54 protein-coding genes and 2 pseudogenes (2 of these 56 cut by a window edge) are annotated in these 56830 nt (G+C 66.7%); 26 read left to right on the forward strand and 30 right to left on the reverse strand.

All coding sequences use genetic code 11. The features are described from left to right. The 3 genes in view from benC to benA are tightly spaced (at most 11 nt apart) and all read right to left on the reverse strand, a layout consistent with a single transcriptional unit that may run on beyond the window. A protein-coding gene (gene benC, locus C5O27_RS07355) for a benzoate 1,2-dioxygenase electron transfer component BenC (protein ID WP_127962327.1) crosses the window boundary here: on the reverse strand, positions 1-402 show its 5' portion. Its footprint begins 2394 nt before the window's first position; only the first 402 of its 2796 coding nucleotides appear in the window; the start codon lies at positions 400-402; its stop codon lies beyond the left edge, outside the window. A 10-nt stretch (positions 403-412) separates the two neighbouring features. After that, positions 413-946, reverse strand: coding sequence for a benzoate 1,2-dioxygenase small subunit (benB, locus tag C5O27_RS07360; protein WP_127962328.1), 534 nt, complete (start codon positions 944-946; stop codon positions 413-415). Positions 947-957: 11 nt separating this feature from the next. Beyond that, positions 958-2346, reverse strand: a complete 1389-nt coding sequence (gene benA, locus C5O27_RS07365) for a benzoate 1,2-dioxygenase large subunit (protein ID WP_127962329.1) — start codon at positions 2344-2346, stop codon at positions 958-960. 228 nt (positions 2347-2574) lie between these two features. Between benA and C5O27_RS07370 the strand changes: the two genes are divergently transcribed. From C5O27_RS07370 to catC, 4 genes are all read left to right on the forward strand, one after another. Beyond that, positions 2575-3510: a LysR family transcriptional regulator gene (locus C5O27_RS07370; RefSeq protein ID WP_127962330.1), complete on the forward strand. Its 936-nt coding sequence runs from the start codon at positions 2575-2577 to the stop codon at positions 3508-3510. Next, on the forward strand, positions 3507-4610 hold the full coding sequence (locus tag C5O27_RS07375) for a mandelate racemase/muconate lactonizing enzyme family protein (protein WP_127962331.1): 1104 nt from the start codon (positions 3507-3509) through the stop codon (positions 4608-4610). The genes C5O27_RS07370 and C5O27_RS07375 overlap by 4 nt, the downstream gene beginning before the upstream one ends. A 63-nt stretch (positions 4611-4673) precedes the next feature. Further along, a complete protein-coding gene (gene catA / locus C5O27_RS07380) occupies positions 4674-5540 on the forward strand; it encodes a catechol 1,2-dioxygenase (RefSeq protein ID WP_127962332.1) in 867 nt (288 codons plus the stop codon). After that, a complete protein-coding gene (catC, locus tag C5O27_RS07385; protein ID WP_127962333.1) occupies positions 5540-5821 on the forward strand; it encodes a muconolactone Delta-isomerase in 282 nt (93 codons plus the stop codon). Before catA ends, catC begins: the two co-directional genes overlap by 1 nt. Before the next feature lie 66 nt (positions 5822-5887). On the opposite strand, the gene C5O27_RS07390 is transcribed toward catC, so the two are convergent. Together C5O27_RS07390 and C5O27_RS07395 are read right to left on the reverse strand one after the other, a co-directional pair. Further along, complete coding sequence (locus C5O27_RS07390) at positions 5888-6760, reverse strand: alpha/beta fold hydrolase (protein ID WP_127962334.1); 873 nt, start codon at positions 6758-6760, stop codon at positions 5888-5890. A 21-nt stretch (positions 6761-6781) separates the two neighbouring features. Continuing rightward, a complete protein-coding gene (locus C5O27_RS07395; RefSeq protein ID WP_127962335.1) occupies positions 6782-7957 on the reverse strand; it encodes a metallophosphoesterase in 1176 nt (391 codons plus the stop codon). A gap of 116 nt (positions 7958-8073) precedes the next feature. Here C5O27_RS07395 and C5O27_RS07400 point away from each other — a divergent pair, with 116 nt between their 5' ends. Beyond that, positions 8074-8916: a sulfurtransferase gene (locus C5O27_RS07400; RefSeq protein WP_127962336.1), complete on the forward strand. Its 843-nt coding sequence runs from the start codon at positions 8074-8076 to the stop codon at positions 8914-8916. A 24-nt stretch (positions 8917-8940) separates the two neighbouring features. Here C5O27_RS07400 and C5O27_RS07405 read toward each other — a convergent pair whose 3' ends face one another. From C5O27_RS07405 to C5O27_RS07415, 3 genes are read right to left on the reverse strand one after another with little or no spacing between them, the layout of a single operon-like run. Further along, complete coding sequence (locus C5O27_RS07405) at positions 8941-9984, reverse strand: spirocyclase AveC family protein (protein ID WP_127962337.1); 1044 nt, start codon at positions 9982-9984, stop codon at positions 8941-8943. A 36-nt stretch (positions 9985-10020) separates the two neighbouring features. Further along, a complete protein-coding gene (locus C5O27_RS07410) occupies positions 10021-10209 on the reverse strand; it encodes a ferredoxin (RefSeq protein ID WP_127962338.1) in 189 nt (62 codons plus the stop codon). Further along, positions 10206-11690: an aldehyde dehydrogenase family protein gene (locus tag C5O27_RS07415; protein WP_127962339.1), complete on the reverse strand. Its 1485-nt coding sequence runs from the start codon at positions 11688-11690 to the stop codon at positions 10206-10208. The genes C5O27_RS07410 and C5O27_RS07415 overlap by 4 nt, the downstream gene beginning before the upstream one ends. A gap of 165 nt (positions 11691-11855) precedes the next feature. On the opposite strand from C5O27_RS07415, the gene C5O27_RS07420 reads away from it, so the two are divergent. From C5O27_RS07420 to C5O27_RS07445, 6 genes are all read left to right on the forward strand, one after another. After that, positions 11856-12662 carry a FadR/GntR family transcriptional regulator gene (locus tag C5O27_RS07420; protein WP_244216605.1) on the forward strand — a complete coding sequence of 269 codons (807 nt, stop codon included), beginning with the start codon at positions 11856-11858 and terminating at the stop codon, positions 12660-12662. A gap of 323 nt (positions 12663-12985) precedes the next feature. Beyond that, complete coding sequence (locus tag C5O27_RS07425; protein WP_244216606.1) at positions 12986-13366, forward strand: AMP-binding protein; 381 nt, start codon at positions 12986-12988, stop codon at positions 13364-13366. Positions 13367-13379: 13 nt separating this feature from the next. After that, a complete protein-coding gene (locus tag C5O27_RS07430) occupies positions 13380-14243 on the forward strand; it encodes an Mce/MlaD family protein (RefSeq protein WP_244216607.1) in 864 nt (287 codons plus the stop codon). Beyond that, entirely contained in the window at positions 14240-15358 is a 1119-nt protein-coding gene (locus C5O27_RS07435) for an MlaD family protein (protein ID WP_127962341.1), read from the forward strand. Before C5O27_RS07430 ends, C5O27_RS07435 begins: the two co-directional genes overlap by 4 nt. Then, positions 15355-16614, forward strand: a complete 1260-nt coding sequence (locus C5O27_RS07440) for an MlaD family protein (protein ID WP_127962342.1) — start codon at positions 15355-15357, stop codon at positions 16612-16614. The genes C5O27_RS07435 and C5O27_RS07440 overlap by 4 nt, the downstream gene beginning before the upstream one ends. Before the next feature lie 30 nt (positions 16615-16644). Then, entirely contained in the window at positions 16645-17406 is a 762-nt protein-coding gene (locus C5O27_RS07445) for a tetratricopeptide repeat protein (protein ID WP_127962343.1), read from the forward strand. 26 nt (positions 17407-17432) lie between these two features. On the opposite strand, the gene C5O27_RS07450 is transcribed toward C5O27_RS07445, so the two are convergent. Together C5O27_RS07450 and C5O27_RS07455 are read right to left on the reverse strand one after the other, a co-directional pair. Further along, positions 17433-17750: a hypothetical protein gene (locus C5O27_RS07450; RefSeq protein WP_127962344.1), complete on the reverse strand. Its 318-nt coding sequence runs from the start codon at positions 17748-17750 to the stop codon at positions 17433-17435. A 334-nt stretch (positions 17751-18084) separates the two neighbouring features. After that, complete coding sequence (locus C5O27_RS07455; RefSeq protein WP_127962345.1) at positions 18085-19338, reverse strand: HNH endonuclease; 1254 nt, start codon at positions 19336-19338, stop codon at positions 18085-18087. 263 nt (positions 19339-19601) lie between these two features. Here C5O27_RS07455 and C5O27_RS07460 point away from each other — a divergent pair, with 263 nt between their 5' ends. Then, positions 19602-20672 (forward strand): ADP-ribosylglycohydrolase family protein, encoded by a 1071-nt coding sequence (locus tag C5O27_RS07460; protein WP_127962346.1) that lies wholly within the window; start codon positions 19602-19604, stop codon positions 20670-20672. Between the two features lie 57 nt (positions 20673-20729). On the opposite strand, the gene C5O27_RS07465 is transcribed toward C5O27_RS07460, so the two are convergent. Further along, complete coding sequence (locus tag C5O27_RS07465) at positions 20730-21437, reverse strand: type 1 glutamine amidotransferase (RefSeq protein ID WP_127962347.1); 708 nt, start codon at positions 21435-21437, stop codon at positions 20730-20732. Between the two features lie 285 nt (positions 21438-21722). Between C5O27_RS07465 and C5O27_RS07470 the strand changes: the two genes are divergently transcribed. Both C5O27_RS07470 and C5O27_RS07475 read left to right on the forward strand, forming a co-directional pair. Beyond that, on the forward strand, positions 21723-23027 hold the full coding sequence (locus tag C5O27_RS07470) for an MFS transporter (protein ID WP_127962348.1): 1305 nt from the start codon (positions 21723-21725) through the stop codon (positions 23025-23027). Positions 23028-23069: 42 nt separating this feature from the next. Continuing rightward, positions 23070-23864, forward strand: coding sequence for an MFS transporter (locus tag C5O27_RS07475; RefSeq protein ID WP_127962349.1), 795 nt, complete (start codon positions 23070-23072; stop codon positions 23862-23864). Here C5O27_RS07475 and C5O27_RS07480 read toward each other — a convergent pair. The 14 genes and pseudogenes from C5O27_RS07480 to C5O27_RS07545 all read right to left on the reverse strand — a co-directional run bounded on the left by C5O27_RS07480 (position 23861) and on the right by C5O27_RS07545 (position 38700). Next, positions 23861-24592 carry a mycothiol-dependent nitroreductase Rv2466c family protein gene (locus C5O27_RS07480; RefSeq protein ID WP_127962350.1) on the reverse strand — a complete coding sequence of 244 codons (732 nt, stop codon included), beginning with the start codon at positions 24590-24592 and terminating at the stop codon, positions 23861-23863. The two genes, C5O27_RS07475 and C5O27_RS07480, sit on opposite strands and share 4 nt — an antisense overlap. A 75-nt stretch (positions 24593-24667) precedes the next feature. Beyond that, positions 24668-26908 carry an NADP-dependent isocitrate dehydrogenase gene (locus C5O27_RS07485; RefSeq protein WP_127962351.1) on the reverse strand — a complete coding sequence of 747 codons (2241 nt, stop codon included), beginning with the start codon at positions 26906-26908 and terminating at the stop codon, positions 24668-24670. 220 nt (positions 26909-27128) lie between these two features. Then, complete coding sequence (locus tag C5O27_RS07490; RefSeq protein WP_127962352.1) at positions 27129-28793, reverse strand: SulP family inorganic anion transporter; 1665 nt, start codon at positions 28791-28793, stop codon at positions 27129-27131. Next, on the reverse strand, positions 28790-29155 hold the full coding sequence (locus C5O27_RS07495) for an ArsR/SmtB family transcription factor (protein ID WP_127962353.1): 366 nt from the start codon (positions 29153-29155) through the stop codon (positions 28790-28792). Before C5O27_RS07495 ends, C5O27_RS07490 begins: the two co-directional genes overlap by 4 nt. 150 nt (positions 29156-29305) lie before the next feature. Further along, a complete protein-coding gene (gene katG / locus C5O27_RS07500) occupies positions 29306-31528 on the reverse strand; it encodes a catalase/peroxidase HPI (protein WP_127962354.1) in 2223 nt (740 codons plus the stop codon). A 49-nt stretch (positions 31529-31577) separates the two neighbouring features. Beyond that, the gene (locus C5O27_RS07505) at positions 31578-32009 is read right to left on the reverse strand and encodes a Fur family transcriptional regulator (protein ID WP_127962355.1); all 432 of its coding nucleotides are present in this window, start codon (positions 32007-32009) and stop codon (positions 31578-31580) included. Positions 32010-32096: 87 nt separating this feature from the next. Next, on the reverse strand, positions 32097-33152 hold the full coding sequence (locus tag C5O27_RS07510) for an MBL fold metallo-hydrolase (RefSeq protein WP_127962356.1): 1056 nt from the start codon (positions 33150-33152) through the stop codon (positions 32097-32099). 57 nt (positions 33153-33209) lie between these two features. After that, entirely contained in the window at positions 33210-33683 is a 474-nt protein-coding gene (locus C5O27_RS07515; protein WP_127962357.1) for a cupin domain-containing protein, read from the reverse strand. Between the two features lie 80 nt (positions 33684-33763). Then, a complete protein-coding gene (locus tag C5O27_RS07520; RefSeq protein WP_127962358.1) occupies positions 33764-34228 on the reverse strand; it encodes a cupin domain-containing protein in 465 nt (154 codons plus the stop codon). A 115-nt stretch (positions 34229-34343) separates the two neighbouring features. Beyond that, the gene (locus C5O27_RS07525; RefSeq protein ID WP_127962359.1) at positions 34344-35198 is read right to left on the reverse strand and encodes an oxygenase MpaB family protein; all 855 of its coding nucleotides are present in this window, start codon (positions 35196-35198) and stop codon (positions 34344-34346) included. Between the two features lie 169 nt (positions 35199-35367). Then, positions 35368-36384 (reverse strand): ferritin-like domain-containing protein, encoded by a 1017-nt coding sequence (locus C5O27_RS07530; RefSeq protein WP_127962360.1) that lies wholly within the window; start codon positions 36382-36384, stop codon positions 35368-35370. 255 nt (positions 36385-36639) lie between these two features. After that, a complete protein-coding gene (locus tag C5O27_RS07535) occupies positions 36640-37485 on the reverse strand; it encodes a 3-hydroxybutyryl-CoA dehydrogenase (protein ID WP_127962361.1) in 846 nt (281 codons plus the stop codon). Positions 37486-37616: 131 nt separating this feature from the next. Further along, positions 37617-37754, reverse strand: a pseudogene (locus C5O27_RS22940) (DivIVA domain-containing protein); the annotation flags it as partial. Positions 37755-37803: 49 nt separating this feature from the next. After that, on the reverse strand, positions 37804-38700 hold the full coding sequence (locus C5O27_RS07545; RefSeq protein WP_127962362.1) for an MBL fold metallo-hydrolase: 897 nt from the start codon (positions 38698-38700) through the stop codon (positions 37804-37806). Between the two features lie 92 nt (positions 38701-38792). On the opposite strand from C5O27_RS07545, the gene C5O27_RS07550 reads away from it, so the two are divergent. Then, the gene (locus tag C5O27_RS07550; protein WP_035754519.1) at positions 38793-39566 is read left to right on the forward strand and encodes a DUF427 domain-containing protein; all 774 of its coding nucleotides are present in this window, start codon (positions 38793-38795) and stop codon (positions 39564-39566) included. Here the strand turns inward: C5O27_RS07550 and C5O27_RS07555 are convergent, their stop codons facing one another. Both C5O27_RS07555 and C5O27_RS07560 read right to left on the reverse strand, forming a co-directional pair. Further along, a complete protein-coding gene (locus tag C5O27_RS07555) occupies positions 39567-40166 on the reverse strand; it encodes a mycothiol-dependent nitroreductase Rv2466c family protein (protein ID WP_127962363.1) in 600 nt (199 codons plus the stop codon). Between the two features lie 43 nt (positions 40167-40209). Further along, positions 40210-41448, reverse strand: a complete 1239-nt coding sequence (locus C5O27_RS07560; protein WP_127963784.1) for a cytochrome P450 — start codon at positions 41446-41448, stop codon at positions 40210-40212. A 116-nt stretch (positions 41449-41564) separates the two neighbouring features. On the opposite strand from C5O27_RS07560, the gene C5O27_RS07565 reads away from it, so the two are divergent. After that, positions 41565-41951 carry a DUF2784 domain-containing protein gene (locus C5O27_RS07565; RefSeq protein ID WP_006359803.1) on the forward strand — a complete coding sequence of 129 codons (387 nt, stop codon included), beginning with the start codon at positions 41565-41567 and terminating at the stop codon, positions 41949-41951. 139 nt (positions 41952-42090) lie between these two features. Then, a complete protein-coding gene (locus tag C5O27_RS07570) occupies positions 42091-43110 on the forward strand; it encodes an IS481 family transposase (protein ID WP_127962364.1) in 1020 nt (339 codons plus the stop codon). Positions 43111-43140: 30 nt separating this feature from the next. Here C5O27_RS07570 and C5O27_RS07575 read toward each other — a convergent pair whose 3' ends face one another. Continuing rightward, positions 43141-44382 (reverse strand): esterase/lipase family protein, encoded by a 1242-nt coding sequence (locus C5O27_RS07575; RefSeq protein WP_127962365.1) that lies wholly within the window; start codon positions 44380-44382, stop codon positions 43141-43143. A 408-nt stretch (positions 44383-44790) separates the two neighbouring features. Between C5O27_RS07575 and clpB the strand changes: the two genes are divergently transcribed. Beyond that, positions 44791-47343, forward strand: coding sequence for an ATP-dependent chaperone ClpB (gene clpB, locus C5O27_RS07580; RefSeq protein ID WP_127962366.1), 2553 nt, complete (start codon positions 44791-44793; stop codon positions 47341-47343). Between the two features lie 158 nt (positions 47344-47501). Continuing rightward, positions 47502-48593, forward strand: a complete 1092-nt coding sequence (locus C5O27_RS07585) for a GIY-YIG nuclease family protein (protein ID WP_006359806.1) — start codon at positions 47502-47504, stop codon at positions 48591-48593. Between the two features lie 144 nt (positions 48594-48737). Here the strand turns inward: C5O27_RS07585 and C5O27_RS07590 are convergent. Further along, a pseudogene (locus C5O27_RS07590) lies at positions 48738-50412 on the reverse strand (transposase). Positions 50413-50698: 286 nt separating this feature from the next. On the opposite strand from C5O27_RS07590, the gene C5O27_RS07595 reads away from it, so the two are divergent. Further along, positions 50699-51718 carry an IS481 family transposase gene (locus tag C5O27_RS07595; RefSeq protein WP_127962367.1) on the forward strand — a complete coding sequence of 340 codons (1020 nt, stop codon included), beginning with the start codon at positions 50699-50701 and terminating at the stop codon, positions 51716-51718. On the opposite strand, the gene sigK is transcribed toward C5O27_RS07595, so the two are convergent. Beyond that, entirely contained in the window at positions 51715-52275 is a 561-nt protein-coding gene (gene sigK / locus C5O27_RS07600; RefSeq protein ID WP_006359807.1) for an ECF RNA polymerase sigma factor SigK, read from the reverse strand. The two genes, C5O27_RS07595 and sigK, sit on opposite strands and share 4 nt — an antisense overlap. Before the next feature lie 223 nt (positions 52276-52498). Between sigK and C5O27_RS07605 the strand changes: the two genes are divergently transcribed. From C5O27_RS07605 to kdpB, 6 genes are all read left to right on the forward strand, one after another. Further along, positions 52499-53092: a DNA-3-methyladenine glycosylase I gene (locus C5O27_RS07605; RefSeq protein WP_006359808.1), complete on the forward strand. Its 594-nt coding sequence runs from the start codon at positions 52499-52501 to the stop codon at positions 53090-53092. 30 nt (positions 53093-53122) lie between these two features. Continuing rightward, the gene (locus C5O27_RS07610) at positions 53123-53869 is read left to right on the forward strand and encodes a maleate cis-trans isomerase family protein (RefSeq protein WP_006359809.1); all 747 of its coding nucleotides are present in this window, start codon (positions 53123-53125) and stop codon (positions 53867-53869) included. Next, complete coding sequence (locus C5O27_RS07615) at positions 53866-54258, forward strand: PPOX class F420-dependent oxidoreductase (protein ID WP_006359810.1); 393 nt, start codon at positions 53866-53868, stop codon at positions 54256-54258. The genes C5O27_RS07610 and C5O27_RS07615 overlap by 4 nt, the downstream gene beginning before the upstream one ends. 250 nt (positions 54259-54508) lie before the next feature. Then, positions 54509-54607 (forward strand): potassium-transporting ATPase subunit F, encoded by a 99-nt coding sequence (locus tag C5O27_RS07620; RefSeq protein WP_081474355.1) that lies wholly within the window; start codon positions 54509-54511, stop codon positions 54605-54607. 6 nt (positions 54608-54613) lie between these two features. Next, complete coding sequence (kdpA, locus tag C5O27_RS07625; RefSeq protein ID WP_127962368.1) at positions 54614-56422, forward strand: potassium-transporting ATPase subunit KdpA; 1809 nt, start codon at positions 54614-54616, stop codon at positions 56420-56422. Beyond that, on the forward strand, positions 56419-56830 hold the start of the coding sequence (kdpB, locus tag C5O27_RS07630) for a potassium-transporting ATPase subunit KdpB (RefSeq protein WP_127962369.1). It continues 1730 nt past the right edge of the window; only the first 412 of its 2142 coding nucleotides appear in the window; the start codon lies at positions 56419-56421; its stop codon lies beyond the right edge, outside the window. The genes kdpA and kdpB overlap by 4 nt, the downstream gene beginning before the upstream one ends.

Consider the following 56830-nt stretch of genomic DNA (forward strand, 5'->3'; position numbering starts at 1 on the left):
GTCGAGCTCCACGACCGTCCCGGTGAACCGGGCCGCCTGGGTCTTGGCGATGTCCGAGGTGGCCGGGATCTGCAGCACGAGGTCCGATCTCGGCTTCATGCAGCAGGGAAGCGCGAAACCCTCGGCCGACTCGTCGTCGGACAGTGCGTCGTCGATGTAGATGCCGCCGTCGTAATCGCCGGACTCGCAGAACGACTTACAGGTTCCGCACGCGCCGTCGCGGCAGTCCAGCGGGATGTTGATGCGTTGGCGGTACGACGCATCGGCGACGGTCTGGTCCTCACGGCACGTGATGAACCGGGTGACCCCGTCCTCGAAGGACAAGGCGACCTGATGCGTCGGTATCCCGTCGTCTGCATGGTCGGCGGCGGCGCCGACACCCTGATCGGTGGTGACAGTCATGGAACGCGTCCTAGAAGTGGTAGATGTCCACCACGTGGTGGATGTAGTCGTTCTTCAGCACGATCGTCTTGCGGCGGATCAACGGCTGGTCGCCCGAGAAGTCGATGGTGTAGAAGGACGTGCCGTAGTACGGGTCGATCGTGTGGTACCGGAAATACATGGTGTGCCAGTTGAATCGGACGTCGACAAGATCGCCGCGCCGGTCGATGACCTCGACGTTGCTGATGTTGTGACTCGTCCGCGGCTCGGGGAGGGAGGTGGCCGACGACCGCTCGGTCCGGATGCGGAACACCCGGTCCTCGAGTCCGCCCTTGTTGCCGTAGTAGATCAGCGAGATCTCGCGCTGGGGATCCTCTGTCAGGCGATCACTGTCGTCCCACGACGGCATCCAGTAGACGACGTCGTCGGCGTAGCAGTCGAGCCACTTCTCGAACTCGCGGTCGTCGAGATAGCGCGCCTCGCGGTAGAGGAACTGCTCGATCATGTTCTGGGTGATCAGTTTTCCGCCGGCGTCGATGCCGGTGGTGTTCTCTGCGGTCGTCATCGCGTTCCCCTTCAGTGCTTCTCGGCGGTAGCGGCTGCGGACTCCTCGGCGGCGGCCGCGGTGCGCATCGTCTCGAGCCAGTAGCCGTGCTGGACGGGGTATAGACCCTCGTCCTCGTTCTTGACGCCGGCGGAGATGACGCCGGTCATGCCCAGCGATTCGGCGACCTCGTCGGGTCCGGTCAGCCAGTGCTCTGCGCCGCGGCTCATGTCGTTCCACGGTGCGGCCTGCGCACGGAAGGTGAGCTGGCAGGAGCGGAACTCCTCGAGGTCATCCGGTGTCGCCATGCCCGAGGCGTTGAAGAAGTCCTCGTACTGCCGGATGCGGTGCCTGCGTGCCGCGTCACTCTCGCCCTTGGGGGCGATGCAGTAGATAGTCACCTCGGTCTTGTCCGGCGCGATCGGCCGGAAGTGGCGGATCTGCGTCGAGAACTGGTCCATCAGATAGACATTCGGGTACAGGCAGAGGTTGCGCGAACCCTTCACCATGAACTCGCCCTTGGCGTCGCCGTGGGTCTCCTTGAGCTCGTCCATCTTGTCCCACAGCGGACGGTCCTGCGGATTGGCCGCCCAGGTCCACAGGCAGAGGTGGCCGTTGGGGTACGACCAGTAGCCGCCGCCGGACTTGCCCCAGCCGCCGGCGTCGAGCGCCTTGGTGTCGTTCTTGGACTCGCCGGTGCTGCGGCGTGAGGTGGTGGCCGCATAGTTCCAGTGTGTCGCGGTGACGTGGTAGCCGTCCGCGCCGTTCTCCGCCTGGACCTTCCAGTTGCCGTCGTAGGTATAGGTCGACGCGCCGCGCAGCACCTCGAGCCCGTCGGGGGACTGGTCGACCAACATGTCGATGACGAGTCGGGTGTCGCCGAGATGGTCGTCGAGCGACTGCACGTCGTCGTTGAGGCTGCCGAACAGGAAGCCACGGTAGCTGTCGAAGCGCGCCACCTTGGTCAGGTTGTGTGAGCCGTCGACGTCGAAGGTGTCGGGGTAACCGGCGCCCTCGGGGTCCTTGACCTTCAGCAGGGTTCCGTCGTTGCGGAAGGTCCAGCCGTGGAACGGGCAGGTGAGAGTCATCCGGTTGTCGGTCTTGCGGCGGCAGATCATGGCGCCGCGGTGGGCGCACGCGTTGATCAGGCAGTGGAGTTCGCCGTTCTCGTCACGCGTGATGACCACGGGCTGCCGGCCGATGTAGGTGGTGAAGTAGTCGCCGGGGTCGGCCACCTGACTCTCGTGGGCCAGGTAGATCCAGTTGCCCTCGAAGATGTGCTTCATCTCCAGCTCGAAGATGTCCTCATCGGTGAAGATGCGGCGGTTGGCGCGGTAGACGCCGGCGTCTCGGTCGTCGACGACGGCGTCGCCGAGGACCGTGTTCACGTGGTTCAGGTGCTCCGATACGGACGCGGTCATGGTCGTAAACCTCCAGATATGGGCTGCTCACTGCACTGTTCCACCACGTGGCGGCGATCACACTAGGGGATTCACTGGTCCTGACCAAGGGTCCTATTGATAAATAGCAGCGATGAATAACGGCATGACAGGTCTTTGTCATGTATGTATCCCCGGATTACCGTGTAGGCGTGGTCCGGATCACACTTCCGGGCTGCAAAAATCATCCGGACGACAAAAGGCGAGGTCATGGAGCTGAGGCACCTGCGCTACTTCGCGGCGGTCGCGGACACCTGCCACTTCGGTCAGGCCGCCGCGTCCCTGCACGTGGCCCAGCCGGCGCTCTCCTATGCCATCCGCCAGCTCGAGGCCGAACTCGACGTCACGCTCTTCGTCCGCACCACCCGGCAGGTATCGGTCACACCGGCGGGGGAGTATCTCCGCGCCCAGGCCGAACGCATCCTGGCCGGAGTCGACGAGGCGGTCGACGGTGTCCGCCGGATCGCCGCCGGACGGAGCGGACTCGTCCGGCTCGGCCTGACCGGTATCGCCGCGTTCTCACACCTGCCACGCATCGCCCGGGTCGTCAAGCGCGAACTCCCCGACGTCGACCTCCACATCCGGTCCGACATGTTGACGCCCGGTCAGTGCGACGCCCTGCGAGCCGGCGCTATCGATCTCGGACTCCTGCGTCCGCCGGCCATCGGTGACGACATCGAGACCCGGGTCATCGACCACGAACCGCTCGTCCTCGCGGTGTCGGCGGATCACCGCCTCGCCGTCGAGCCGGTGGTGTCGGTGGTCGACCTCCGCAACGAACCCTTCATCATGTACGACAGCCGCGACTCCGCCGTCAACGACGCCGCGATGCGTACCTGTCGCGCAGCGGGTTTCGTTCCCCGGCGTGCCCATCAGGCGTCCGGTACCGCGGTTCTGCTGGCCCTGGTCGCCGCGGGTTTGGGCGTCGCGGTGCTGCCCGCCTCGGTGCGTGCCCTGCCCCTGGACGGACTCGTCGTCCGAGATCTCGTCGACGCCGACACCGTCGAGGTCGCCCTCGCCTGGCGCCGGGGCGTCGACAATCCGGTCATCGGGGCGGTCGCCGACACCATCGCCGCCGCCTTCGAATCCACCGCCGCCCTCGCACCAGCTGCTCAGCTCGGTGCCCAGTTTGGAGATGAACGATGAAGATCACTCGCGTGGAAGCGATTCCATTCGCGATCCCGTACGTCAAACCCCTGAGGTTCGCCTCGGGTGAGGTGCACGTGGCCAACCACGTGCTGGTGCGGGTGCACACCGACACCGGCGTGGTCGGCGTCGCCGAGGCCCCGCCGCGCCCGTTCACCTACGGCGAGACCCAGGACGGGATCATCACCGTCATCGACACGATCTTCGCGCCGGCGATCGTCGGGCTGTCCCTTCTCGAACGAGAGGTGGTCGTGTCCCGGATGGCGCGGACCATCGGCAACCCGGCAGCCAAATCAGCTGTGGACATGGCGATCTGGGATGCACTCGGCAAGTCCCTCGGCCTGCCTGTCGGCGACCTGCTCGGCGGTTTCACCGACCGGATGCGCGTCAGCCACATGCTCGGTTTCGCCGAACCGGCGAAGATGGTCGCCGAGGCCGAGACGATGGTCGACACCTACGGCATCCGCACCTTCAAGGTGAAGGTCGGCCGCCATCCCGTCACCCTCGACACCGCCGTCGTACGCGCACTGCGTGAGCGATTCGGCGACGAGATCGAACTCTACGTCGACGGCAACCGAGGCTGGACCGCCGCGGAATCCGCCCGCGCCATGAAGGAGATGTCCGACCTCGACCTGCTGTTCGCCGAAGAACTCTGCGACGCAGCCGATGTCATGGGCCGACGGTGGCTCGTCGAGCAGCTCGACGTCCCGTTCATCGCCGACGAGTCGGTGCCGACGCCGGCGGATGTCACCCGCGAGATCCTCGGACGGTCGGCGACCGCGATCAGCATCAAGACCGCACGCACCGGGTTCACCACCTCCCGCCGCACCCACCATCTGGCGGAGGGGCTGGGCATCCCGGTGGTGATGGGCAACCAGATCGACGGTCAGGTGGGCACCGCATGCGCACTCGCCTTCGGCAGCGCATTCGAACTGACGTCGCGTTATGCGGGTGAGCTGTCGAACTTCCTCGACATGAGCGATGACCTGCTGACCGAGCCCCTGCAGATCCGCGACGGCCACCTGTGTCGGTCGACCGCGCCCGGCATCGGTTTCGAGATCGACCCGGACAAACTCGAACGCTACCGAACCGACAACTGAAAACCCCGTCACCACAGATCGTTTCGTGGCAGCCCCACGAGCAAGAGTACAAGGAGAACCGACATGACCACCACCGAGCACCCGAACGAGGTCGCGACCGCAGCTGCCTCCGGTGCCTCTGCCACCGAGCGTTTCCACGCCGACAAGTCGCCCTTCGAGGCGGTCAAGGACACCCCGCCGGAGCGCGTGGCGACCCTCATCAACGAGGTGCTCGCCGGCGTGCACGAGACCATCCGCAAGCACAAGGTCACGTACGACGAGTACAACGCCCTCAAGGCGTGGCTCATCAACGTCGGTGAAGACGGTGAGTGGCCGCTGTTCCTCGACGTCTGGGTCGAGCACGTCGTCGAGGACGTCGCCACCGAACACCGCGAGGGCAACAAGGGCAGCATCGAGGGGCCGTACTACGTCCCGAATGCGCCGGATCAGGGCTCCAAGGGTGCAGTGCCCATGCGCGAGGACGAGAAGGGCGATCCGCTGCTGTGGAACGGCCAGGTCCGTTCGTGCGACGGCACTCCGCTCGCTGGCGCCAAGGTCGAGCTGTGGCACGCCGACGATGACGGTTACTACTCGCAGTTCGCTCCCGGCATCCCGGAGTGGAACCTGCGCGCCACCCTCACCGCCGACGACGAGGGTCGTTTCGAGATCACCACGATCCGTCCGGCGCCGTACATGATCCCGACCGACGGCTCGTGCGGAAAGATGATCGCGGCGGCCGGTTGGCACCCGTGGCGTCCCGCCCACCTGCACCTCAAGGTCTCGGCGCCCGGGCACGAGCAGCTCACCGCACAGCTGTACTTCCCCGGTGACGCCCACAACGACGACGACGTCGCCAGTGCGGTGAAGCCCGAGCTGATCCTCGATCCACAGGACGACGGCAAGGGCGGCGTCACGGTGGCCTACGACTTCGTGCTCGATCCGGAGAAGTGATGCTGTTCCACGTTCGGATGGACGTCGACATCCCCGTCGATCTCGACCCGGACGTCCGGGCCGAGACCGTGACCCGGGAGAAGGCGTACTCGCAGGACCTGCAGCGTTCCGGCAAGTGGCCGCACATCTGGCGAATCGTCGGCGAGTACTCCAACTACTCGATCTTCGACGTCGAGTCCAACGACGAGCTGCACACGATCCTGTCAGGTCTGCCGCTGTTCCCGTACATGGACATCAAGGTCACGCCGCTCGCGACGCACCCGTCGGACATCAACGCCTGACGAACCGGACACCGCCCGCGACCGTCGTCGCGGGCGGTGTTGCGTCTGGTTCACGGGTTCTGCGACTCAGCCGGTCAGCGTGGACAGCATCGTGGACCAGTGCCGAAACGGGAGTAGGTGTCCCTCACCGGAGTACACGGACAGCTCGGCGTCCGGGAGCCGACTCGCGAGCCACTCTCCGGCGGCGGGGACGGCCATCGTGTCCTCGGTTCCGTACCAGAGGTGAACCGGTGCGGCAACCTCGGTGAGCCGAAAGTCCCAGGGGCCGACGAACGCGACATTGTCCCATGCAATCGAGTCAGGGCCCTGTTTCAATGCCTCGGCGAAGGATTCGAAGAGCGCTCGACGGACCGATGCCTCGGTGATGACCGCGGGATCGCTGGCGCCCCACATCCATCCGACCCAGGGAGCATCGGGATCGGTTCGTACGGACACCATTGCGTCCAGCAGTTCCCGGTTGCCATCGCCGAAGATCTGCGCGGCACGGCCGGGGTCTCCCGGGAGATGGGCGAGCGCCTCGATGTCGTTGTCAGTGAGTTGATCCCGGGCACTGGGTATTTCGAGGGCGGGCCCGGGGCAGCCGGACACACCGACGCGGCGCACCCGATCGGGTAACGTGGCCGCGGTCGCCAGCGCGAACGGACCGCCACCCGACCAGCCGAACACCGCGAACCGGTCCAGGTGAAGATGATCGGCCAGTGCCTCGACGTCACGGGCGACGGCTGTGAGACCGATGGGCGCCGGATCGGACAAACCGTATCCGGGGCGATCGAAACTGACGACCCGGACGCCCTGCCGCCGGGCGATCTCGTCTCCGAATGCGAGCTCGAGGCGGGAGCCCGGCGTTCCGTGGAAGTGGATGATCGTCGGTTCGCTCGCCTCACCCACTGTTCGTACGCGTACGCCCCGACCGTCGATATCCACTGTGAACTCGGTCATCGTGCGAGCGTACGCGCAACGTCACGGTGTCGCGCGCAGCGTGAACACGGTGATCTCCGGCGGCGCGAGGACACGGACCGGCGGACCCCAGGCGCCGGCGCCCCGGGTCGTGTACAGCACGGTGTCCCCGACCCGGTCCAGTCCGGCGACCGACGGCTGTTGTAGCGGAACGAGATAGCGGATCGGCCACATCTGCCCACCGTGCGTGTGGCCGGAGAACTGGAGCTCGACGCCGAGCTCGGAGGCCTCGACGGCCTGCTTCGGCTGATGTGCGAGCAGCAGTACGAAGTCCTCGGGCGACGAACCCTCCAGAGCGGCAGGGAGATCGGGTTCGTAGGGCTCTGGGGCGGTGGCGTCGTATACGCCGGCGAGCTGGATGGTGGCGCCGTCGACCGTCAGCGGGATCCGCGAGTTCCGCAGGGTCCGTACGTCGTAGAATTCCCAGGCGTCGAGCCAGCGGCCGCCGTCGTCGGAGTAGTACTCGTGATTACCGCTGACGCCGAACATCCCGAGGGGTGCGCGGAGATCGGTGAGCGGTTCCAGGGTGTCGCGGACGTACGGGATCTTGCCGTCGGTGAGGTCTCCGACGAGGAGCACCAGATCCGGGTTCTGCGCGTTGACCTCGTCGACGATGCGCCGGGTGAACGAGGCGTCGCGCGCGGGCCCGAGGTGGAGGTCGGAGACCACTGCGATACGGAGTCCGTCGAACTGTGCGGGCAGGTTGTCGAACGCCGCGCTGACCTCGATCACCTGCGGACGGGAGGCCTCGAACACGCCGTAACCGGTGACTCCGAGCGCCACGACGACCACGGCGGCAGTTGCGATCCGCAGACGACGCAGTCGGCGTTCGGCCGCGCCGATCGTCTCGTCGGTCCCGGTCCGGCGGCGTCGAATCCGCCGAATCATGTTCGCGCCGAACGAGATCAGCCCGATGATCGCCAGCCCGAGGAACAGGTAGAAGACCGCGCCGATCCAGATCAGGCCGACGGTGCCGATCGGTCGCGCCCACGACGGGTCCAGCGACCGGCCGCTGGCGAACCCTACGACCGCCAAGGCCCACATGACGGTGAGCGCGACATCGGCGACGCCCGACCACGGGCGGGGGAGATCGGTTGCGCGGACGATCCGGCGGTGCAGCCAGAACGTGATCAGACCGAAGAAGACCGCCGGAACCAGCACGGCCAGGAACAGCGCCACGAAAGGCCCCCTGTGAATCGCGGAGAGTGTTCCGCAGGTGCGGACCGCCCCATTCTCGCATCGCGGCCGACAGGCCTTCGCCGGGGTGTGGAGCGAGCGTCGATAGGCTGACCGACATGAGCGATGTACTGATCAACCCGCTCGACCTGGCCGAGATGTTGCTCGGGACGCCGCCCGTGGTGCTCGACGTGCGCTGGCAGCTCGGCGACTTCGACGGTCGCGAGGCCTACCGGGAGGGCCACATCCCCGGCGCGGTGTACGCCGACCTCGACTCCGAGCTCGCCGCGCCCCCGTCCGGGGCGGTCGGCGGTCGGCATCCGATCCCCCCGATCGAGGACCTCCAGGCCGCCGCGCGGAGCTGGGGGATCACCGACGGCGTCCCGGTCGTGGTCTACGACGACTCGGGCAACCTGGCCGCGGCCCGTGCATGGTGGTTGCTGCGCTGGGCGGGCATCGCCGACGTACGCCTGCTCGACGGCGGTCTCGCCGCCTGGCAAGCCGAGGGCTTGCGCACGACGACCGGTGACGGTGGGCGCCCGCGTGCCGGAACGGTCACGCTGACCGGCGGGAACCTCCCGATCGCCACGATCGACGACGTCGCGGCCGGCACCGCGACCCTGCTCGACGCGCGTGCCGGCGAGCGGTACCGCGGTGACGTCGAACCGGTCGATCCCCGCGCCGGGCACATCCCGGGCGCTCGCAGCGCACCGACCGTGGACAACGTCGACGAGACCGGCCGGTTCCGGTCCGCGGACGACCTGCGCCGACGCTTCACCGATCTCGGCATCATCCCCGGGGACGGTCGCGAGGTGATCGTCTACTGCGGTTCCGGCATCAACGCGGCGCACGAGATCGCGGCACTCGCGGTTGTCGGTGTCGATGCGACGCTGTTCCCCGGCTCGTTCTCGCAGTGGTCATCGGACCCGGACCGGCCGGTGACGCTGGGCAACCAGCCCTGACCCGACCTGGCGGTGTCGTGTCGGCTACTTCAGGTGCGGGCAGGGCGGGTTCTCGGCGAGACCGCACATGTTCTGGTGCAGGTAGCTCGGCACGTCGGTCGGCGCGACGTCGGCGTGCATGTTCACCAGGTTGAAGCCGAGGAAGAACACCGCGAGGATCACGTTCATCACCGCCGAGAACGCCAGGATGCGCACGACCGCCACGCCGCGGGTGATCTTGAGCCGCTCGATACCGGCGTCGGTGATCAGCTGGTCGCCGTTGCGGCGGAAGAGGTAGAAGCACATCGAGGCCACCATCACGACGGAGCCGAAGAAGACGCCCTCATACAGCGGGAACTGGTTGAGGGTGCCGGTGAAGATCGACCAGGTGTCGTTGACCCGCAGGTACGACCACAGTCCCTGGCGTTGCAGGAACTGCTCCGAGGCGGTGTCCAGGACGAGGAAGATCAGCAACAGGGCCACGATGATGCCGGCCTTGTTGAGCCGCGGCCATCGCGCCCGGGCGGACTTCACCAGCTTGTCGATGCCGACGACGGCCAGCGGGAGGAACAGCATGTAGTCGGCGAGCTCGTACAGGATCGGCGCCGGGGTCTCCGGGCCATTGGCGACCCAGCCCGGTACGAACTCGCCCCACGTGCCCATGTTGAGGAATGCCGAGTTGTACGAGAACACCGGCACCACGGCGTTGACGCCGACGTCCTGCCAGCAGGTGAGCAACCACCCCATCATGAAGACGCCCAGGGTGGGGAACTTCCCGTCCTTACGGGTGCGATGCACCAGCCAGATGATCGATGAGATCACGCCGACGATGCAGATGACCTCCGACGCCCGGATGATGACCAGCGTGTGCGTGGGCACCTCGTCCGGGCCCGTCGGGATCGGGGAGAACGCGTCGGAGAATATCCAGCGGATGTAGACGTAGGCCTGGATCGCGACGAAGACCGCGCCCAGACGCGCGAGCCAGACGATCGGTGGCGACTCCTTGGCCATCGTGACCGTCCCGGTGTCATCCGGTGAGGTCTGCCCGATAGAACCCGAATCGGGTTTCTCCCCAAGTGAACTCGACATTGATTCTTCAGTCCTCCCGACGACCGTTGGCCGGTCTCATTCGATGCGGATCGCGCTCTGCGGACAGTTGGCGACAGCCTCTTTGGCGGCGGCCTCCTGGTCGGCCCCGATGTCCTCGGTGAGCGGAAAGCTCACCCCGTCGTCGTCGAGATCGAACAGATCCGGTGCGACGGCGATGCAGCGACCGTGGCCACCGCACTTGTCTTGATCGACGACGACCCTCATCGGGCCGCCGCCCACTGGATCGTCTTGTGCTGCAAGTACTCCGACAACCCGTGTGCGCCGAACTCGCGTCCGATGCCGCTGTGCTTGTACCCGCCGAACGGCCCGTCGGGCATCAATCCGCCCCCGCCACCGTTGACGACGACCATGCCGGTGCGCAACGCGCGCGCAATGCCGTGTGCGCGTACGGGGTCGGCCGACCAGACACCGCCGGAGAGTCCGTACGGGCTGTCGTTGGCGATCCGGACCGCCTCGGCGTCGTCGGTGAAGGGGATGACCACTCCGACTGGTCCGAAGATCTCGCTCTGGGCGATCTTCATCCGATTGTCCACACCCACGAAGAGGGTGGGTTCGACGAAGAAGCCCCTGTCCAATCCGGCAGGTCTTCCACCGCCGTAGGCGATCTGGGCGCCCTCGGCCTGGCCGACGCGGATCAGCTCCTCCACGCGGGCGCGCTGGGCCTCGCGGATGAGCGGCCCCATCACCACGTTGGGGTCGGCGGGATCACCCACCGGGACATAGTCCAGCGCCATCTTGACGCGGCCGACCAACTCGTCGTGTAGCGACTCGTGCACGAGGATGCGGGTCATCAGCGCGCAGCCCTGCCCGGCGTGGGTGATGAACCCGCCGAGCACGCTCTGCATCACACGGTCGAGATCGGTGTCCTCGAGGAGGATGTTCGCCGACTTGCCGCCCAGTTCGAGGACCACCTTTTTGAGCGACTGTGCGCCCTGCGCATACACTTTCGTGCCCACGGTGTCGCTGCCGGTGAAGCTGATGAGGTCCACGCCGGGGTGGGTCGTCAGTGCCTCGCCGGCCTCCACGTCACCGGTGATGATGTTGAGGACGCCCGGCGGCAATCCCGCGGCCTCAGCGATCTCGCCGACGACGAGGGCTTCGAACGGGGTGTAGGGCGAGCACTTGAGGACCACGGTGCACCCGGCCGCCAGCGCCGGTGCGACCTTGCAGAGGTTGAGAAAGAGCGGGAAGTTGAACGGCGTGATGAGGGCGGCGACGCCGAACGGTTCGCGGACCACGACGCCCTGGCCGATGCCGTTGCCGATCATCGGCGGCAGTGCGGTCTCGAACTCGAAAGAGGGCAGTATCCGGTCGACGAGGTCGAAGAAGTGGTCGATGGGAGTGCCGACCTGCAGGTACTCGGCAAGGGCACGCGTCGACCCGGCTTCGGCGATGGAGAGGTCAACAAGTTCGGCGCGCCGGTCGGCGAATCCCTCGGCCATCCGCCGCAGCACGGCGGCGCGCTCGCGCACCGACATCTGCGGCCACGGGCCCTCGTCGAAAGCGGATCGTGCGGCGTTGACCGCGTCCTCGACGTCGGCGACGGTCGCCTGCGGTACCGTTCCGATCACCGCTTCGGTCGCGGGATTGATGACCGTGATCGTCTCGTCGCCCCGGCCGTCGACCCACTTGCCGTTGATGAAGAGCTGACCGGTTCGAGTGCTCTGGCCTGATACGTCCGACATCCCGTCGGCACCTCCCTTGCGTCCCCGATGGGATCACTAGATGAGTTAGATGATTCAACCGTACAATGCGTGTGTTCATGTGCATGTCGGTTTCGTCGAAACGGAAGGCCGACCCGTCCGGGTGCTAGGCTGAATCCCGCTCGGCAGTCGCCGGCTTCGAAGAAGGTGTGGGAATTGGCCAACAGCTCGTTCGATGAGAACGGATTGCCCCGGCGGATTCAGGTCCCGAAGACCGCTGAACTGATCGCTCAACAGATTCGCGGTCAGATCGTCCGTGGAGTGTTGAAGCCGGGCGACATGTTGCCGCCGGAAACAGTGCTGGGACAGCAGTTCGACGTCTCCCGGCCCACCTTGCGCGAGGCCTTCCGCATCCTCGAGAACGAATCCCTCATCGTCGTCCGCCGCGGTTCGCGCGGGGGCGTGCAGGTGGTTTCGCCCGATGTGTCGGTCGCCGCGCGTTACTTCGGTCTGCTGCTGCAGATCCAGAACACGACGCTCTCCGACCTGTACGAGGCGCGGATGGTCCTCGAGCCGGCCGCGGTGCGGATGCTGACCGCACGTCGATCCGACGACGACATCAAGGCACTCGTCGAGGTGATCGACGAGCTGGCCGACCGTGTCGACGCCGGCGCCGAGTCCGCCGACCTCGACACCTGGTCGGCGACGGCGTTCCGATTCCACGACCTCATCCTCGAACGCGCAGGTAACCAGACGATCGGCCTGCTGGGGCACGTACTCGCCGATGTGGTGGCCACGCACATGTCGCGTGTGGTGTCCCGGACAACTGACATCGACGAGGTCACGACCCAGTTCAAGAAGTCGATCCGGGCCTACCGCAAGTTGGTCAACCTGGTGGAGGCGGGTGACGTTGACGCTGCTGAGGCGCACTGGCGACGGCACATGAACCTGGTCGCCAAGAAGATGCTGTGGGGTCGCTTCGCCACCGAATCCGTGGTCGATCTCTTCAACTGACATCAGGGTTGCCGTCGACCGCGCAACCACTTGTCTCGAATGGTGTAACTGATTGCACTGAATCATCTACGATGAGCGGTGTGCGGCTCGATGCCGCGCACCGATGTCGACCTCACGTGGATTGGCGGGAAACATGGGTGTCGGCCTTCTCCTGGACATGGTGGAGTCCGGGCTCGGCGACCGGGTCGCGCTCGGTGACCGTGCCTCGGGTCTGACCCACGCCGACGTGGTCGCCACCGCCCGCGGGGCCGCGTCGGTCGTCGCCGGGTGCAACCCCTCGGAGGTGATCTACCTCGGCCGTAACGGTCCCGGGTTACCCCCAGATGTTCTTCGCTGCGGCCTTTGCGGGAGTGCCCTTCGTCCCGGTGAACTACCGGCTGGGCGACGAAGTGCTCGGCGAACTGATCGACGACTTCGATCACCCGCTGATCGTCGTCGAGGAACGCTATCGCGACCGGGTTGTCGGACGTCAGCAGGTGCTCGACCTCGATGAGTTCCTCGCTGCGGCCCGCGCGTCGGAACCGTTGCCGCCCATCGATGTTCCCGACGAGGCCCCTGCGGTCCTCCTGCACACGAGCGCTACCACGTCGAAACCGAAGGTTGTTCCACTCCGGCACGAGAACCTCCAGGCCTACGTCTTCGCCACCGTCGACTTCGCCGGGGCCGCCGAGGACGAAGCGGCCCTCATCACGGTGCCGCCCTGAGGTCGACGAGGACGTGAGCCTGCCGATCGACGTGAAGGCGGTCGCGGTGTCGTCGTCGGTCCTCACCGACCGGCACGTCGAACTCACCCCGGCCTACACCGGCGGGCCGAAGCTGTCGAGCGACGCGTTCCTGCCGCTCGACCGGACCCGGACGCCCATCGAGTTCGACCGCCTGCTCACGATGACCGACAACCTGGCCGGGCAACTCGGTGGGGACGGCAAGGGTGGCGGACCGATCGCCGACATGCTGTCGGTGACCTCGGAGTCGCTGGACGGCAACGGGCCTGCGCTCCGCGACGCACTGGGGCAATTGTCGAAAGCCCTACGCACCGGAGCCGATCCCAGCGCAACCCGCGAGGCGATCGTGAAACTCGTGGACAACCTCGACGTCCCCACCGAGGCCGCCGCGAACAACGACAAGACCATCCGCGAGTTCGACGGCAGCCTCCGCGCGATGAGTCAGGTCATCGCGGATCAGCGACTCGGGCAGGGCAACACCGGCGCGAAGCTCAACCAGATCCTGACCAAGACCTCCGAACTGCCGAAGGAGAACAGGGTTCCGCTGCGGAACGCGGCGCGCGACGCGACGACCGTCACCGGGACGATGGCCGACTACCAGCGCGAGCTGTCGGAGTTCCTGAACCTCACACCGACCCTGATGAACAACGCCTACAACGCGATCGATCAGCCGAACGGCACGATCCGGGTCCACACCTTCGCCGACCGGATTCTCTTCGACCAGCAGGTCCTCAAAGAGGTCTGCAATCTGGCGAACCTGAAGGATCTCGGGTGCAACACCGGGAAGCCGCAGGACTTCGGTCCGGACTTCGGGGTGACCGCCATGCTGGCGGCGATGGCGGGGGTCGGTCAGAAGTGAACGCGGCGAGTCGAAATCACCGGCGCGGTGTCGCCGCGGTCGTGCTACTGCTGGCCTGGGTCCTCACCGGTTGCTCGGTGGGACTCGGGCAGCTCCCGCTCCCGGCGCCGGGGACCAGCGGCGACGGGTTCGCGTTGAAGGCGCAGTTCGACAACGCGTTGAACCTCCCCGCCAAGGCGAAGGTCCGACTGCTGGGCGCAGACGTCGGTTTCGTGGAGTCGATGGAGGTCGACGATTACCTCGCCGACGTCGGCATGCGGATCGCCGACGGTACCCGCCTCCCGGACGGCACTCGGGCCGAATTGCGTTCGGCCACACCGCTCGGCGATGTGTTCGTCGCTCTCGAACCACCCGCCGAATCCGAGCCCGGTGCCGCCCTGCTCGGAGACGGCGACGTCATCCCACTGGACCGCACCTCGGCCGGCGCGACGGTCGAGGAGGTGCTGTCGACGGCCGCGATGCTGGTCAACGGCGGTGCCATCCGCAGCCTCACCGACATCGTCAACGGGCTCGGTGAGTCCCTCGGCGACGACGGGGAGCAGCTAGGAACACTTGTCCGGCAGTCGACGGTCCTGGTGTCCTCGTTGTCGGAACGGACCGACGAGATCGACGCCGTTCTCAGCTCCGCGAGCCGCCTGGCGTCGACGGTGTCGGCGCGGCAGCAGACCATCGACTCCGCGCTCGCAGCCGCCGGGCCCGCACTGTGGACGGTGGCCGACAACACGCAGTCGATCCTGACGACCGTCCAGCAAGTGGACCGGATCATCAGACAACTCGGGGCCTTCCCGTCGGTGAAGGGGACCGCGGCCGGCGGGATGATGGACGACGTCAACCGAATTGCCACATCGCTGAACGCCGCGGCCACGGCACCGGGGGCCAGTCTCGACGCGGTCAACCGCATCCTCGGACCCATCGTCAAACTGACCAACGCGACTTCGGGGCACACCGACGTCGCCATCTCCCAGTTCGCCATCGGCGCCTTCGATGATCCGAACCATCGTGGTGACCCGGGTTCGCGGCTCCCCGATGTGCGCGACTGGGAGCAGTTCGTCGGATCGTTGTCGCTCACGCTGATGCGATTGCGGCAGCACGTCGACCCGGGTGCACCACGATGAGCGCGCGACCCGACCTGGTGGAGACCGGCGCACGCGGCATCGTCGCCGCGGTGCGGTGGGGGCGTCGTCGTCGGAACTGGTTGTCGGTCCTGGGGCTTCTGACGATCCTCGTGGTCGGGGTGGCCTACCTGCTGATCGACACCCTGCAACGCGATCCGACCGCGTCGAACATCCGGCTCGAGGTCGAACTCGCGCAATCCGGTGGACTGCTGCCGAATCAGGATGTGACGCTGCGCGGCGTGCCGGTCGGCCGGGTCGACGCGGTGCGCATCGACGACGACGGGGTGCGCGTGGTCGCCACCATCGACGCGGGCATCAAGATCCCGGCCGACGGGGAGGTCCGGGTGTCGAGCCTGTCGCCGGCCGGCGAACAGTTCCTCGACTTCCAGCCGTCCAGCGACTCGGCTCCGTTCCTCACCGACGGGACGGTCGTCGAGGAGAAGCGCACCACCACCCCGGTGCCGATGGCCACGCTGCTGGAGAACATGGATCCGGCTCTCGCCCAAATCGATACGGAGCAGCTGGAGCTCATCATGGACGAGCTCGGCACGGGCGACGAAGGCGCGCAGAAGCTGCGCGACATCGTGCGCGGAGGAACGTTCCTCGTGTCGACGCTGGATTCGGTGCTGCCGCAGACGGTCAGCGTCATCCGCACCAGCAAGGTCGTGCTCACCACACTCGCGGACACAGCTCCCGGTCTGCGGGCAACCGCGGGCAACCTCGAATCCTCGCTCGCCGGTGTGGGTTCCATGGATGCCGGGTTGCGGCGGATGCTCGACCAGACACCGGTGACCCTGCGCGCCGTCGACGGATTGTTCGACGACAACTCGCCGACAATGGTGCAGCTACTCGGCAACCTGGTGACGGTGTCGCAGATGGCGTACCTCCGCGTCCCGGCACTGCGCGAGTTCTTCTTCCCGACGCAGCGATCCGGCTCGGCCCTCGACGCGATCAGCACCGCCTTCCGTGACGGCGGTCTGTGGGGCAGCGTCGACGTGTTCCCGCGCGTGCCCTGCGACTACCACCTCCCGCGGGCGGCGCCGTCCCGTCCGGACTTCCCGGAGCCGTTCCTGAACACGCACTGCAAGGACACCGAACTTCTCGTCCGCGGTGCCGGCGCCGTGCCGCGACCGCCCGGAGACGACACCAACCTGCCGAAGCCGGGCAGCGACCCCCATGCCCGGACCAATCCGACACCGCGTGGACCGCAGACCATTCCGACACCGTTCGGTGGTCCGGACATCCACTACAACTAGACCGCCCGTATCCGACCGAGAGGTGAGACCGTGAGCACCACGACGAGCAAGACGACCGAGGCCAAGAATAACGTTCCCAAGGGCAAGGACGTCGTGAGGAAGTCGCCCGTGCGCGGGGGCAGGGCGCGTCGAGCCCGCAGCGAATCGGTGGTGGCCGAGGCCTTCACCGACACCGCCTCGACCGACACCGCCTCGACCGACACCGCCCTGGAGACCACCGAGATCGAGGTCGGTGATGCCGACGTGGCCGGTGACACCGAGGTCGCCGGAAAGGGGACGCGGCGTCGTCCCGTGATCCGTGCGGGTCGGCTCGCAGGTCTGCTCCGACCCCGCCGGATCGTCGCGGTGCTGGCGATCGTCGCGCTGTGTACTGCCGGCGGCTACGGAGGCTGGAAGCTCTACGAGAACCATGCGATCGACCAGGCCGAGCAGCAGGCCGTGGCCACCGCCAAGGACTACGCCGTCACATTGACCAGCATCGACTCCGGGAGCATCGACCAGAACTTCACCGATGTCCTCGGCGGCGCAACCGGTGAGTTCAAGGACATGTATTCGCGGTCGAGCAACCAGCTCAAGCAGATGCTCGTCGACAACAAGGCCACCAGCAAGGGCGTCGTCATCGACGCCGGGGTGAAGTCGGCGACGACCGATCGGGTGGTGGTGATGTTGTTCGTCGACCAGTCGATCACCAACAGCGCGAGCCCGGAACCGCGCGTCGACCGCAGCCGTGTGCTGATGACCATGGAGAAGGTCGACGGCCGCTGGCTGGCGAGCAAGGTGGATCTGCCGTGACGGTCGACGGTGCTGGGTGGAGCTGCTCAGCGCCGGGACTTCGGCGGGTCCCCGGCCGGGCGTAGCGCCCAGGACGGGACCCAGTGCGTCACCTTCTCCTGTCGGTCCTTGGCGGTGATCGTGTAGGTCACCTTGCCGTACCAGGCGCCCCACTCGTCGCGTCCCCATTCGGTGAGGACGCCCAGATGGACGGACCGGATCTGCAGGCCGTCGGGGTTGTACTCGCCGGTGAAGTGGGGTGCTGTGGGGTACAGGGCGCCCAGGTCGATGAGCACCGCCTTGTGGCCGACCCGCACGAACGCCGGCCGGTGTGGTTGGCCGTTGTCCCCGCCAATCCACTTCATGCCCACTCCGGAATTATCGCACGTATGTTCGAGTCGTGGCAGTGGGGGTGGCCGGCCGTCTCGTCGGCGGGGTGCCTCGATATGCCCCTCGGCTGGCGGTGGGAACGCCCCTCGGCCGGCGCCTCGGGCCTTCTCTGCCAGCAGGGGAGGCGCCGCTCCGCAGTCGGCCGGAGCCGGTCGCGCTCACCTGGTCCGTTCCCGCTCACGCTGCGAAGGTGAGCGGGAACGGAACTGGTGCGCGGGAATCGCTTTCACACTATGGACTTGTCAAGGAACGGATGCGGTCCCGGCTGATCACCGGGTGCGAAAGGTGCTGCGCGAAAGTCTTCGCGTCTCAGGCGGCGTCGTCGAGTCGCATGGTGCGGCGGTTGTAGGCGGGTAGTGGGCGGCGTCGGGGGTCGGCGTCGGCGGGCGGGATGAGCCAGGGGTGCCGGTCGTATCCCATGACGACGTCCCACCCGTGGTGGTGGACACGGGTGTGGCAGCGCTGGCAGAGCAGGCAGCCGTTGTCGAGGTCGGTCTCACCGTCGTCGGTCCAGTGCTCGATGTGGTGGACCTGGGTATATGAGTGTGGCGCTCCGCAACTGATGCAGCATTGGTCGCGGATGATGATCGCCTTGCGTAGATGCGGCGGGAAGAGTCGTCGTTCGCGGCCCATCTGCAGTGGCACGGTTTCGCCGTCGATGATGACCTCGATCAGAGTTCCATCGCAGGACAACCGTTTCGCCGTTGCGTGTGTGACCGACCCGGTCCAGGGTAGGAAGGCTGGGTCACCGCCGTCGGCGGGGATGGTCAGCAACGTTTGGGTACGCGGGGCCCCGATGGTGTCCATCGCCGCACCCGTTGCGGCCTCGTCGAGCAGCACTTCGAGTGCGTCGGCGCGGATCTGGGCGGGGGAGCGTCGGTCGGGGGCTCCGTCGGGTTCGGGACGAGGTACTGACCGTTCGTCGATCATGGCGATGAACTTCTCGCCGACAGTCTGTGTGACGTCGGCGTGGATCTCGACGCGGTTGTCGTGGGTGGTGTGGTGCGACAGGGTGTCCAGGGATCGGTCGTCACACGCGGGGGTGCCGCCGTTCTCGTCGGCGATGGTGTTGCCGATGGCCCCGGCGTGTTTCTGTATCTCGGTGGGGGTGGCGCCCGATAGTGCCTGGGTGAGGAGTTCGGTCTCGTAGACCGTCCGGTCGCCGTCGGAAAGCTCTGTGGGTGAACGCTTCTCGATGGTCATCATGCCGCGGACGATGGCATCGACAATTTCACCCGATAGGCGTCCGTCGGTGGCGCAGGCCTCGACCTTGCTCAGCGTGCCGAGATTCTCGGCGATACGTGCAGCGCGTGTCGCGACTGCAGGTGGGAAGCCCATCGCGATCAACAGTCTCTTGGTGGTGGAACCGTGTCGTTCCGCCACTTTGAGGTCGTCGAGATTCGCTGTGTGCGAGCTGAGTTGATGGTCCGCCGCGTTGCGGATCAGTCGAATCATCTCGAGTTGGGCGAAAGTCTTTGCCCCGGTGGGGTCGTCGGCGGGTGGGGTGATTTCGACGAGTCGGTCGAGGATTGCGTCGAGTGGAATTGTGTCGGTGGTGAGCATGACGGCAGCCGTCCCTCTCATGGAGGTGCATTGCGGTTGGGTGGGACCGTCGTTGACTACTGCTCCGTCATCAATTTCAACTGTCTTCAGTTCTACCTCGGGGGTCTGACAAGAACTGCGGACCCGCTTCGCCGCCCAGGCTGATCGATGAAGGATCACACACAGCACGGCGAGACGAAGGCCTCAATCGAACCTCCGGCCTGCGAACCTCGCCAACCCGTGTGAACATGGTCAGAACACTGTGGAAAGTGCAGGTGACGCCGATGAAAGATCGTTTTGTTGGTTGCATAGTGGGGGGTGCGGTCGGCGACGCACTCGGGGGATCGGTCGAGTTCATGTCGCGGTCGGCGATCATCGAGAGGTTCGGCCCGTCGGGTATCACCACGTATGCGCCGGCGTACGGCGGCACCGGAACGATCACCGACGACACCCAGATGACGCTCTTCACGGCCGAGGGACTGCTGCGCGCGTGGCTACGGGACTGCGATGGCGGCATCTCGTGTTTCGCGGCGGCAACCGCGCGCGCGTACCTCCGATGGTTCATCACCCAGGGCGAACATCCCCGGCACGGCGTGCTGCCGATGGGGGAGCGCACCACTTGGCTGACCGGGCATCGAGAACTGCACAGCCAGCGCGCCCCCGGCAACACCTGCCTGAGTGCACTGCGATCCACGACGCGGCCGGGCTCGCCGGCGGCAAATGACAGCAAGGGTTGCGGCGGGGTCATGCGTGCCGCGCCGGTCGGGTTGTTCGCCTCTCGCGCCGAGTGGTCGGCCGTGGGCACCTTCGACCTCGGAACCGCGATCGCCGCGTTGACCCACGGCCACCCGTCGGGGTCGCTGACCGGCGGTGTTCTCGCGCTGATGGTCCGGGAGCTCGTCGAAGGTGCCACGCTCGACGAGGCGCTCGCGGCGTCGAAGGACATCCTGCGGACCAAGCCACAGCACGAGGAGACCCTGGCCGCCATCGAACTCGCCGAACAGCTCGCCGGCGGAGGCCTGGCGCCCGAGAGCGCGATCTCCCGACTCGGCGAGGGGTGGGTCGCCGAGGAAGCGCTCGCGGTCTCGATCTACTGCGCGCTGGTCGCCGACGATCTCGAACACGGCGTCGTGCTCGCGGTCAACCACGACGGTGACTCGGACTCGACCGGGGCGATCACCGGCAATCTACTCGGCGCGCGCGACGGTGCCGGTGTCATCCCGGAGCGGTGGCTGGAACAACTCGAACTCCGCGACGTCATCACCGAGGTGGCCACCGACCTGTACGACTTCGTCGACTGGGAACTCGACGCCCCGATGTCGGAGAGGTACGCGGGACTTCAGGCGACGGGCTGATTCGAGAGTGTGAGGTCGCCGGGGCCTTCGTGGCTCGTCGCTTGCGTGGCTCGCACGTCAGGCAGCGGGTACGCCCAGCCCGGCGTGCTCGAGGAATCGTCCGACCAGCCGGTCACAGCGGGCTGCGGCCTGCCCGGCAGAGGCATCGATGTCGGCGGCGAGGGCCCGGGTGTCGACCGTCCCGTCGTCGCTGCCCGACCGGGCACTCGTGAATCCCTTGCGCCAGCCGGAGAAACAATCCGGGGTGATCTCCGGATGGAACTGCACGCCCAGATGCGGTCCGGAGACGTAGGCCTGGACACCTGCGTCGTTGACCGCGATCACCTCGGCGACGTCGGACACGGTGATGGTGTCGTGATGGAACTCCATCCACGGGCCCGTTTCCACGAGATCGGGCCGGGTGGTGCTGACGGTGACGAAACCGTGCTCGGGACGCGTGCTCGGGGCCACCGAACCGCCGAGAGCGCGTGCGAGGATCTGTGCGCCGAAGCAGACACCGAAGATCGGTACCTGCCGGCCGATCGTCTCGGCGAGGTACCGCAGTTCGGGTTCGACCCACGGGAGTGAGGTGTCGAACGCCGAATCCGGGGAGCCGGTCACGCACACCAGGTCGAATCCCGTCGCCTCGGGCAAGGACCCGTCTTCGACGTCACGGATGACGACGTCGAATCCGCGGTCGGCGAAGGCGGGGAGCAACGAACCGAGCACCGTTTCGCGCCACTCCGGCCGCACACCGTGAACCAGTGCGAGAACGCTGCCGCTCACTCGAACTCCTCTCGATCCTCTATGGCCAGCCAGATTAGTCGTTCGCGCGGCTCACAAGTCCATCGGGCCAACCGGGATAGACGGCGACATCCGGCGTGGTTCGCGAGGCGATCAACATCTCGGCAGGTCAGCGTGTCGCCGTTCGATCACCGAGGTGCGCAATACGGGCGCCACGATCAGGTTGCCGATCGGTTACAGCGACCGGATTGAGTACTCCTGCACGGTGATGCCGACGGTGCCGTCCGGCGCCCTCACGGCCACCGGTGGCATGAGGAGGCAGGACACATGACAGTGAAGGTCGCGGCGGGCACAGGAGACGCCGGAACCCGTTTGCTCGCAGGGGCATCGGGTGTGGGCTTCATCCTCGCGATCTGCGGCTCGAATGCGATGACGCCGCTGCTGCCCGGTTACATGGACCGCCACGGCTTCGGGCCGGCCGCCGCCGCGGTCCTGTTCGCCACCTACTTCGTCGCGCTCATCGTGATCCTGCTGATCTCGGCTCGCGGTCCACTGATCCGGCACACGCGCAAGGTTCTGCCCATCGCGTTCATCACGGCGATCGTCGGCGACCTCGTGGAGATCGTCGGCGCCTGGTACCCGCTGCTGCTCTTCCCGGGCCGGCTGATGACGGGCGCCTCGGTGGCGCTGAGCACCGGTGCGGCCGCGGCGATGATGGTCGCCGCCCGCGGCGAGAAGGGCCGCGCGTTCATGGCGACCGGCTCGCTCATCGGTGCCGGGACCGGCCTCATCGCGGCGATCCTCATCGCCGTGTACCTGCCCTGGCAGTTGGTGACGGTCTACGCCATCCACGCGGTCGTGATGACGATCTGCCTCGGGTTCCTGTTCGCCGGATTGCGGGCTGCGCCGGATCTTCTTGCACCGGACCGTGACCCGGTGCCGGTGATGGTCGAACCGGGACTCGCCGACCCACCGTCGGCACACACCGGTGATCTCGACGTGGCGGTCCATTCGACCCGATCCCGCGACCCCGGCGCGTACCTCGTCGGGGCACTCGCATGGGCGATCGGCGCACTCGCGGTCGGGGCGATGCCGAATGCGATCCTCGCGACAGGCATCAGCGATTCGTTGCTCGTCGCCCAATGTGTCGGCGGCGCATGCCTGATCGTTTCGATGCTGGCCAACTTCGCCGGCGTGGGCCTGCGCGTCATCACTACTCTGCCGGCGGTGGCGCTGCTGCTGGCGGTCGGCTGGTCGATCGCGATTGCCGGGCTCGCGGTGGGCCGGCTCGAGGTCATCCTGCTGGGGACCGTCATCGGCGGCATCGGTCAGGCCGGCGGATATCGGGTCGCGTTGGCGTACATCACCATCGGACTCACGCCCATCCAGCAGGGCCGGGTGGCGGCGACGTTCTCGGCGTTCGCCTACAGCGGGGCAGGGGTGATGGTGGTGCTCGACGGTATCGCCGGAGAGCTGGGTGGAACCGTCGGCGGGGCCGTGGCGATCGGTGTGGTCTACTCGGTCACCTCGGCGGTCGCGATCGCGCTGGTGCTGCGTCGCACACGGTCGACGGGCACGCCCGCAGTGACCCGCGCCGCGGATCGAACGTCGGTGACATCGCAGGTCAGGTGATTCCCGGGCGACCACGTCGAGCATGTGCCTACGGTGGATGTCATGACACCCGCCGCACGCGTCTCCGGTCCGATCACCTGGCTCGCAGTGATTCTCGCAGTGGCGCAGGTGGTGGCGCCGGTTGTGCCGTTCTCCGGAATCGGTGCCTCACCCAACGAATCGACGACCGATCTGCTCATCACACCGGCAGGTTGGACGTTCTCCATCTGGAGCGTGATCTACCTGCTGTCGGTCGTCTTCGCGCTCGCGGTGGTGTGGAAGGGTGCGACGGGGACCGCAGATCCGCGGCGTCTCCTCATCGATCTCGAGATCGCCTTCGCGGGCGCGGCCATCTGGATTCTGGTGTCCGCGGCGGAGTGGACGGGGGTCACCCCGATCGTGTTGACCGTCATGACGGTGGTGCTGCTCGACGCCGCGCGCATCGCGGCGCGTCCCGCCGACGACGCGGCGCCCGGCTGGTTGCGCGTGCTCGCCCGCATCCTGGTCGGAATCTACGCCGCGTGGGCCACCGCAGCGGTGTTCCAGAACTGGGCGGCTGCGATCGGCGCCGACCTCGCCGATCCGCAGTCCCTCGGCTGGCAGCTCACGATTCTCATCGTGTGTGCTCTCTTCGGTCTCGCGGTCACCGCCGTGGTCGGTTCCGTGCTCGTCGCCTACCCGCTCACGCTGATCTGGGCGTTCCTCGGCATCCTGGCCACGGCGCAGGGCGAGACGACCGCCGTCGTGTGGGTCGCCATCGCCACGATCGTCGCGCTCGTGGTCACGACGGGCGTGGTGTTCGTGTCGCGGCGTCGAGGTGCTGGTGCCGTCTCACCTCCAAAGCCGGTCCGGCACTAGTCTTCGCGGGTCCGGCGGCTGCCGGCGTGCCAGTCTTCCTGCTCGGGCGTCTCGTCGTCGGTCACGCCGAACGCACGCAGTTGCGGCTTCTCCCGCAGGCTTCGCTTGAGTTCGGCGAACCCGGGGAAGCTCGCCAGCCCGATCACGTGGTCCCACAGGGTGACCGCGTCCTCATCGCTCGGCAGGCGACTGATGACGGGCCCGAAGAACGCCACGCCGTTCGGCGGCTGGAAATGGATGATCGGCGTGCCGACATCACGTCCGGTGAGGGCGAGTGCCTCGTCGGTCTCGGCCTGGATCTCCGCGTCGAAGCCGGTGTCCTCCAGCGCACCGACGTGATGGGTGGGTAACCCGAGCTCCTCCAGTACCGGGGTGAGGAAGTCGACGGTGCCGCGGTGGTCGGTGTTGTCGACCGTGTACGTGCCGGTGTGCTCCTCGAAGAACCTGGTGCCCAGTGCGACGTAGAACGGATCGACAGCGTCCCGCCCGTGCTCTCGGCGGATGCTCGCAGCGACGCGGAGCAGCCGGAGACCGGCGGTGTGCCCGGCCTCGTACTCGGGCGGGAAATGCGCGGCGTAGTCGATGTGTGAGTTCAGCAGCCGAAGCGAGATGAACCGCCAGTCGACGCTGTAGTCGCGCTGCGCCTGGACCTTGCGAACCCATTTGCTCGTCATCCACGCGAATGGGCACACGGGATCGAAATAGAAGTTGATGTCGGCGTCGGCCATGGTGCCGACGGTAGTCACGAAAAACGCCCCGGGTGAACGGATCACCCGGGGCGTTCTCGATTCGTACGGCGAGGACTAGATGTCGAGCGAAGCGAGCGCCTCGTTGAAGGTCTTGCTCGGACGCATGACCGACGCGGTCTTGTCCCAGTCCGGGTAGTAGTAACCGCCGATGTCGACCTGCTGGCCCTGGACGGAGTTCAGCTCCTCGACGATCTTCTCCTCGTTCGCGGCGAGGGTCTCGGCCAGCGGCGCGAACTGCTTGGCCAGCTCGGTGTCCTCGGTCTGGCCGGCCAGCTCCTGGGCCCAGTACAGGGCGAGGTAGAACTGGCTGCCGCGATTGTCGAGCTCACCGGTTTTGCGCGACGGGCCCTTGTCGTTCTCGAGCAGCTTGCCGGTCGCGGCGTCGAGCGCCTTGGCCAGGATCACCGCACGCTGGTCGTCGAACTTCTTGCCCACGTCCTCGAGGCTGACCGCGAGGGCGAGGAACTCACCCAGCGAGTCCCAGCGCAGGTGGTTCTCCTCGATGAGCTGCTTGACGTGCTTGGGTGCCGAACCGCCGGCACCGGTCTCGTAGAGACCGCCGCCGGCCATCAGCGGCACGATCGACAGCATCTTGGCGCTGGTTCCGAGCTCCAGGATCGGGAAGAGGTCGGTGAGGTAGTCGCGCAGGATGTTGCCGGTCGCCGAGATGGTGTCCAAGCCGCGGACGACGCGCTCGAGGGTGTACCGCATGGCGCGGACCTGCGACATGATCTGGATGTCCAGACCCTCGGTGTCGTGTTCGGGAAGATACTTGTGGACCTTCTTGATCAGCTCGTTCTCGTGCGGGCGGTACGGGTCGAGCCAGAACAGGACCGGCATGCCCGAGTCGCGGCATCGGTTGACGGCCAGCTTGATCCAGTCCTGGATCGGGGCGTCCTTCACGATGCAGAGGCGCCAGATGTCGCCCTCTTCGACGGTCTGGGTCAGCAGGACCTCACCGGTCTCGATGTCGGTGATGTTGGCGGTGCCGCCGACCGGGACCTCGAAGGTCTTGTCGTGCGAGCCGTACTCCTCGGCCTTCTGCGCCATCAAGCCGACGTTGGGGACGGTGCCCATCGTCGTGGGATCGAACTGCCCGTTGGTCTTACAGAAGTTGATCATCTCCTGGTAGATGCGGGAGAAGGTCGACTCCGGGTTGACCGCCTTGGTGTCCTTGAGGCGTCCGTCGGCGCCGTACATCTTGCCGCCGGCGCGGATCATCGCGGGCATCGAGGCGTCGACGATGACGTCGCTGGGGGAGTGGAAGTTCGAGATGCCGCGGGCCGAGTCGACCATGGCCAGCTCGGGACGGTGCTCGTGGCACTTGTGCAGGTCGTCGATGATCTCCTCGCGCTGGGCGCTGGGGAGCGACTCGATCTTGCTGTACAGATCCGACAGGCCGTTGTTGACGTTGACGCCGAGCTCGTCGAACAGTGCGCCGTGCTTCTCGAAGGCGTCGCGGTAGAAGACCTTGACCGCGTGGCCGAAGACGATGGGGTGCGAAACGCGCATCATCGTCGCCTTGACGTGGAGCGAGAACATGACGCCGGTCTTGTAGGCGTCCTCGATCTGCTCTTCGTAGAACTTGATGAGCGCCTTCTTGCTCATGAACATGCTGTCGATGACGTCGCCGTCGGTGATGTCGACCTCGGGCTTGAGGATCAGCGTCTCGCTGCCGTCGTCCGGGATGAGTTCCATGTTGACCTTGCGGTCGCCTTCGACGGTCATCGACTTCTCACCGTGGTAGAAGTCGCCCTCGCGCATGTGTGCGACATGGGTACGCGATGCCATCGACCACTCGCCCATGCTGTGCGGGTGCTTGCGCGCGTACTCCTTCACGGCCTTCGGCGCGCGGCGATCGGAGTTGCCCTCACGCAGAACCGGGTTGACCGCGCTGCCCAGGCACTTGGTGTACCGGTCGCGGATCGCCTGCTCTTCCTCGTTCTTCGGGTTGCCGGGGAAGTCGGGAAGGTCGTAGCCCTTTTCTTGCAGTTCCTTGATCGCGGCGAGGAGCTGCGGCACCGAGGCACTGATGTTGGGGAGCTTGATGATGTTGGTGTCGGGTTCCTGGGTGAGCTTGCCCAGTTCGCCGAGGTTGTCGGTGACCTTCTGGTCTTCGGGGAGGAGATCGGAGAACTCGGCGAGGATGCGCGCAGCGACCGAGATGTCGCTGGTCTCGACTTCGATGCCGGCCGCTCCGGCGAACGTGCGCACCACCGGTAAAAACGCGTGGGTGGCGAGCATGGGGGCTTCGTCGGTCAACGTGTAGATGATGGTCGGCTTCTGGGTGCTCATGCCTGATGTTCTCGATTCTGTCTGTATTAACCGGTGTCGCCGGCGACCTTGTGAGTCAGGCTTCACCGATACCACGCTTGCGGTGTGCTCGTGTGACAACTACTCCCCGATTCTGCCCCCTGTGATCAGCCTCGCGTTCAGGGGCCTCGGGTCTTGTGGTTTGATGCCGCCGGGGCGGGGGCGCCCCGGCGCTCGTGAAACCGGCGTCGATGCAGGTAGTTCACATTCTCTCGCGTTCGACGTGACTCCGCGCGTGGGCGATGGCCTCGTCGAGGGTGTCGACGAGATGGTTGTCGTGGCGTAGCGAGTCGAAGACCCCGACCCCTTCGAGGAGTTCGAGGTGTTCGTGCTGGACGCCCTTGATGATGACGGTGATCCCGCGCTTCTCGAGTTCGGCGACGATCTCGGCCATCGAGTGGGCGCCCGTCGCGTCGAGCATGCCGAGGCGGGACATCCGGATGATGACGACCGACACCGACTCGTTGCGGTCGGCGCCTTCGGCGATGGTCGTCGAGATCCTCTCGGCGGCGCCGAAGAACATCGCGCCGTCGAGCCGGAGCAACGCGATCCGCTCGTCGCCGGGGTGCGGTTCACCGGGGAGGGGCTCGCGGGTCACACTCGCCCGCTGCGCCACCTGGCGGAGGGCGAAGAACGCGGCCACGACGATGCCGATCTGGACGGCTTCGATGAGGTCGAGGGTGACGGTGATGATCGCGGTGATGACGAAGATCAGCGCGTCCGAGCGGGTCGATCGCAGGATCGCGCGGACGGTACCGGCCGACACCATGCGGAACGCGGTCACCATGAGCACCCCGGCCAGCGCGGCGAGGGGGATCGTCGAGACCGGCCCGGTCGCCAGATAGACGACGGCGAGGAGCAGCAGTGAATGCACGATCGCGGCGACCCGGGTGCGGGCGCCGGACCGGACGTTGACCGCGGTGCGGGCGATAGCGCCGGTCGCGGGCATACCGCCGAACAGGCCCGACGCGATCGAGGCCAGGCCCTGACCGGAGAGTTCGCGGTCGGGGTCGTAGGGGCCCGTCGGCGACATGGTGGCCGCGACCCGCGCAGACAGCAGTGACTCGATCGCGGCGAGTGCTGCGATGGCGACCGCGGCGCCGAGGACCGACTGCAGCATGGCCGGGTCGACGTGCGGGATCGATGGCGTGGGCAGCGACGACGGCAACTCGCCGATGCTGGCGACGTCGAAGAGGTCGGTGAAGTGGACGATCAGGGTGACGACGATGACGGCGGTGAGGGACTCGGGGATGCCGCGGTGGATGCGCGGCAGCACGACCATGATCACGGCGACCATCGCGACGACGGCCAGTGCGGGCCAGGCGGCCGTCCAGTCGGCGTGCACGACGACGTCGACGGCGGCGTTGAGGGTGCGCTCGCCGGCCGGGGCGGCAGTGCCGAATGCGGCCGGTACCTGCTGCAGGAAGATGATGGCGGCGATGCCGAGGGTGAACCCCTCGATGACCGGCCACGGGATGAACGTGACGGCGCGACCGAGACCGAGGACACCGGCGATCAGCACCAGGACCCCGGCCAGAATGGTGACGATCGCGATGCTGCCCAGACCGTGTTCGGCGACGATGGGCGCGAGGATGACGGCCATCGCGCCGGTGGGGCCCGAGACCTGGACGTGCGAGCCACCGAAGATCGCGGCGACGAGTCCGGCGACGACGGCGGTGATCAGGCCGGCGGCGGCGCCGACACCCGAACTGATGCCGAATGCCAGGGCCAGCGGGAGGGCGACGACGCCGACCGTGATGCCCGCGACGATGTCGGCGCGCCAACTGCGTCGGAGTCCCGTGTAGTCGCTGCGGCGGGGCAGGAATCCGGCGACCCGGGAGAGGGTGCCGGCGATCGCGGTACTCACTTCCGGGTCACCGGTGGCAGTGAGGAGATGGCATCGAACTGCTCGCGCTGCGCGTCGAGGGTGTCGATCAGGAATGTGCGCGCGATGACCAGGAGGTCGGAGATCTTCGGGTGGGCGAGTTCGTAGAAGACGGCGTTGCCGACCCGGTTCGCGGTGACCACGCGGTTCCGCTTGAGGACGCCCAGATGCTGGGACAGCAGCGTCGGCTCGAGGTCGGTGGCGGCCAGGAGTTCACTGACCGGCGTCGGATCACCGTTGGCGCTGAGGACCTCGAGGACACGGATACGTGCGGGGTGCGCGAGGGCCTTGAACAGGTTGGCCTTGATCTCGTACAGCGGCTTGTCGGGGCCGGTATCGGTCACGGGTACTCCAGCGGCGATCGGTGGGCGCAGGTGGTCCAGGTGATGGATTGACGGATTGAGAAACTCTTCAATCCATACTATAACCGGTCCCCGACACGGAAGCACCCCGCGGCCCTGGTCCGCGGGGTGCCCCCGATCGATCAGGCTGGATCAGCCCAGATCGAAACGATCATTGTTCGACACCTTCACCCACGCCTTGACGAAGTCGTTGACGAAACGCTCTGCCGAATCCTCCTGAGCGTAGACCTCGGAGAGCGCGCGGAGCTGCGAGTGGGAACCGAACACCAGGTCGGCGGTGGTCGCCGTCCACTTGGTCTCACCGGACGCGCGGTCGACGACCTCGTAGACGTTCTCGTCGGTGCCCGACTTCCACTCGTAACCCATGTCGAGGACATTGCGGAAGAAGTCGGTCGTCAGGACGCCCGGGCGGTCGGTGAACACGCCGTGCTTCGATCCGCTGTAGTTGACGTCGAGGACACGGAGACCACCGATGAGCACGGTGAGCTCCGGGGCGGTCAGATCGAGCATGTAGGCACGTTCGAGGAGCAACTCCTCCAGCGGTGCCTTCTCGCCGCCACGGCTGTAGTTGCGGAAACCGTCGGCGCGAGGTTCGAGAACCTCGAACGAGTCGACGTCGGTGCTCTCCTGCGAGGCGTCGGTGCGTCCCGGTGTGAACGGCACGGTGACCGGGAATCCGGCTGCCTCCGCGGCCTTCTCGACCGCGGCCGCGCCGCCGAGGATGATGAGGTCGGCCAGGGAGACCTTCTTGCCGCCGGCGGCGGAGTCGTTGAAGTCCTTCTGGACCTGCTCGTACACCGGCAGCACCTTGGCGAGCTCGCCCGGCTCGTTGATCTCCCAGTTCTTCTGGGGTTCGAGGCGGATGCGTGCGCCGTTGGCGCCGCCGCGCTTGTCGGTGCTGCGGAAGCTGGCTGCCGACGCCCACGAGGTCTTCAGCAGCTGCGTCGGCGAAAGTGCCTCCAGCAGCTTGCCCTTCAGCGACGCGGCGTCGGCGTCGTCGATCAGTTCGTGGTCGACGGCGGGCACGGGGTCCTGCCAGATCTGCGGCTCGGGAACCCAGGGGCCGAGGTAGCGGCTGACCGGACCGAGGTCGCGGTGGAGCAACTTGTACCAGGCCTTGGCGAAGGCCTCCTCGAGCTCCTCGGGGTGGTCGAGCCAGCGGCGCGTGATGTCGGCGTAGATCGGCGACTCGCGCATCGAGACGTCGGTGACCAGCATCGTCGGCGCACGTCCGGGACCGCCGAACGGGTCGGGAATCGTGCCCGCGCCCGCACCGTCCTTGGCGACGTACTGCCAGGCGCCGGCCGGGCTCTTCTGCAGTTCCCACTCGTAGCCGTACAGGATCTCGAGGAAGCTGTTGTCCCACTGGGTCGGTGTGTTGGTCCAGACGACCTCGAGGCCACTGGTGATGGTGTCCTCCGCCTTGCCGCTGCCGTAGCTGGACTTCCAGCCCAGGCCCTGCTGCTCGATCGGCGCGGCCTCGGGCTCGGGGCCGACGAGGCTCGCGTCGCCGGCGCCGTGGGTCTTGCCGAAGGTGTGACCGCCGATGATGAGCGCGGCGGTCTCCTCATCGTTCATGGCCATACGGGAAAACGTCTCGCGGATGTCGTAGGCCGCGGCGACCGGGTCCGGCTTGCCTTCGGGCCCTTCGGGATTCACATAGATGAGGCCCATCGTGGTGGCGCCCAGCGGCTTGGCGAGGTCGCGCTCGCCGGAGTAGCGCTTGTCGGTGCCCTTCCAGGTGTCCTCAGGGCCCCAGAACACCTCCTCCGGCTCCCAGATGTCCGCGCGTCCGAAGCCGAAGCCGAAGGTCTTGAAGCCCATCGACTCCAGGGCGACGTTGCCGGCGAACACCAGCAGGTCGGCCCAGGACAGCTTGGTGCCGTACTTCTGCTTGACCGGCCACAGCAGGCGACGCGCCTTGTCCAGGTTCGCGTTGTCGGGCCAGCTGTTGAGCGGGGCGAAGCGCTGCGCACCCTGACCGCCGCCGCCGCGGCCGTCGTAGATGCGGTAGGTGCCGGCCGCGTGCCAGCTCATGCGGATGAACAGGCCGCCGTAGTGGCCGTAGTCCGCCGGCCACCAGTCCTGCGACTGGGTCATGATCGAGACGAGGTCGGCCTTGAGTGCCTCGACGTCGAGCTTCGCGAATTCCTTCTTGTAGTCGAAGTCCGCGCCGAGCGGGTTGGACAGCGGGGAATGCGCATGAAGCTTCTGCAGATCGATCTGCTCGGGCCACCAGTCCTTGTTGGTCAGCGGCGCATGCGCTTTCGGCTCCGGCGACGGGATCGCCGGGTTCTCGCTCTCGCTGTTGCTCTGAGTGTCGGCGGGGTTGGGCGGGCGGCTGTCGGAGGTCACGACATTCCTTTCGATGGTGGAACCGATTGGGCTGCGATCACGGGCGTGATCAAATCGGGGCTGAACTGACGCAATCCGGGCAGAGCCCCCAGTAGATGACCTCGGCCTCGTCGAGGACGAAACCGTGATCGTGGGAGGCGGTGAGGCACGGCGCCTCACCGATCGCGCAGTCGACGTCCTCGACGGTTCCGCACGAGCGACAGACGACGTGGTGATGGTTGTCGCCGGTGCGGAATTCGTAGAGCGACACCGAACCCGACGGTTGGATCCGCCGGATGAGACCGGTTTCGGTCAGCGCCCGCAGGACGTCGTAGACGGCCTGGCGAGACACCGTGGGCAGCGTCTGGCGGACGATGCCGTAGATGGTCTCGGTGTCGGTGTGGGGATGTTCGTCGACTGCATGCATGACCGTCACCCGTGGTTGGGTGACTCGAAGGTCCGCGGCCCGGAGTTGCTGGGCATAGTCCGATGTCGATGCCACGCGACCACCATAGGCACACCGCCTACGAGTTCACGGCGTTTTTCTGGATCTGATCAAAACTCCGTGAGAACAGGAGGTTTACACCGATCAGCGCAGGGAGATCGTGACGCGGTCGGGGCGCAGGTAGTCCTCCGGGTCGCGGAGATAGCGGACCTCGGGACGTGCGTCGATGGTCTTCAGGGCGTCGAAGAAGGCCCGCTCGCGGTTGACCGCGGGGGTCGCGATGACCGGGAACCAGTCGTCGTGGTGGTTGGGCACAAAGATTTTCGGGCGCAGTGCGTCGATGTAATGCAGCGGGTCGCCCAGGCCGTTGGTGATCTCGTTGAAGCCCTGGATGGCGCCGACGTGCAGGTCGACGGGGCCGAGGTCGCGGAGGCCGGCGAGGATCGCCCGGCCGCCGGGATCCTGGCTCACCGGACCGACCGAGTCGTTCCAGACGATCCGCCGGCCGCCGACGGAGAAGGCGTAGAGGACCGCGCCGCCCTCCGGGTCGTTCAGGTGTCCGGCGAGACGGCCGAGTTCGTCCGCATGCGGCGGATCGGTGATCAGGCGGTCGCTCGGCGGGATGGGCAGCAGCGGGGGATGCTGCCCCGTGGGCGCCTTGAGGGTCGAATGGATGTTGCTCATCGCGGTGACCGTGATCCCGGGGATGCCCCGGTAGATCTGGGTGCTGCCGGGACGCGCACCGGCAGCGACCACCGCGTCGCAGGAGACGCCGGGCCGACGGAAGAACGCGCAGTGACCGGCCGACCCGACGAGGCGGGCACCGGACGCCTTCGCGATCTCGGAAGCATCGGCGGCATGGTCGAAGTGCCCGTGTCCGATCAAGATGTGCGACGGCTTGATCGCGGCGATCTGCGCGCGGGTCGTCGGGACCTGGTCGTGGTAGGCGTTGGGCACCCACGCGTCGGTGAGGAACACCTTGCCCGCCATGGCGACGGCGAAGCTCGAGACGCCGAACCAGGAGAAGATGACGCGGTCGTCACGGACCGCGCCGGTGGTCTGGTCGACGTTGTGGGCGCCGAACACGGCCGATCTGGCCGAGACCAGTGCGGAGTCGGCGCGGGCGCTGCCGACGCCCGGCAGCGAGGTGGCGACGACGGCCAGGAGCAGCGACAGGACGAGTACGACGCGACGGGGCATGAGTGGGGAGTCTACGGCTGCGGCAACCGGAGTCGTCCGGGTCGACCCCGATGCCGCCTACGACGCCTTGGCGCAGTCCGGTGCGTCGGCGTCCTGCGACAACGGCTTACCCGGAGGCGTCACGTACAGGAAGACGATGACCACCGGGACGTCGCCGACGTTCTTCCCCTCGTGGACGTGCTTCTTCCCTGGCGGATCGCTGAAGATGCTCCCGGTCGGGTAGATCGACGGTTTGCAGTCCGACTCCGGGTGGGTGAGCGTGCCCTGACGGACGAACGCGAACGTCTCGCCGTCATGGTAATGCCAGCCGGTGGTGCCGCCGGGCGCGATCGTGGTCTCGGTGACCTCGACGTGAGCTCCCTGCGGGATGAACGGCACGAGTCCGACCGGGATGTCGGTGTGGGCCAGTGTTCTCGACGAGACCCCGGTGGAGGCGGTGGCGTTCGCTGTCGCGGGGCCGACGAAGACGGGTGCCAGGAGTGCGGCTGCGGCGACGGCGGCGCCGGCAACTGCGCGGATGGTTCGGGTCATCGGGCGACGGTACGTCGGGCCGATGTCCTTGACCTGCGGTTACACCGATTCGTTCCCGTTTCGTTAGGGCCGCCGGGTGCCTAGTCCTGTGCGCAGGGCGGTGCCGCGGCGTCGTCGGACAACGGCTTGCCGGGCGGCATCACGTAGAGGACGTCGAGGATCACCGGGACGGTGCCGAGGTTGGTGCCCTCATGGGTGTTGACCTTCCCGCCGGGCTCCTCGATGATCTGGCCCGCCTGGTAGACGACCGGCTTGCAGTCCGCTCCCGGGTGGGTGAGAGTGCCCTGTCGGACGAAGCCGTAGATCTGGGCGTCGTGGTAGTGCCAGCCGGTGGTGCCGCCGGGGGCGATGGTGATCTCGCGGACCTCGACGTGAGCTCCCTGGGGAATGAACGGCAGGAGTCCGGCCGGGATGTCGGTGTGGGCGAGGGTGACCGCCGAAATCCCGGACGAGGGAGTCGCATTCGCGGCGACCGGGCCGAGGAGTACAGGTGTGAGGAGTGCCGCCGCAGCGAGGGTGGTGAGTGTCGTGGTGCGGAAGGTCATTGCGCGAGATTACGACGGAACGATGCGCGTGAGCTGCGGTTTCGCGATTTCCGCTCACTCGCTCCGTTCGCGCTCACCGGATGTCGTGAGCGGTAACGGATCCCGTGAGCACAACTCAGACGAGCGGAAGCCCGAGCCGGCAACGAAGGCGGACGTCGCGCAGGAGGATGTGAAAACCGATCTGCGACAACCACAATGGTTTCCGGCGCTCGGCCTCGACGAGTTTGCCGACATAGGCGTCGAACCACTTCTGGTCCGCGTCCGTCCATTCGACGCGCAGCGCCTCGCGGAAGGGTCCGGGCAGGTAGCCGATGGTCCGGCGGAGCTTGACCGGACCGTAGCGGTCCTGGACGGCCTTGGGCGCGTAGCCGAAGTTGGCGATGTCGAGGAGGAACTCCCGGATCTCGTCGCTGATCTCGATGCGGGCGACCTGGGAATCCCAGTACTCGTCGAAGGCCTCGCGGCTCTCCGGCCACGCCTCGGCAGGCATCTGTAGCGTCGTACCGCACACCTTGCCCTGCTGGTAGAACTCTTCGCGTTCGGCGCCCCGCAGCGATCCGTGGACGCGCTCGTAGATGTCCTCCCACCCGACGTACAGGCAGGCGGCGACCCAGAGTTGGAGGTCAGGGTTCATCGCGTTGTACTCGACCGGGCTGTCGGATTCCGACCGCACCTGGGCGTGCTGGCCGTTGACCGCCTGGCGATAGCGGCGACGGTCGTCGGCGTTGCCCATCGCGGCGATCGCCAGGTACGACGCGGTAGTACGGGCCCGCTTCACCGGGTGCTTGTCGAGGCGACCGTTCTCCACCTTGCTGCGGGCGACGCCGTAGCCGACGGCGGGGTTGGCGAGCTGCATGATCACGTTGGTCGTGCTCATGGTCTGCCCCATCGACAGCAGGGACTTCGCGAAGAAACTGCTGTCGATGTTGTCCATCTCGACTCGCGTCATCTTGCGTTTCTGCTGAGACATCGGCCCCCCCGGGATCGGTGCTGCACGTGCCACGATAATGTGACAACAGGTGTGATCAAATGTGGCAGATCGGCGGGATCGTGTCAACGATCCGGGTGCAGAGCTGCAGACATACGACGACGGCCGCCATCCGATGGGATGGCGGCCGTCGTGTTGCCTGAACGTCGGATCAGTTGTCGATGCCGACCAGTTCCTTCGCGAGCTCGGCGAAACGGATCTCGATCGCCGAGACGACCCGCTGGCGGTTCTTGTGGTTCTCCTCGTAAGCGAGGGTCACCCGCAGATCGGCCGGCGTGGTGAGGTCCTTGACCGCGGCCACGGCATCGCCGACGTTGAGGTCGGTGTAGCCCTCGATCGGCAGGTCCTCGGCTTCGACGGTGCCGGTGATCTCGCGGAGCTGGTGGAGTGCGTCCGCAGTACCCTTGGCGCCGTTGGCGCGGGCACTGTCCTCGACGGCCTCGAGTGCTGCGTCACGACCGGCTGCGACGGTCTTCGAGACCGCTGTGCCGGCGTTCTCGATGGCGTCGCCGGCGCGTGCAGCGGCATCCGCGGCGTCGTCGACGGCGCTCGCGAATCGGCTGCGTACCAACGCGATCGGATCGGGGATCTGTCGAGCGAAGTCGGCCGTCCGGTCGATGGCCCACGAGGCGCCGTTCGCCGGGGCGGTGAGCGCACGCGCCGCCAGTCCGCTGACCCACTGGGTCGGGCCTCGACGCAGTGCGGTCGGTCCGCCCAGGGCCTCTTCGGCGAGGACTGTGGTCAGCCACTCGACCGTCGCCGTGTGGGCGACGATCAGCTTTTCGGCGAGGTCGACGAGTTCCTTGTCCTCCTGGCCGGTGGCGAGTGCCTTGAGGTACGTCGAACGTGCCAGGAGTCGCTGCTCGAGGGCGAGATCGTCGAGAAGTGCCTCATCGAGCGGCTGGGCCTGCTCGACGACGGTCTTGGCCATGGCGCCGACGCGGCCGATCACGGGGCGGATCACGTCGACGAGTCCGCCGCGTTCGCGGAGGGCGGCCTCGATGGCCTCGGCGCGCAGCCGTGCGTTGTCGGCGTTCTGGGAGAGCTCCTTGCGGATCGCGCCGGTACGGGCCTGGGCCTGACGCGTCTCGGCGATCTGGATCTCGGTGTGGGTCATCGCGAGGATTGCGCGAAGTTGCTGGTGGACGGTGGTGGTCGAAACAGTCATCGGTCTCGTTCCCTTCTCATCCGCGGTGGATGTCTACGTCCGAGTGTTGCCACGACAGCAGCGGATGTAACCCGCGTATCGACATCGGAGGTGGGCGCTCGATCAAACCGGTTGCACACCAGACGATTACGTGACGAGTGAGGTGGGTCACACGGCGAAGACGGTTTGGTGCGAAACTCCCGAAGACGACAGAACGCCCCCGATCGACGCGGTGCGTCGTGTCGGGGGCGTTCTGTCGGGATCGTCCCGAATGGATCAGTAGGTGTAGAAACCGCGTCCGGACTTACGCCCCAGGTGACCGGCGTCGACCATGCGGCGCAGCAGTGCCGGCGGCGCGAAGTGCGGCTCGGCGAACTCCTCGTAAAGCGATTCGGCGGCGGCGAGGGTGATGTCGAGGCCGATGGTGTCGACGAGGGTCAGCGGTCCCATCGGGTAGCCGCAGCCGCCCTTCATCGCAGTGTCGATGTCCTCGGCCGAGGCGTAACCGGAGTCGTACATCCGGATGGCCTGGCAGAGGTACGGGATGAGCAGCGCGTTGACGATGAAGCCCGAACGGTCGCCGGCGTTGACCGGGTTCTTGCCGAGGACGTCCTTGACGTAGGTACTGACCGCCTCGGCGGTCTCCGGCGCGGTGACCAGGGTCGAGATGATCTCGACCAGCGGCATCACGGGAACCGGGTTGAAGAAGTGGACGCCCACTACGCGCTCGGGGCGCTTGGTGGCGGTGGCGACCTTGATGATCGGGATCGACGAGGTGTTGGTGGCCAGGATGGTGTTCTCGCCGACGGCCTCGTCGAGGCGCGCGAAGATGTCGCGCTTGAGCTGCTCGTTCTCGGGTGCGGCTTCGATGACCAGGTCGCGGTCGGCGAGGTCGGCGTAATCGAGGCTGACGCGCAGGCGACCCAGAGCGGCGTCGGCGTCTTCCTGGCTGAGCTTGTTCTTGCTGACGGCGCGGGCCAGGGACTTCTCGACGCGCGCACGCGCGGCGTCGGCGAACTCCTGCTTGACCTCGATGATGACGACATCGCTGCCGGACTTCGCGCACACCTCCGCGATGCCAGCTCCCATGGTGCCGCCGCCGATGACGCCGATGTTCTGCACAGTAAAACCTCCGAGTCGAGTTACACGACAAACGGTAGTACGTCGGCTCGGCCCGGCGGAGTCGAGGTCAGGGCAACGCGGCGATGAAGCCGGCGTCAGGAGAGTGGACGGCCCTCGTAACGTGCGAGGCGCTCGTAGAGGTCGCGCAGAGTTGCCTCCACATCGTCGAGGAATTGGTCGACCTGGTCCTCGTTGTAGCCGCGCTTCCCGATCGGCGGCTTTCCGAACGCAACGTGGTGCACGTCGTCAGGAGTCAGCATGCGGGTCATCTTCGCATCAACATGGCGACAACCCGTGCAGGTGTCCACAGGCTCGACGTCACACCCGGTAGAAGGCACCCTCGTCGGTGGTCGAGACTTGGCCGTGGCGTGCGAGACGCTCGAGATGGAGTCCGGCCGTGCGACGCTCGACGGCATCGACGAAGGGCATCTGCACATGCGGCCGGTACACGAGACGGTACTCGACGATCTCGTCGAGTGGCCGGGGCCGGTCGAGGAACGCCAGCAGGCGTTCTTCGCGGCGGTGGATGACGCCCTCGTACGCAGTCAGGCGTTCCCGGAAGTCCTTGGCGCCCTCCACGACTCCCTTCTGATGGAAGGTTCCGTACCAGCGGGCGTCGACCTCGCGGACGCGCGCGAGGGAGGCCAGGTAGTCGTCGACGCTGCTGCCGACGTCGCCGTACATGGGTCCGAAGGACGTGAGGTCGATGTCGGCGATGTAGAAGAAGCCCGTCGGTTCCACGAGTACACCGCAGTGTCCGCGCGTGTGGCCGGGCAGGTGGACGACCGTCGCGGTGAGGTCGCCGAGGTCGAAGACATGACCGTCGCCTACACCCTCTGCCTCCGGGAAGCCGGGTGGGAGCGCGAAGGTGTCCCCGATCTGGGCGTCGACCGCGGCGCGTTCGTCCGGCGTGAGTCCGTAGCCGTCGAGGAGGACCTGAAGTGAGCGGACTCCGCCGACCTCGTCGTGGTGCGCGTACTTGGCGGTGTCGAAGTGGCGCAGTCCGGCGATGTGGTCCTCATGGGCGTGGCTGATCATGACCGCATCCGCGCCGACGGGGTCGTGATCGACGTCGAGGGAGGGATCGAGGACCAGCGTCGCCTCGCTGCCGTGCACGACGACGGTGTTGCCGCGAGGGAACGCTCCGCCGCCGGCCGGCGCCAGCACCGTGACTTCGTCGAAGCGGGTTTCGGTGAAGCTCGGCGCAGTGGTCACCTCGTCTGCCTACCCGCGCGCCGAGCGAACTGTCAACGGTGGTCGCCGCCCGGGCCCTGGCGAATCGACACGAGCCGGAGGACCATCGGTCCATGGCCACGTCACTGGATGAAGTCACGAAGTCTCAGGTGGATCTGCTGCGGTGGACGGACATGCGCCGTCGGGTCCGAGCATTCGTCGACGGCCAGGCGGTCGTCGATTCCGCCGCCCCGATCCAGGTGTGGGAGCCACACCGGGTGGTCGGGTGCTACGCGGTACCGTCCGCCGACATCGAGGGCCTGCTCGAACACCACCGACCGACGATGCCGCCCGCCGAGCACCCGCCGATCCTGACCCCGGCGCATCCGTTCGCGCTGCACACCGCGTCGGGCGCGACGTACGACATCGTTGCCGACGGGCGGATGCTCGCCGGGGCCGCCTTCCGGCTCGACGACCCCGATCTCGCCGACTACGTGCTACTTGACTGGGACGCGTTCGACGAATGGCGTGAGGAGGAACAGACCGTCATGGGGCACGCCCATGACCCGTACCAACGGATCGATTGCCTGCCCACCAGCAGACGCGTCGTCGTACGGATCGGGGACACGGTACTGGCCGAGAGCCGGAATCCCACGCTGCTGCTGGAGACGCACCTGCCGCCGCGGCATTACATCCCGCGGCAGGATGTCCGGATGGACGTTCTCCAGCGCTCCGACACCGTCACCGTGTGCGCCTACAAAGGTCAGGCGACGTACTGGTCGGCACTCGTCGGCGACGAGATCGTCCCCGACATCGCGTGGACCTACACCGATCCGCTGCACGACGCCGAGCCCGTGCGGGACCTCATCTGCTTCTACGACGAGCGGGTCGACCTGGAGATCCGCTGATCACGAGAACGTCGGCGGACCGGCCGGTCGCTTCAACTGGGCGAAGGTCGGGGTCCCCGCGAGGGTGACGAGCGAGGAGTAGAGCGCCTCGGCCTCGTCGCCGGTCGGGAGGTCGGCGAGCACGGGACCGAAGAAGAAGGTGCCGTCGATGCCGAGGATCGGGCTGCCGCCGTCCTCACCGAGAGCATCCTGACCGCGCTGGTGGGATTCACGCACCGCGGTGTCGAACGACTCGTCGTCCATGGCGTCGGCCAGTTCGGCGGGGAGTCCTGCCGCGGTCAGCACCTCGGCGACGACACCGGGTGTCATCTCGTCGCCGGCGTGGTGGATTCGCTTGCCGAGCGCTGTGTAGAGCGGGTCGATCGCGTCTGCGCCGGTTTTCGCGGTCGCAGCTGCGATAACGCGACCCAGACGGCGAGCCGTCTCGAGTCGGCGGCGCTGTTCGTCGGAGTCGGGTTCCTCGTTCTCGTTGAGGATCGCGAGGCTCATGAGATGCCAGTCGACGTCGGCACCGTGGGCGGCCGCGCGGTCACGGAGCCATCGTGACGCCGCCCAGGCGAACGGACACACCGGATCGAAGTAGAAGTCGAAGTGGGTCATGGACGTGCGTGTACCCAATTCGGCCGGGTTCGATGCGTGGGGCTCAACGCAGGGAGTAGCGGATCGGCAGGTGCTTGAGGCCGCCGACGAACACGGTCGCGGCCAACTCGGGCTCGCCGGCGAACTCGATCGAGTCCAGACGTGGGATCAGTTCGCTGAACAGGCTTCTCATCTCCATCCGGGCCAGCGCTGCGCCGAGACAGAAATGCACGCCGTAACCGAAGGCCAGGTGTCTGTTCGGGAAGCGCCCGACGTCGAAGGTGAACGGGTCGTCGAAGATCTCTTCGTCCCGGTTTGCCGAAGTGTAAGCGAGATAGACGGATTCGCCCTTGCTGATGGGTACGCCACGCACCGTGGTGTCCGCGGCGGCGGTGCGCATGAACTCCTTGACCGGAGTGGTCCAACGGATCATCTCCTCGACCGCGGTTCCGATGAGGTCGGGCTCGCGGCGGAGACGGTCGAGTTCGCCGGGGTTCTCGATGAGTGCGCGCAGACCTCCGGAGATCGCGTCCTTGGTGGTGTCGTGGCCGGCGCTGGCGACGATCACGTAATAGGAGGCGGTGTCGACGTCGGAGAGAGGCTCACCGTCGATGCGGCCGTTGGCGATTGCCGACGCCAGGTCGCCGGTGGGATTCGCGCGTCGGGAGGCGGTCAGCGTGCTGAAGTAGTTGAAGAAGTCGAGCAGGGTGGCCATCCGCTCCTCGAGCGTGGCGCCGCGCTGGTACTCCTTGTCGTCGGCGCCGAACATCTCCTGGGTGAGCTGGTGCATTCGAGGGAAGTCCTCTTCGGGCAGTCCCAGCAACGACAGGATCACGTACAGCGGGAAGTGGATGGCGATGTCCTCGACGAAGTCACACTCCGGACCGATCTCAACCATCTTGTCGACGTAACGCTTCGCCAGTGCGTCCACCTGTACTTGCAACTCGCGCAACGCGTTCGGCCGGAACCAATCCTGACCGATCGCGCGCACCTTCTTGTGGTGTGGGTCGTCCATGTGGATCAGGGTGCGCAACCCGGCGCCGGACTCGAGCTGCGACCTGGCGAAGTCATCGGCCACGGCGGTTACCAGCACCGGGCGCGGTTCGCTGAGCCACAGGTTGTTGTCGCGCTCGATGTCCATGATGTCGGCGTGCTTGGTGATCGCGTAGAAGGGCCGGTACGGAGCCTTGTCGACGTAGGCGACCGGGTTGTGCGCTCGAAGGTAGGTCATCGCCGCGTGCAGTCGCGGCTCGTCGGCGTAGGCCGTCGGATCGGCGAATACGTTGGCGGCCTCGTCGCTCATGCTCGCGCTCACCGTTGGCGTCCTTCCGTCGAACGGGTGCTTCTCGCTTCGAGTGTCCGATATCGGCGGGTTCCAGATCGGCAGATTGGTGAACCCGATCGATTTACGCTGGACATATGCCTTATCGGGTCCTGGCCGACGGCATCGCGGTCCTGCATCTGATGTTCCTGCTGTACGTCATGTTCGGCGGGTTCATCGCCTGGCGGTGGCCGCGCACCATCGCGCTGCACCTGGTCGCGGTCGGGTGGGGGATGGCGTCGGTGGTCGTCGGTCTGGAGTGCCCGCTCACCGACGCCGAGAACTGGGCGCGGCGTCGGGCCGGGGAGGCCGGATTGCCGCCGACAGGATTCATCGACAACTACCTGACCGGGGTGATCTACCCGGATTCGGCACTCGGGTTGGTTCGTGGGTTGGTCGCTGCACTGGTTGTCGTGTCGTGGGTGGGGTTGTGGTGGCGAGTGCGGACCGGCTCGCGCCGTCGCAGAATCTCGACTTCGGGGTAGAGGCGCCACCTGCAACCGGCGCTAGTTGTACTGACCCGGAACGTTAGGTACGGCGTTCGGCGAGTCGACGTGACATAGGGAAGACCTCCGAGTGAGGTGTGGAGCTGTCTAAGAACCGCTCCTCAACCCGGAGGTCTTCGTGTCTCACCGTAATTCACCGCTGTCCCCGACTGGCCGGTTGCGTCTGGCTCGGTGTGTTGTGGACGACCGGTGGCCACTGCGCCGCGCAGCTGACCGGTTCAACGTGTCAGTCACCACGGCCAAGCGATGGGCGGATCGCTACCGCGACCACGGGCCGGCCGGAATGGGTGATCGGTCCAGCCGGCCCCGATCGTGTCCGCATCGCACCAGCCGGCGCCGGGAACGCCGGGTCGTCGGGTTACGCGTCTCCCGCCGCTGGGGGCCAGCCCGGATCGGATACCACCTGGGGTTGAACGTCTCCACGGTGCACCGCATCCTCACCCGCTACGGCTGCCTACGACTGTCGTGGATCGACCCGGCAACCGGGGCGCCGGTACGTGCCCGCAGACGCGAGATTCGCCGGTACGAACACCAAGCGCCCGGAGACTTGATCCACGTCGACATCAAAAAGCTCGGCAGAATCCCCGACGGCGGTGGACATCGCGTACACGGCCGCGCCCAGGGCACCCGCAACTCCAGTGCCCACCGCGAGCCTGGACGAACCCGCAAAGTTGCTGGCCGCCCCAACCTGGGGTACGCGTATCTGCATCACGCCGTCGACGACCACTCCCGCTACGCCTACTCCGAGATCCTCGCTGATGAGAAGAAGGAAACCGCGACCGCGTTCATGACTCGGGCGTTGGCGCACTTCGCCTCGATCGGTGTCACCACCGCGCGGGTGATGACCGACAACGGGTCGTGTTACCGGTCCCGCATATTTCGGGACTTGTTGCACGACAACAAGATCGAGCACAAGTGGACCAGACCGTACCGGCCGCAAACCAACGGCAAGGTCGAACGATTCAACCGGACCCTGCAGGAGGAATGGGCCTACGCCCGTCCCTACCTCAGCGAGTCCGAACGCGTCGCGGCGTTCCCCGAGTTCCTTCGCGTCTACAATCACGAACGCGGACACACCGCGCTCCGAGGCAACTCACCCGCCGACCGCGTACCCAACCTGTCGGGTCAGTACAGCTAGTGGGGCGAGGTCGCGATCGTGCGGGGCGGGTCAGTCGGTGCCCGGCGGTAGCGCACGCCGAGGCCTCAACAGGGGCAGCATCCACTCGTAGACGGCGTCATCGTTGAGCAAGGTGAAGTGATGGGCGCCGCCGATGTGGAGGCCATCGTCGATCTCGAATCCGAGGTGTCGCCTCCGATCTCGACCGCCGCCGCTGTTCGTCATCACCAATCCGTCGCCGACGATGCGGCCGAAGGGGTGGTCGGGTCGCCGGGTCACGGTCGCTGTCACGTAAAGGTGTCGTGCGTCCTCCATCAGCGGTGGGTAATCGACGGCGGGCTGCCTAAAGGCGTCGGGATCGATGTCGCGCCAATGATCTTCGGCGATCGCCCCGTGGAAGAGATCGCGAACGCCGGCACTGCGACGACCGAGGAGAGTGCCGAACGGGCGGCTGGTCGGCCGCAGGCGCAGGGCAGCAGTCGCCCAGTGAACCCCTCGTGCCAACGGTGCGCCGAGGTGCGGCGTCCCGAGGCATACGGTCTGTCGAACCAGCTTGGGCCAGTACGGGTCGACGGCCTGATGGCACGCACTGCGGATCACCAGGCCGCCCATCGAGTGGCCGATGAGGGTCAGGTCGGTCACCGGTACCGGCCACGACAACACGAGATCGTCGAGTAGCCGGGCGAGACGGCGGCCGTTGTCACTGATGTGTAGTCCCGAGTTGTACCGGATCATGACCTCGGTGCTGCCGAGGTCATCGGCGAGGCGCGCGCCGTAAGTGGGCTTGCCTCCGCGCTCCCACGCGAACTCGGTCTCCATCAGACCGTGCAGGAACACCGTCAGGTGTCCGGTGGCCCGGGGGAAGGCCGTGGCCAGGTCGCCCGGGGTGATCGAAACGACGGCGCCGTCCACGCGGACCGCGGCGTCCGGGGCCAGCGGTGACCGCTCGGCGGTCAGTTGATCACCGATCAACCCGTCGAGGATGCCGATGGCCGTGGCGCCCCGCTTGGTCTCGGACGGAACGCCGGTGTTGTGAACCGTCAGCGACTCGGCGAGGTCGCCGGCCACGTCGACGGTCGATGTGATCGCGGAGTAGACGGACGTGCTGATCGCGTCATGTATCACCTGGGCCGGACGGACCCTCGTTCCCCACGCCACGCGCAGACCGGCGAACACGGTGTCGGCGACGGATGAGTGGACGGCCGCGATGCCCGAGACCGCTTTGTTCAGCTCGTCGCGGCCCAGTGCCGCCAGTGCCGGCAGTTCGCGGGTGGGGGCGGAATCCACAGACATGATTTCAGTGTACGTGTGTCCACTGAAAGCTGGGTCCGGAACGCCGCGGTTTCGGTCACCCGGGACGGTTGAACGAACTGCTGCTCATCCATCCGGCGACGACGGCAAGGCGGGTGAGGCGCGTGCGAGTTCTCCGGGCTCATCCGACTCGATCGTTCTGACGGTCAGTCCGGGGCGCGACCCACGAACGCGATGGCCTGACATTCCCCCGCGGCGCAAAAGCGCGACCTCGACGACACCCGCGCTACTTGCAGGTGGCGCATCTGATTGAAAGCGGCGACTCTGGTGTGAGTGACGCACATCACAAAATAGGAAGCCCTGAGCGGAATGGACTCAACTTTGTTGGCGTTGCATCCTCCGTATGGCTCATACTTGAGCCTGTTGGACTAAAGAGAAAGGTGCACGCGAGTGGACAGCTTCACCCCCACCACGAAGACACAGCAGGCATTGAGCGCTGCTGTGCAGGCGGCGGCCAGTGCTGGCAACCCCGACGTGCGACCGGCCCACATCCTGGTGGCGTTGCTCGATCAGTCCGACGGCATCGCGTCGCCGCTGCTCAAGGCAGTGGGCGTTGACCCGTCGAACATTCGTGCGCAGGCCCAGATGCTGGTCGACCGCATGCCGACGGTGGCCCAGGCCAGTGCCACCCCCCAGCTCTCCCGCGAATCGATCGCGGCGGTCAGCGCAGCTCAGCAACTGGCCGGTGAGCTCGGCGACGAGTACGTCTCGACCGAGCACATCGTCGTCGGTCTGGCGACCGGTGACTCCGATGTCGCCAAGTTGCTGCACAACGCCGGAGCAACCCCGCAGGCCCTGCGCGATGCGTTCGTCGCAGTCCGCGGGAGCAGGCGTGTCACGAGCGAGGACCCGGAGTCGACGTACCAGGCACTCGAGAAGTACTCGACCGACCTGACGGCAGCCGCCCGCGAGGGCAAACTCGACCCGGTCATCGGACGTGACACCGAGATCCGTCGCGTCGTGCAGGTGCTCAGCCGACGGACCAAGAACAACCCGGTCCTCATCGGTGAGCCCGGTGTCGGCAAGACCGCGATCGTCGAGGGCCTCGCCCAGCGTGTCGTCGCCGGTGACGTGCCCGAATCGCTGCGGAACAAGACCGTCATCTCGCTCGACATGGGTTCGATGGTCGCCGGCGCGAAGTATCGCGGTGAGTTCGAGGAGCGGCTGAAGGCCGTGCTCGACGAGATCAAGAACTCCGACGGCCAGATCATCACCTTCATCGATGAGCTGCACACCATCGTCGGAGCCGGTGCGACAGGCGATTCCGCGATGGATGCCGGCAACATGATCAAGCCGATGCTCGCCCGCGGTGAGCTGCGGCTGGTCGGTGCCACGACCCTCGAGGAATACCGCAAGTACATCGAGAAGGACGCCGCGCTCGAGCGTCGCTTCCAGCAGGTGTACGTCGGCGAACCGTCGGTCGAGGACGCCATCGGCATCCTGCGCGGCCTCAAGGACCGGTACGAGGTGCACCACGGTGTGCGCATCACCGACTCCGCATTGGTCGCCGCCGCAACGCTTTCCGATCGTTACATCACCTCGCGCTTCCTGCCCGACAAGGCCATCGACCTCGTCGACGAGGCGGCGTCGCGGCTGCGTATGGAGATCGACTCGCGCCCCCTCGAGATCGACGAGGTCGAGCGGATCGTCCGCCGGCTCGAGGTCGAAGAGGTTGCACTGCAGAAGGAAACCGACGCGGCGTCGAAGGAACGGCTCGAGAAGTTGCGCGCCGAACTGGCCGATCAGAAGGAGAAGCTCAACGAGCTGTCCGCACGGTGGCAGTCGGAGAAGACGGCCATCGACGCGGTCCGCGACCTCAAGGAAGAGCTGGATCGTCTTCGCGGAGAAGCCGAACGCGCCGAGCGCGACGGTGACCTCGGACGCGCCGCCGAGCTCCGGTACGGCCGTATCCCCGGTCTGGAAAAGGAACTCGAGGCCGCGCTGGAGAAGACCGGCACCGATGCCGGTCAGGACGTGATGCTCCAGGAAGAGGTCGGACCCGACGACGTGGCGCAGGTCGTGTCGTCGTGGACCGGAATCCCGGCCGGACGCATGCTCGAAGGTGAGACCGCCAAGCTGCTGCGCATGGAGGACGAGCTGGGTAGGCGCGTCATCGGGCAGAAGGCTGCGGTCGAGGCCGTCTCCGACGCGGTGCGTCGTGCCCGAGCCGGTGTCGCCGACCCGAACCGGCCGCTGGGTTCGTTCATGTTCCTCGGCCCGACCGGCGTCGGCAAGACCGAGCTGGCCAAGGCACTCGCCGAGTTCTTGTTCGACGACGAGCGGGCGATGGTCCGTATCGACATGAGCGAGTATGGCGAGAAGCACAGCGTCGCCAGGCTCGTCGGTGCTCCACCCGGCTACGTCGGGTACGAGGCCGGTGGCCAGCTGACCGAAGCGGTGCGGCGTCGGCCGTACACGGTGGTCCTGTTCGACGAGATCGAGAAGGCCCACCCGGACGTGTTCGACGTGCTGCTGCAGGTGCTCGACGAAGGTCGACTCACCGACGGCCAGGGACGGACGGTGGACTTCCGCAACACCATCCTGATCCTGACCTCGAATCTGGGTGCGGGCGGCGACAAGGATCAGGTCATGATGGCGGTGCGCTCGGCGTTCAAGCCCGAGTTCATCAACCGCCTCGACGATGTGGTCATCTTCGACGCCCTGAGCCCCGAAGAGCTGGTGTCGATCGTCGACATCCAGCTCGGACAGCTCAAGAAGCGGCTGGCCCAGCGTCGCCTCGACCTCGAGGTCTCGCCCAAGGCCAAGGAATGGCTGGGCGCACGTGGATTCGATCCGCAGTACGGTGCCCGTCCGCTCCGCCGCCTGGTGCAGCAGTCCATCGGCGACCAGCTCGCCAAGCAGCTGCTCTCCGGCGACATCCGAGACGGCGACGTCGTTCCGGTGAACGTCAGTGCAGACGGCGAGTCACTGGTTCTCGGCTGATCACGAGTGACACGACCAGGGGCCCATCCTTCGGGGTGGGCCCCTTCGTCGTCTGCGGTGGGTGGCGCGGACCGGTCTGGTAGTGCCGACGCGTCGGTGGGGGCGAGTCGACCGCTCGCAACCCCGCGCGTCCTGGCATCATCGCGGACATGAGCAGGATGGACGCCGTCGAGTTGCCGGCCACCGCGCTCGTCGAATTCCTCGAGTCGGCGGCATTCGCGGAGATGCTCGACCCCGAGGACGAGCGTTCCGCGTCACGGGATGCGCGGTCGCGGAGGGCCGAGGTCGTCGACGTCGTGAATGCGATCGACACCAACGCGGGCCGACGGTTCGTCGACCGTGAGCGTGCCGGCGAGGTGATCATCGGCGGTCTGCGCGGAGGCGGTCTCGGGGTGCGGCCGTCTGTAGTCGACGCGGTCCTCGATCTCCTGCGGCCGGTCGGGGTCGCGGCGCCGGGCGCCCCGAACCCCGTGCCCCTCGAAGTCCAGTCCGTACTCGGCGTCTACATCTACGCATTGGTCGATCCGCGTGACGCATCCGTGTTCTACGTGGGTGCGGGTCGCGGCAACCGGGTCCACCAGCACGCCCGCGCGGCGCTGGCCGGTGTCACGCCGGATGCCGGGGAGGTGGTGGGGGACGCCGAGTCGCCGGCGGTCTGGACTGCGACCGAGGAGCGCATCCGGGACATCGATGCCGACGGATTCGGCGTGGAGCACTGGATTCTCCGCCACGGCGACGACGTCGTCGATTCCGCTGAGATGTTGGCGGCGTACGTCCAGCAGTTCACGGTCGAGTTCGCCGGCCTGGCACGACTCCCGCTGACGAACAGTGCGTCGAGCGGCGCGATCCAACTGGACGAGATGGTGCTGCAGCACGCGGCGCCGCTCGCACCTCCGCTGCCCGAGCCGTGCGTGCTGGTGAAGGTCGACGATTCCGCCCGACCAGACGCCGGTGCCGAGCAGATCTATGAGTGGGCGCGCAGTGGATGGCGGGCCGGACCACATCGCACGGTGCCCGATCTCCCGGTCCTGGTGTTCGCCGACGACATCGTCCGCGCGGTGCACCGCGTCGATTACTGGGAGGCGTATCGGGATGCCGACGGCAACCTCGACCCGAAACGGTGGGTCTACACCGGCTCGCCGGATGCCGAGCTGGAGGCGCGGTACGTCGGTACGAGTCTGCGCGAGGTGCGCGAGCGTCGCGGCGGGAAGTGGAACCACAACGGATGGCACCCGTACGGACAGGTGTGACCGGTCCCGGTGACCGGCTCCTCGACGAGAAACGCCCCTGAAGACAACCCTCCAGAGGTTCGCGGACGACACTGCGGGCTGTTGCGTAATTGGTGTGGGGGTCGGGTTCGGGTCGGGTTGGCCAGTGGCTGGCCGGGCGGTGTGTCAGGTGAGGGCGGGGTTTCCGATGGCTTTGAACAGGTTGTGGACGAGGGCGTGGAAGCTGAATTCCGCTGCTGCTCTATCGAGTCCGCGGCTGGTGAAGCGGCGGAATCCGAGGTTGTGTTTGGCGTGGCCGAACGGAGTTTCAGCGATGTGGGCGCGTTGACGGTAAAGCGCATGCCCTTCTGGTGTGGCCAACCGGTGGGCCATCGCTTCGATCGGCGAGGCGTCTGGTGGCGGTGACCCGTGGGTCGGAGTGTGTTGCGCGGCTTCTGAAACTGCTCGGCTTTTGCCGGTCGCGATGAGCCGGTCGGGTCCGGGGGTGGTGAGGTTGTGTTCGGATAGATATCCGGCATCGGCCAAGACCACCCCGATGCCGGTCGTCGCCGGCGGGTGGGGTCGATGGGTGTCGATGAGTGTTGCGGCAGTGACGGCTTTGTCGAGCATCGTGGTGAAGGTGGGGGCATCGGCGGGACTGTTGCCCACACCGGTGGCGATGATCAGCCCGTCGTCGCTGGTCACAGCCTGACAGTTGAACCCTTGGAGCCAACCACCGCCACGCAACGGCATCATCCGCGATTGCGGGTCGGTGATGTTGCGCCGTGGCGCCCGTGACGTCGTTGCCGCAGTCGTGGTGGCAGGCGGGGTGGGAGTTGAGTCAGGCGCGGATTTGGCGTGGCGCTGCTGTTGACGGTCCAGTGCCCGCTGGAGTGCTCGTTGGGCGCGCAGCACGTAGTAGTTCGTCTCGACCGGTCCGGGTTTACGGCCCCGCTGCCCGGGCCGATAGCGGTCGATCTTGTCCTGGTGAACGGCGATCGCTCGCGCCAACGACTCGGTCAACACCTCGACCTCGATCTCGACCGGCAACGATCCCTTACCCGTGGCGGGCCCGCCAGAGGCCCGTCGTTCCCGCGCCCGCTGTACCGTCTCCTCGCGGGCCTTCTGGGCCTTCTCACCAGCCTGTTCACGGTCGTTCTTGCGCTGGGCGGCCGCCGACTCGGCGTCGTTGAGTTGCTCATTGTGGACAGCCAGGTCAGCCAACGCTTCAGTGATCCGGGCGTGACGCGACCCTGGATCGTGGAGCTCCCGGGGAAGCTGATCGCCGCGGTCATCACCATGGGCATCATCCTCGGCGACATCGGCCGCTTCGTGTTCGGCCGCGGCACGAGCAGCCTCGGCGGCCAACGCTGCGCGCAATCCTTGCTCGGTCCGATTGGCGCTCAGTGACGCGTTGGAGGCGATCTTGACGCCGTCAAGGGCAACGACTCCCAACTGGCCCATCCCGACCCGCGAGCACAGCATCAACACTTGAACGAACAAGTTCTCGATCGCGGGTGCGCAGTCGGCGCGGAACCGGGAGATCGTCACGTGATCAGGGACGTCACCAGCGCAAATAATGCGGTAGGCGACGTCGCGGTGGCATAACCGTTCCAGCTGCCGTGAGGACCGTTGACCTTGTGCCCAACCCCAGATCAACAGGGTCAACAACATGTCTGGGTGATAGGCGGCGCGATCCGGCGCCGCCGGTCTTGCGCACCGCCTGCACCGCCGAGGTATCCAACGAGGCGACCGTATCGATGACCAGCCACACCGGATCATCAGCCGCCAGCCATTCCCGCATACTCGGCGGCATCAGAAACTGTTGATCACGCTGCACCGGACGATAACCCTTGGCCACCAACACATCATCGCCGGAACCCGCCGCCAACCACCCACGACAGGCCGGACCGGACCCATCCAATTACGCAACAGCCCGACTGTGTCGCCGGCGGTCCCGTGGAGGGGGTGTTTCAGGGGCGTTTCTCAGGGGTGCTTTACAAGGGGGGGCGAGCGAGGCGGCGGAACCCTAGCTGTACTGACCCGGAACGTTAGGTACAGAGTTCGGCGAGTCGACGTGACATAGGGAAGACCTCCGAGTGAGGTGTGGAGCTGTCTAAGAACCGCTCCTCAACCCGGAGGTCTTCATGTCCCACCGTAATTCACCGCTGTCCCCGACTGGCCGGTTGCGTCTGGCTCGGTGTGTTGTGGACGACCGGTGGCCACTGCGCCGCGCAGCTGACCGGTTCAACGTGTCAGTCACCACGGCCAAGCGATGGGCGGATCGCTACCGCGACCACGGGCCGGCCGGAATGGGTGATCGGTCCAGCCGGCCCCGATCGTGTCCGCATCGCACCAGCCGGCGCCGGGAACGCCGGGTCGTCGGGTTACGCGTCTCCCGCCGCTGGGGGCCAGCCCGGATCGGATACCACCTGGGGTTGAACGTCTCCACGGTGCACCGCATCCTCACCCGCTACGGCTGCCTACGACTGTCGTGGATCGACCCGGCAACCGGGGCGCCGGTACGTGCCCGCAGACGCGAGATTCGCCGGTACGAACACCAAGCGCCCGGAGACTTGATCCACGTCGACATCAAAAAGCTCGGCAGAATCCCCGACGGCGGTGGACATCGCGTACACGGCCGCGCCCAGGGCACCCGCAACTCCAGTGCCCACCGCGAGCCTGGACGAACCCGCAAAGTTGCTGGCCGCCCCAACCTGGGGTACGCGTATCTGCATCACGCCGTCGACGACCACTCCCGCTACGCCTACTCCGAGATCCTCGCTGATGAGAAGAAGGAAACCGCGACCGCGTTCATGACTCGGGCGTTGGCGCACTTCGCCTCGATCGGTGTCACCACCGCGCGAGTGATGACCGACAACGGCTCTTGTTACCGGTCCCGCATATTTCGGGACTTGTTGCACGAAAACGGGATTAAGCACAAGTGGACCAGACCGTACCGGCCGCAAACCAACGGCAAGGTCGAACGATTCAACCGGACCCTGCAGGAGGAATGGGCCTACGCCCGTCCCTACCTCAGTGAAACCGAACGCGTCGCGGCCTTCCCCGAGTTCCTTCGCATCTACAATCACGAACGCGGCCACACCGCACTCCGAGGCAACTCACCCGCCGACCGCGTACCCAACCTGTCGGGTCAGTACACCTAGCCGGTGGCAGCCAAGCCCGGCACGGTCTGACGCAGCCGGATGAGACCGTCGCGAATACGTGACTTGACCGTGGGAAGCGCGACCCCGAGGTGCTCGGCGACCTCGCGGTAGGTGAGTCCGTGGAAGTAGGCCAGTTCGATGGCCTGGCGCTGGATGGGGGTGAGGCTCTCGAGGCCGGTGTGGATCAGGCGAGCGATCTCTCGTCGCTCCACCGACTCGCTGACCTCGTCGATCTCCCGGCTCGTGTCGGCGATGCCGTAGGCGACGGTGCGTCGGGTCGCGGCGGACTCCGACCGAACGCGGTCGACGGCCCGGCGGTGAGCCAGGGTCAGAATCCAGGAGAGTGCCGAACCGGAGCGGGGATCGTAGGTCTCGGCGTTGCGCCAGACGGCCAGGAAGGTCTCCTGCGTCGCTTCCTCGCTGTAACCGGGATCGCGCAACACGCGGAGTGTCATGCCGTACACCCGGTCACAGGTTGCGTCGTAGAACTGGGCGAAAGCGTCCATGTCCCCGGTCGCCACGCGGGCAAGGAGGTTGTTCAGGTCGGATTCATGCATCACGAAACTCCTTGGCGCAGATGTGTTGTCTCGCTTCCGAAGCGGGATTCGGCGTCGGTGCCGGAGTGCTCTCGGTGCGATGTGACCAACGCTATGCGGGCGGCGGCGAGAAGTGACCATCGAGAGACACAACGGGATGCTTTCGCAATCTTTGGTAACGGAACGATAACGGCGGCCATCTGTCGTAGCCGTGCCGTAGCCTCCTCGCCACGAAGGGAGACGTATGTCCGCAGACACGATAGAGGGGCCAGACGGTCGGCTGCGCTGCTTCTGGGCGGGCCGCGAGCCGGAAACCGCCTATCACGACACCGAATGGGGATTCCCGACCACCGACGATACGTCGTTGTTCGAGCGGGTGTGCCTCGAAGGCTTCCAGTCGGGCCTCAGCTGGCGCACGATCCTGATGAAACGGGAGAACTTCCGCGCGGCCTTCGCCGGCTTCGACGTGGAGAAGGTCGCGCGCTACACCGACGCCGACGTCACGCGCCTGCTGGACGACGCGGGCATCATCCGGCATCGCGGAAAGATCGAAGCGGCGGTCAACAACGCGCAGCGGGCCGTCGAGCTCATCGACGAGTTCGGCTCGCTCGAGTCGTACTTCTGGGGATATGCGCCCGCCGATGATCACGTGCCGAACTCGATGACGACGTCACCCGAGTCGGTCGCGATGTCGAAAGACCTCAAGAAGCGCGGATGGCGTTTCGTGGGGCCGACCACGATGTTCGCCCTCATGCAGGCGACCGGGATCGTCAACGACCACGCCTACGAATGCGTCATTCGGGACGAGGTGGCCGCGGCACTTCGGCAGCGATTGTAGACAATCACACAATGTGCCATCATCCGGAGCATGAACGCCCAGATCGGCATCGGGATGGTGTGCCCGTTCGACATGGCTCTCGACCGGGAGTTGTGGCGCTGGATGCCGGACTCGGTCTCGCTGTACTTCACGCGGACCGGTTACATCGATGCTCCCGTCGACGTCGAACTGTGCCGCGATCTGAACAATCACGCGGAGATCTCGGCAGCGGTCAGGGCAGTCTCGTCGGTCGGGCCGCGAACGTTCGGTTACGCGTGTGCATCGGGCAGCTTCGTCTACGGGATGGCGGGCGCGGTGGAGATCTCCAACTGCATGCTCGCCGCGGGCGCGGAGCGCGCGGTCACGACGTCAGAAGCATTGATCCGGGCGCTGGACATGCTGAACGTGGGGACGCTCGCCGTCGCCACGCCGTACACAGCCGCGCTCACCGGACTCCTCTGCGACTTCCTCGCGGAGTCCGGCAGGAGCGTCGTGGCCCAGGCCGGTCTCGGTCGCGATCGCGAGATCTGGACCATCCCGTACCGCGTGACCGCGGATCTCATCCGCGCCGCGAATCATCCCGATGCCGACGCCGTCTTCGTCTCCTGTACCAACCTGTGGACCTACGACATCCTGGCCGACCTGGAGGCGGAGCTCGGCAAGCCGGTTCTCTCCGCCAACCAGGTGACCGCGTGGGCGACGCTGTGCGACGCCGGCGTGTTCGGCGGCGAGATCACCCCGGTGGGCTGGCCGACAACCCATGCGCAATCGCTGTTCGCCCGTAGCATTGCCGCATGACCTCTGACGCCGCGACGTTCGGCGAGGCGGGTACCGCCAAGTACGTGAACCTGACGACCTATCGCAAGGACGGCACTCCGGTCGCGACACCGGTGTGGGCGGTACTCGACGGAGCCCGATTGCTCGTGTGGACCGAAACCGAAGCATGGAAGGTCAAGCGGATCAGGCGGAATCCGAAGGTCCTGGTCCAGGCCACGGATGCGCGGGGCAAGAAGCTGTCCGGCGAGCCGGTCGCCGGCACCGCGGTTGTGCTCGACGCCGAGGGCACCGCACACGTTCGCAAGAAGCTCGGCGAGAAGTACGGGCTGCTCGCGCGGGTACTGATCTTCGCCAGCAAGGTGCGTCGTGGAGAAAGCGGCACCATCGGGATCGCGATCACGGCGACATAGTGGGACCCCCGGTCAGTACGACCGGTGACAAGGGGTCGTCAAGAACTGCCGGCGGCCCGTAAGAACGGCGTTAAGAACTCTCCGGTGCCCCGCGGGGCGCGTGATCCTTCGGTGTGCCCACCGCACGGTGGGCCATCGGTGCGATCAGAGAGTGAGTCATCGTGGCGGATGTGCTGTTCCTGCTGCTTGCCATCGCAGGGTTCGGTCTGTGCGTACTTGCCGTTCGCGGCCTCGATCTGCGGATCAAGTCGTGACCGCGGCCGGGGTGACCAACGTCGTACTCCTCGTGCTCGCGGCGGCGGCGATGGTGTACCTTCTCCTGGCTCTCGTGTTCCCGGAGAGGTTCTGAGAAACGATGGGCACAGTTGCTGCCGGCCTCCTGCAGCTCGGAGCGCTCATCGTGATCCTGGTCGCCGTCTACGTGCCGCTGGGCGACCACATGGCGCGTGTGTACACCGGGCAACGAGACCTCGGCGTCGAGCGCATCCTCTATCGACTGGCCCGTGTCGATCCGCGTAGGCAACAGTCCTGGTTGGGGTATGCCCTTGCCGTACTGGGGTTCTCGGCGGTCTGCTTCGCGGTCCTCTACGCGGTCCAGAGGCTCCAGGGAATCCTCCCGTTCTCCGACGGCAAGGCCGGCGTCTCGCCGGCAACGGCGTTCAACACCGCGATCTCCTTCGTCACCAACACCAACTGGCAGTCGTACTCACCCGAGCTCGTGATGACCAACCTGACCCAGATGGCAGGACTGGCGGTGCAGAACTTCGTCTCCGCGGCGGTCGGGATGGCCGTCGCGATCGCGCTCGTCCGCGGGATCGTCAACCGTCGGGCTACCGGCGAGATCGGGAACTTCTGGGTCGATCTCGTACGCGGCGTGGTCCGGATCCTGTTGCCGCTGAGCATCATCGTGGCGACGCTGCTGCTGAGTCAGGGGGTCGTGCAGTCCTGGCACAGCGGATTCACGTGGACGACGCTCGACGGTGCGGAGGTGCACAGTGTGGTCGGTCCGTTCGCTTCGCAGGAGGCGATCAAGGAACTCGGCACCAACGGCGGCGGGACGTTGTCGGCGAACTCGGCGCACCCGTTCTCCAATCCCACACCGTTCTCGAATCTGGTCGAGATCTTCGCGCTGCTGGTGATCCCGGTCTGCCTCACCCGGACCTACGGGACCCTCGTCCGAGACCGGCGCCAGGGACTGACTCTTCTCGCCGTGATGGCGGGGATCTGGGCGATCATGCTTACCGTCGTATGGATCTTCGAGAGTCATGCGTCCGGGTCGGCAGCTCGGGCGGCGGGCGCCATGATGGAAGGCAAAGAGGTGCGCTTCGGGATTCCGGGTTCGGCGCTGTTCGCGGTGTCGACGACCGGGACCTCTACCGGTGCAGTCAATGCCGCGCACGACAGCTTCTCCGCGGCCGGCGGGGGTGCGGTCCTGTGGAACATGCTTCTCGGCGAGGTCGCGCCCGGTGGGGTCGGTTCGGGACTGTACGGAATCCTGATGATGGCGGTGATCACCGTCTTCGTCGGCGGGCTACTGGTCGGCAGGTCGCCGACGTTCCTCGGCAAGCGGATCGGACAGCCGGAGATGACCATGGCGGCGCTCTATGTCCTCGTCATGCCGGCACTCGTGCTGGCCGGCACGGCGATCTCGGTGATCCTGGCGTCGACCACGGAGGCGCAGGGGAACGGAGGCGAGCCGGGAACACCCGGTGCGATCCACGGTTTCGGTGAGGTGCTCTACGCCTACGCGTCGGCGGCCAACAACAACGGCAGTGCCTTCGGTGGGCTCGCGGTGACCGGTGACTGGTTCCAGTCCTCTCTGGGCATGGCGATGCTGCTGGGTCGGTTCGTGCCGATCGTGCTCGTGCTCGCACTCGCGGGCCTTCTCGCCCGGCAGCGTCCGCGCGGCACGGCCGACGAGGGCGCAGCCGAGAGCACCGGCATTATCGGTGCCCGCCCGACCGGACCGGTGGGACCCGGTCACGGGCGCGCCGTCCTGGAGGCCGCGTCGGCCCGTCCGGTGGCACGACCGGAGGTTCTCTCCGCCCTGCCCACCCACGGTCTTCTCTACGGAACGCTGCTCATGGCGACCATCGTGCTGGTCGCCGGACTCACCTTCTTCCCGGCCATGGCGCTGGGACCCATCGCGGAGGCGCTGCTGTGACCACACCCCTGATCGACACCGCCCCGGACGCCTCCCGCGCCGAACCTGCCGCGGGCGACGAGCCGGAACTGTTGTCCCGCGGCGCTTTCGACGTCCGCTCGCTCGTGACGTCGATGCCGATGGCCCTGCGAAAGCTGAACCCTCGCGATCAGGCCCGCAACCCGGTGATGTTCGTGGTGTTCCTCGGCGCTGTCGTCACCACCGCCCTGGCGGTCCTTCGTCCGTCCTGGTTCGCCTGGACCGTGGCGGCCTGGTTGTGGTTCACCGTCGTGTTCGCCGCTCTCGCCGAGGCGGTCGCCGAGGGGAGAGGGCGGGCGCAGGCCGAGAGTCTGCGAAAGATCAAGCGTGACACCGTGGCCCGTCGACTACGAGCTGACGGTGGCTTCGACGAGGTCCTCGGTGGTGCGC

Origin of the sequence: Gordonia alkanivorans (assembly GCF_004011905.1) — a bacterium.
Classification (GTDB): domain Bacteria; phylum Actinomycetota; class Actinomycetes; order Mycobacteriales; family Mycobacteriaceae; genus Gordonia; species Gordonia alkanivorans.

Excerpts from the sequence above, each read along its gene's own strand:
- C5O27_RS07565 (WP_006359803.1), top strand. The coding sequence starts at position 41,565 with ATGCCTTATCGGGTCCTGGCCGACGGCATCGCGGTCCTGCATCTGATG.
- C5O27_RS07460 (WP_127962346.1), top strand. The coding sequence starts at position 19,602 with ATGAAAGATCGTTTTGTTGGTTGCATAGTGGGGGGTGCGGTCGGCGAC.
- C5O27_RS07475 (WP_127962349.1), top strand. The coding sequence starts at position 23,070 with ATGACACCCGCCGCACGCGTCTCCGGTCCGATCACCTGGCTCGCAGTG.
- C5O27_RS07440 (WP_127962342.1), top strand. The coding sequence starts at position 15,355 with ATGAGCGCGCGACCCGACCTGGTGGAGACCGGCGCACGCGGCATCGTC.
- C5O27_RS07610 (WP_006359809.1), top strand. The coding sequence starts at position 53,123 with ATGAACGCCCAGATCGGCATCGGGATGGTGTGCCCGTTCGACATGGCT.
- C5O27_RS07555 (WP_127962363.1), bottom strand. The coding sequence starts at position 40,166 with ATGACCCACTTCGACTTCTACTTCGATCCGGTGTGTCCGTTCGCCTGG.
- C5O27_RS07370 (WP_127962330.1), top strand. The coding sequence starts at position 2,575 with ATGGAGCTGAGGCACCTGCGCTACTTCGCGGCGGTCGCGGACACCTGC.
- C5O27_RS07530 (WP_127962360.1), bottom strand. The coding sequence starts at position 36,384 with ATGACTGTTTCGACCACCACCGTCCACCAGCAACTTCGCGCAATCCTC.
- C5O27_RS07450 (WP_127962344.1), bottom strand. The coding sequence starts at position 17,750 with ATGAAGTGGATTGGCGGGGACAACGGCCAACCACACCGGCCGGCGTTC.
- C5O27_RS07560 (WP_127963784.1), bottom strand. The coding sequence starts at position 41,448 with ATGAGCGACGAGGCCGCCAACGTATTCGCCGATCCGACGGCCTACGCC.
- C5O27_RS07485 (WP_127962351.1), bottom strand. The coding sequence starts at position 26,908 with ATGAGCACCCAGAAGCCGACCATCATCTACACGTTGACCGACGAAGCC.
- C5O27_RS07515 (WP_127962357.1), bottom strand. The coding sequence starts at position 33,683 with ATGACCCGAACCATCCGCGCAGTTGCCGGCGCCGCCGTCGCCGCAGCC.
- C5O27_RS07425 (WP_244216606.1), top strand. The coding sequence starts at position 12,986 with ATGTTCTTCGCTGCGGCCTTTGCGGGAGTGCCCTTCGTCCCGGTGAAC.
- benB (WP_127962328.1), bottom strand. The coding sequence starts at position 946 with ATGACGACCGCAGAGAACACCACCGGCATCGACGCCGGCGGAAAACTG.
- benA (WP_127962329.1), bottom strand. The coding sequence starts at position 2,346 with ATGACCGCGTCCGTATCGGAGCACCTGAACCACGTGAACACGGTCCTC.
- C5O27_RS07410 (WP_127962338.1), bottom strand. The coding sequence starts at position 10,209 with ATGAGGGTCGTCGTCGATCAAGACAAGTGCGGTGGCCACGGTCGCTGC.
- C5O27_RS07455 (WP_127962345.1), bottom strand. The coding sequence starts at position 19,338 with ATGCTCACCACCGACACAATTCCACTCGACGCAATCCTCGACCGACTC.
- C5O27_RS07375 (WP_127962331.1), top strand. The coding sequence starts at position 3,507 with ATGAAGATCACTCGCGTGGAAGCGATTCCATTCGCGATCCCGTACGTC.
- sigK (WP_006359807.1), bottom strand. The coding sequence starts at position 52,275 with ATGCATGAATCCGACCTGAACAACCTCCTTGCCCGCGTGGCGACCGGG.
- C5O27_RS07575 (WP_127962365.1), bottom strand. The coding sequence starts at position 44,382 with ATGTCTGTGGATTCCGCCCCCACCCGCGAACTGCCGGCACTGGCGGCA.
- C5O27_RS07415 (WP_127962339.1), bottom strand. The coding sequence starts at position 11,690 with ATGTCGGACGTATCAGGCCAGAGCACTCGAACCGGTCAGCTCTTCATC.
- C5O27_RS07525 (WP_127962359.1), bottom strand. The coding sequence starts at position 35,198 with ATGTCTCAGCAGAAACGCAAGATGACGCGAGTCGAGATGGACAACATC.
- C5O27_RS07390 (WP_127962334.1), bottom strand. The coding sequence starts at position 6,760 with ATGACCGAGTTCACAGTGGATATCGACGGTCGGGGCGTACGCGTACGA.
- C5O27_RS07480 (WP_127962350.1), bottom strand. The coding sequence starts at position 24,592 with ATGGCCGACGCCGACATCAACTTCTATTTCGATCCCGTGTGCCCATTC.
- C5O27_RS07400 (WP_127962336.1), top strand. The coding sequence starts at position 8,074 with ATGAGCGATGTACTGATCAACCCGCTCGACCTGGCCGAGATGTTGCTC.
- catA (WP_127962332.1), top strand. The coding sequence starts at position 4,674 with ATGACCACCACCGAGCACCCGAACGAGGTCGCGACCGCAGCTGCCTCC.
- C5O27_RS07470 (WP_127962348.1), top strand. The coding sequence starts at position 21,723 with ATGACAGTGAAGGTCGCGGCGGGCACAGGAGACGCCGGAACCCGTTTG.
- C5O27_RS07520 (WP_127962358.1), bottom strand. The coding sequence starts at position 34,228 with ATGACCTTCCGCACCACGACACTCACCACCCTCGCTGCGGCGGCACTC.
- C5O27_RS07585 (WP_006359806.1), top strand. The coding sequence starts at position 47,502 with ATGGACGCCGTCGAGTTGCCGGCCACCGCGCTCGTCGAATTCCTCGAG.
- C5O27_RS07605 (WP_006359808.1), top strand. The coding sequence starts at position 52,499 with ATGTCCGCAGACACGATAGAGGGGCCAGACGGTCGGCTGCGCTGCTTC.
- C5O27_RS07595 (WP_127962367.1), top strand. The coding sequence starts at position 50,699 with ATGTCCCACCGTAATTCACCGCTGTCCCCGACTGGCCGGTTGCGTCTG.
- kdpA (WP_127962368.1), top strand. The coding sequence starts at position 54,614 with ATGGGCACAGTTGCTGCCGGCCTCCTGCAGCTCGGAGCGCTCATCGTG.
- C5O27_RS07550 (WP_035754519.1), top strand. The coding sequence starts at position 38,793 with ATGGCCACGTCACTGGATGAAGTCACGAAGTCTCAGGTGGATCTGCTG.
- C5O27_RS07405 (WP_127962337.1), bottom strand. The coding sequence starts at position 9,984 with ATGTCGAGTTCACTTGGGGAGAAACCCGATTCGGGTTCTATCGGGCAG.
- C5O27_RS07615 (WP_006359810.1), top strand. The coding sequence starts at position 53,866 with ATGACCTCTGACGCCGCGACGTTCGGCGAGGCGGGTACCGCCAAGTAC.
- catC (WP_127962333.1), top strand. The coding sequence starts at position 5,540 with ATGCTGTTCCACGTTCGGATGGACGTCGACATCCCCGTCGATCTCGAC.
- C5O27_RS07510 (WP_127962356.1), bottom strand. The coding sequence starts at position 33,152 with ATGCCCCGTCGCGTCGTACTCGTCCTGTCGCTGCTCCTGGCCGTCGTC.